This window comes from Paenibacillus solanacearum (genome assembly GCF_910593845.1).
Taxonomy (GTDB): Bacteria; Bacillota; Bacilli; order Paenibacillales; family NBRC-103111; genus Paenibacillus_G; species Paenibacillus_G solanacearum.
The window spans coordinates 57672-115342 of sequence record NZ_CAJVAS010000003.1 but is presented as its reverse complement, the minus strand read 5'-3'; the positions used below and the strand labels follow the sequence as shown (position 1 = coordinate 115342).

At 55.4% G+C, this 57671-nt stretch carries 45 protein-coding genes and 1 other annotated feature (2 of these 46 cut by a window edge); of the genes, 11 read left to right on the top strand and 34 right to left on the bottom strand.

Translation table 11 applies throughout. From position 1 onward, the window contains the following. A protein-coding gene (locus KXG62_RS04960; protein ID WP_218090822.1) for a hypothetical protein crosses the window boundary here: on the bottom strand, positions 1 to 1586 show its 5' portion. Its footprint begins 715 nt before the window's first position; 1586 of the gene's 2301 nt are visible here — the first part of the coding sequence; it begins with the start codon at positions 1584 to 1586; its stop codon lies beyond the left edge, outside the window. A 198-nt stretch (positions 1587 to 1784) separates the two neighbouring features. Between KXG62_RS04960 and KXG62_RS04955 the strand changes: the two genes are divergently transcribed. Beyond that, complete coding sequence (locus KXG62_RS04955) at positions 1785 to 2624, top strand: AraC family transcriptional regulator (RefSeq protein ID WP_246627308.1); 840 nt, start codon at positions 1785 to 1787, stop codon at positions 2622 to 2624. A gap of 132 nt (positions 2625 to 2756) precedes the next feature. Here the strand turns inward: KXG62_RS04955 and KXG62_RS04950 are convergent, their stop codons facing one another. Then, positions 2757 to 4067, bottom strand: a complete 1311-nt coding sequence (locus KXG62_RS04950) for an extracellular solute-binding protein (protein WP_218090820.1) — start codon at positions 4065 to 4067, stop codon at positions 2757 to 2759. A 252-nt stretch (positions 4068 to 4319) separates the two neighbouring features. Here KXG62_RS04950 and KXG62_RS04945 point away from each other — a divergent pair, with 252 nt between their 5' ends. Both KXG62_RS04945 and KXG62_RS04940 read left to right on the top strand, forming a co-directional pair. Next, positions 4320 to 5150 (top strand): AraC family transcriptional regulator, encoded by an 831-nt coding sequence (locus KXG62_RS04945; protein WP_246627307.1) that lies wholly within the window; start codon positions 4320 to 4322, stop codon positions 5148 to 5150. Positions 5151 to 5479: 329 nt separating this feature from the next. Then, entirely contained in the window at positions 5480 to 6961 is a 1482-nt protein-coding gene (locus KXG62_RS04940; RefSeq protein ID WP_218090818.1) for an oligosaccharide flippase family protein, read from the top strand. A gap of 129 nt (positions 6962 to 7090) precedes the next feature. Here the strand turns inward: KXG62_RS04940 and KXG62_RS04935 are convergent, their stop codons facing one another. The 4 genes from KXG62_RS04935 to KXG62_RS04920 all read right to left on the bottom strand — a co-directional run bounded on the left by KXG62_RS04935 (position 7091) and on the right by KXG62_RS04920 (position 13040). After that, entirely contained in the window at positions 7091 to 7975 is an 885-nt protein-coding gene (locus KXG62_RS04935; protein ID WP_218090817.1) for a sugar phosphate isomerase/epimerase family protein, read from the bottom strand. Positions 7976 to 8154: 179 nt separating this feature from the next. Then, positions 8155 to 9489, bottom strand: coding sequence for an ABC transporter substrate-binding protein (locus tag KXG62_RS04930; RefSeq protein WP_218090816.1), 1335 nt, complete (start codon positions 9487 to 9489; stop codon positions 8155 to 8157). Positions 9490 to 9902: 413 nt separating this feature from the next. After that, positions 9903 to 11720 (bottom strand): carbohydrate-binding protein, encoded by a 1818-nt coding sequence (locus tag KXG62_RS04925; protein ID WP_218090815.1) that lies wholly within the window; start codon positions 11718 to 11720, stop codon positions 9903 to 9905. Positions 11721 to 12062: 342 nt separating this feature from the next. Then, positions 12063 to 13040, bottom strand: a complete 978-nt coding sequence (locus tag KXG62_RS04920; protein ID WP_218090814.1) for a glycoside hydrolase family protein — start codon at positions 13038 to 13040, stop codon at positions 12063 to 12065. Positions 13041 to 13231: 191 nt separating this feature from the next. Between KXG62_RS04920 and KXG62_RS04915 the strand changes: the two genes are divergently transcribed. Continuing rightward, positions 13232 to 13690: a MarR family winged helix-turn-helix transcriptional regulator gene (locus KXG62_RS04915; RefSeq protein ID WP_246627296.1), complete on the top strand. Its 459-nt coding sequence runs from the start codon at positions 13232 to 13234 to the stop codon at positions 13688 to 13690. Positions 13691 to 13807: 117 nt separating this feature from the next. Here KXG62_RS04915 and KXG62_RS04910 read toward each other — a convergent pair whose 3' ends face one another. The 6 genes from KXG62_RS04910 to KXG62_RS04885 all read right to left on the bottom strand — a co-directional run bounded on the left by KXG62_RS04910 (position 13808) and on the right by KXG62_RS04885 (position 20702). Next, entirely contained in the window at positions 13808 to 15073 is a 1266-nt protein-coding gene (locus KXG62_RS04910; RefSeq protein ID WP_218090813.1) for an MFS transporter, read from the bottom strand. A gap of 338 nt (positions 15074 to 15411) precedes the next feature. Continuing rightward, positions 15412 to 15636 (bottom strand): sulfurtransferase TusA family protein, encoded by a 225-nt coding sequence (locus KXG62_RS04905; RefSeq protein ID WP_218090812.1) that lies wholly within the window; start codon positions 15634 to 15636, stop codon positions 15412 to 15414. Between the two features lie 67 nt (positions 15637 to 15703). Beyond that, on the bottom strand, positions 15704 to 16288 hold the full coding sequence (locus KXG62_RS04900) for a sulfurtransferase TusA family protein (protein WP_218090811.1): 585 nt from the start codon (positions 16286 to 16288) through the stop codon (positions 15704 to 15706). Positions 16289 to 16328: 40 nt separating this feature from the next. Further along, positions 16329 to 17477 carry an MBL fold metallo-hydrolase gene (locus KXG62_RS04895; protein ID WP_218090810.1) on the bottom strand — a complete coding sequence of 383 codons (1149 nt, stop codon included), beginning with the start codon at positions 17475 to 17477 and terminating at the stop codon, positions 16329 to 16331. 293 nt (positions 17478 to 17770) lie between these two features. Continuing rightward, positions 17771 to 19330: a lysine--tRNA ligase gene (lysS, locus tag KXG62_RS04890; RefSeq protein ID WP_218090809.1), complete on the bottom strand. Its 1560-nt coding sequence runs from the start codon at positions 19328 to 19330 to the stop codon at positions 17771 to 17773. A gap of 67 nt (positions 19331 to 19397) precedes the next feature. Next, positions 19398 to 19661, bottom strand: a binding site (T-box leader). Between the two features lie 84 nt (positions 19662 to 19745). Next, positions 19746 to 20702, bottom strand: a complete 957-nt coding sequence (locus tag KXG62_RS04885) for a phosphotransferase enzyme family protein (RefSeq protein ID WP_218090808.1) — start codon at positions 20700 to 20702, stop codon at positions 19746 to 19748. Between the two features lie 427 nt (positions 20703 to 21129). On the opposite strand from KXG62_RS04885, the gene KXG62_RS04880 reads away from it, so the two are divergent. After that, a complete protein-coding gene (locus tag KXG62_RS04880) occupies positions 21130 to 21615 on the top strand; it encodes a hypothetical protein (RefSeq protein WP_218090807.1) in 486 nt (161 codons plus the stop codon). Positions 21616 to 21740: 125 nt separating this feature from the next. Here the strand turns inward: KXG62_RS04880 and KXG62_RS04875 are convergent, their stop codons facing one another. From KXG62_RS04875 to KXG62_RS04845, 7 genes are all read right to left on the bottom strand, one after another. Next, positions 21741 to 22622, bottom strand: a complete 882-nt coding sequence (locus tag KXG62_RS04875) for a sugar phosphate isomerase/epimerase family protein (RefSeq protein WP_218090806.1) — start codon at positions 22620 to 22622, stop codon at positions 21741 to 21743. A 42-nt stretch (positions 22623 to 22664) separates the two neighbouring features. Then, on the bottom strand, positions 22665 to 23657 hold the full coding sequence (locus tag KXG62_RS04870; protein ID WP_218090805.1) for a Gfo/Idh/MocA family protein: 993 nt from the start codon (positions 23655 to 23657) through the stop codon (positions 22665 to 22667). Between the two features lie 214 nt (positions 23658 to 23871). Beyond that, complete coding sequence (locus KXG62_RS04865) at positions 23872 to 24306, bottom strand: DoxX family protein (RefSeq protein WP_218090804.1); 435 nt, start codon at positions 24304 to 24306, stop codon at positions 23872 to 23874. A gap of 15 nt (positions 24307 to 24321) precedes the next feature. Continuing rightward, entirely contained in the window at positions 24322 to 24783 is a 462-nt protein-coding gene (locus KXG62_RS04860) for a DUF2269 family protein (RefSeq protein ID WP_218090803.1), read from the bottom strand. 1 nt (position 24784) lies between these two features. After that, entirely contained in the window at positions 24785 to 25399 is a 615-nt protein-coding gene (locus tag KXG62_RS04855; RefSeq protein ID WP_218090802.1) for a TetR/AcrR family transcriptional regulator, read from the bottom strand. Positions 25400 to 25606: 207 nt separating this feature from the next. Continuing rightward, positions 25607 to 25984, bottom strand: a complete 378-nt coding sequence (locus KXG62_RS04850) for a PH domain-containing protein (protein WP_218090801.1) — start codon at positions 25982 to 25984, stop codon at positions 25607 to 25609. Positions 25985 to 26026: 42 nt separating this feature from the next. After that, on the bottom strand, positions 26027 to 26248 hold the full coding sequence (locus KXG62_RS04845; protein ID WP_218090800.1) for a hypothetical protein: 222 nt from the start codon (positions 26246 to 26248) through the stop codon (positions 26027 to 26029). A gap of 272 nt (positions 26249 to 26520) precedes the next feature. Here KXG62_RS04845 and KXG62_RS04840 point away from each other — a divergent pair, with 272 nt between their 5' ends. Further along, on the top strand, positions 26521 to 27471 hold the full coding sequence (locus KXG62_RS04840; protein ID WP_246627295.1) for a phosphotransferase family protein: 951 nt from the start codon (positions 26521 to 26523) through the stop codon (positions 27469 to 27471). 240 nt (positions 27472 to 27711) lie between these two features. Here the strand turns inward: KXG62_RS04840 and KXG62_RS04835 are convergent, their stop codons facing one another. The 3 genes from KXG62_RS04835 to KXG62_RS04825 all read right to left on the bottom strand — a co-directional run bounded on the left by KXG62_RS04835 (position 27712) and on the right by KXG62_RS04825 (position 32114). After that, positions 27712 to 28320 (bottom strand): DedA family protein, encoded by a 609-nt coding sequence (locus KXG62_RS04835; RefSeq protein ID WP_218090799.1) that lies wholly within the window; start codon positions 28318 to 28320, stop codon positions 27712 to 27714. Between the two features lie 209 nt (positions 28321 to 28529). Continuing rightward, complete coding sequence (gene cysI, locus KXG62_RS04830) at positions 28530 to 30251, bottom strand: assimilatory sulfite reductase (NADPH) hemoprotein subunit (protein WP_218090798.1); 1722 nt, start codon at positions 30249 to 30251, stop codon at positions 28530 to 28532. Positions 30252 to 30290: 39 nt separating this feature from the next. Beyond that, the gene (locus KXG62_RS04825) at positions 30291 to 32114 is read right to left on the bottom strand and encodes an assimilatory sulfite reductase (NADPH) flavoprotein subunit (RefSeq protein WP_218090797.1); all 1824 of its coding nucleotides are present in this window, start codon (positions 32112 to 32114) and stop codon (positions 30291 to 30293) included. Positions 32115 to 32857: 743 nt separating this feature from the next. Between KXG62_RS04825 and KXG62_RS04820 the strand changes: the two genes are divergently transcribed. Beyond that, positions 32858 to 33124 carry an alpha-helical endospore appendage domain-containing protein gene (locus tag KXG62_RS04820; RefSeq protein WP_246627294.1) on the top strand — a complete coding sequence of 89 codons (267 nt, stop codon included), beginning with the start codon at positions 32858 to 32860 and terminating at the stop codon, positions 33122 to 33124. Positions 33125 to 33129: 5 nt separating this feature from the next. Further along, entirely contained in the window at positions 33130 to 33615 is a 486-nt protein-coding gene (locus KXG62_RS04815) for a hypothetical protein (protein WP_218090795.1), read from the top strand. A gap of 121 nt (positions 33616 to 33736) precedes the next feature. Here KXG62_RS04815 and KXG62_RS04810 read toward each other — a convergent pair whose 3' ends face one another. Then, positions 33737 to 34618, bottom strand: a complete 882-nt coding sequence (locus KXG62_RS04810; RefSeq protein ID WP_218090794.1) for an AraC family transcriptional regulator — start codon at positions 34616 to 34618, stop codon at positions 33737 to 33739. Positions 34619 to 34906: 288 nt separating this feature from the next. On the opposite strand from KXG62_RS04810, the gene KXG62_RS04805 reads away from it, so the two are divergent. Further along, entirely contained in the window at positions 34907 to 36208 is a 1302-nt protein-coding gene (locus KXG62_RS04805; protein ID WP_218090793.1) for an MDR family MFS transporter, read from the top strand. Positions 36209 to 36319: 111 nt separating this feature from the next. Next, a complete protein-coding gene (locus KXG62_RS04800) occupies positions 36320 to 37243 on the top strand; it encodes a DMT family transporter (RefSeq protein WP_218090792.1) in 924 nt (307 codons plus the stop codon). Positions 37244 to 37358: 115 nt separating this feature from the next. Here the strand turns inward: KXG62_RS04800 and KXG62_RS34000 are convergent, their stop codons facing one another. The 11 genes from KXG62_RS34000 to KXG62_RS04745 form a co-directional block, all read right to left on the bottom strand. Further along, positions 37359 to 38078 carry a C40 family peptidase gene (locus tag KXG62_RS34000; protein WP_218090791.1) on the bottom strand — a complete coding sequence of 240 codons (720 nt, stop codon included), beginning with the start codon at positions 38076 to 38078 and terminating at the stop codon, positions 37359 to 37361. Between the two features lie 234 nt (positions 38079 to 38312). Next, the gene (locus tag KXG62_RS04790; RefSeq protein WP_218090790.1) at positions 38313 to 40685 is read right to left on the bottom strand and encodes a response regulator; all 2373 of its coding nucleotides are present in this window, start codon (positions 40683 to 40685) and stop codon (positions 38313 to 38315) included. 256 nt (positions 40686 to 40941) lie between these two features. Continuing rightward, positions 40942 to 44058 (bottom strand): heparinase II/III family protein, encoded by a 3117-nt coding sequence (locus KXG62_RS04785; protein WP_218090789.1) that lies wholly within the window; start codon positions 44056 to 44058, stop codon positions 40942 to 40944. A 62-nt stretch (positions 44059 to 44120) separates the two neighbouring features. After that, complete coding sequence (locus tag KXG62_RS04780) at positions 44121 to 45425, bottom strand: extracellular solute-binding protein (protein WP_218090788.1); 1305 nt, start codon at positions 45423 to 45425, stop codon at positions 44121 to 44123. A gap of 108 nt (positions 45426 to 45533) precedes the next feature. Beyond that, positions 45534 to 46934, bottom strand: a complete 1401-nt coding sequence (locus KXG62_RS04775; RefSeq protein WP_218090787.1) for a sulfatase family protein — start codon at positions 46932 to 46934, stop codon at positions 45534 to 45536. 18 nt (positions 46935 to 46952) lie between these two features. Beyond that, positions 46953 to 50078: a chondroitinase family polysaccharide lyase gene (locus tag KXG62_RS04770; protein ID WP_218090786.1), complete on the bottom strand. Its 3126-nt coding sequence runs from the start codon at positions 50076 to 50078 to the stop codon at positions 46953 to 46955. 137 nt (positions 50079 to 50215) lie between these two features. Next, positions 50216 to 51727, bottom strand: a complete 1512-nt coding sequence (locus KXG62_RS04765; protein ID WP_218090785.1) for a sulfatase family protein — start codon at positions 51725 to 51727, stop codon at positions 50216 to 50218. Positions 51728 to 51964: 237 nt separating this feature from the next. After that, positions 51965 to 53086 carry a glycoside hydrolase family 88 protein gene (locus KXG62_RS04760; RefSeq protein ID WP_218091027.1) on the bottom strand — a complete coding sequence of 374 codons (1122 nt, stop codon included), beginning with the start codon at positions 53084 to 53086 and terminating at the stop codon, positions 51965 to 51967. A 38-nt stretch (positions 53087 to 53124) separates the two neighbouring features. Continuing rightward, positions 53125 to 54000, bottom strand: a complete 876-nt coding sequence (locus KXG62_RS04755) for a carbohydrate ABC transporter permease (protein ID WP_218090784.1) — start codon at positions 53998 to 54000, stop codon at positions 53125 to 53127. A gap of 24 nt (positions 54001 to 54024) precedes the next feature. Then, on the bottom strand, positions 54025 to 54918 hold the full coding sequence (locus tag KXG62_RS04750) for a carbohydrate ABC transporter permease (RefSeq protein WP_246627293.1): 894 nt from the start codon (positions 54916 to 54918) through the stop codon (positions 54025 to 54027). Between the two features lie 78 nt (positions 54919 to 54996). After that, positions 54997 to 56316: an ABC transporter substrate-binding protein gene (locus KXG62_RS04745; RefSeq protein ID WP_246627292.1), complete on the bottom strand. Its 1320-nt coding sequence runs from the start codon at positions 56314 to 56316 to the stop codon at positions 54997 to 54999. A gap of 151 nt (positions 56317 to 56467) precedes the next feature. Between KXG62_RS04745 and KXG62_RS04740 the strand changes: the two genes are divergently transcribed. Continuing rightward, a protein-coding gene (locus KXG62_RS04740; RefSeq protein ID WP_218090783.1) for a sensor histidine kinase crosses the window boundary here: on the top strand, positions 56468 to 57671 show its 5' portion. Its footprint extends 272 nt past the window's final position; the window shows 1204 of its 1476 coding nt (coding positions 1–1204); the start codon lies at positions 56468 to 56470; its stop codon lies off the right edge, out of view.

The following is a 57671-nucleotide window of genomic DNA, read 5'->3' as shown; positions in this document are numbered from 1 at the left end:
CAGGCGATCGCGCTGCGGGCCACCACGTGATCCTTCTGCCCTTCGGCCATTAGGCCCTGCGTATGAACGAGCGTGCTCCCCCAGGTGACGAAGCCGCCGTCAAACGGCGCGCCGCCATGCCGCTCCAGCCGCTGATCCGTCAGCTTGCCGAGCCCGCGCAAGCGCGGAGCCAAATTCTCCCGCCACTCCGCCATATTGCTGGCGTTCGCGGGGAGGCACAGCCCTTGCGGCTTCTCGGCGGACTCCCATACCCAAGAGGCGTCCCGCTTGGCGCTGCGGTGCACATACGCTCCGTGATACGGGTCATGCCAGCCCCGGCCGGACGCATCGCGGACGACCGGCGAACCGGGATCGGTCTGCCCCTCAGCTATGGCCGTCTCCGCAGCGGCTCCAGCCTCCCGCTTCCAGTCCGCGTCCGAGCCGCGCACAAGCCGCTTCCATGCCAGACCCATCGACAGCGCGGCGGCGCGGTCCGACTCCAGCCTCGTGTAATACAGCGGAGAAGCTTGCTCCAGAAGGCCGCACCGCTCGGACAAAAACGTACCGTCGCCGTTGCGCTCCATCTCGAGCTCCACTTGTCTCAGCCAGCCTTCCTCGAAGCGCGCGCAGTCCGGATCGCCGAGCAGATCGTCGATCATATGCCACATCGGAATCACGTAGTCTTGGCAATACGTGTAGCGGACGCGCGTATCCCCGCCAATGCGCAGCAGCCTGCCGTCTTCGAAGGTGCATAGCTTGACGACAGCCCACAGCTCCTTCATATGATGATACAACGCCTCGGGCGCCTGCATCCCCTTGCTCCGGTACATGAAGTGAAGCATAGCCATGTTGGACAGGCAGATCACCATGTAGCCGACATTCAAATAACCGTGATGATTGAGCGCCAGCGATTCGAAGAAGTTTGCGCCTGCAAACCGGTCCGCGATCTTCTTGCCGTCCAGCTCCGTTTCGCTATGGGCGTCGGACGGGATCGATATCGCGTTAACGAGAAACGTGAACGCTTTGTCGCGGTACGCTTCCGCCCGCGGGCAATCGGGATACATCGCGACCGTGCGGAGCAGAAGAGCGCCGTTCCACAAGTTGCTCTCCGGCTTGTTATTACCGTCCTTGGCCAGTAGCCCGCCGACGACCGTATAATGGTCGAGCAGCCAGTCGCATTCGGACAGAAGCACCTTCCGCAGCAGCGCGTTGTCGCCCTCCTGCATCAGCGGCTGCAAAGCATCGACGCCATGCATCATCCGCTCCAGACCGAGCACGCTGATCCACGTATGCCCCCAGGAGACATTGTCCGTGCAGCGGTAATCCCCTTCGATATGCGAGGCCAGCGTATACCGGAGCATCCGCAGAGCAAGCTCCTGCAGCTCCCTGCGCGAAATGCCCGCAGCCGTACCGTCAAAGCGCGGATCGGCCGCCACGGTTGCGAAGGCGGCGATCGCCTTCTGGTTCGTCTGTACCCCCCACGTATCCTCGCCTGTGCCGTAGCAAGCCAGGTCCGACCGGTCCGGGAAATGAAATACGTGCTTGAGCGCGCCTTTTACCCATCGCTGAAGTAGTGCAACGTAAGGCAGTGTCGTATCGTTCGTCATCGCGGTACCTCTCTAACGAATAAATTTGCGTTTCTCCTCAGGCATCATTCTTCAGCTATCCATCGCTTTCATATTCCCATCATAACAACTGCTCCCGCCGAGCAACATCGATAATATTTTTCTTTTCCTGTACAATATTTCGTTTTATACTCAAATTAATGTAAGCGCATACCTTGAAGGGGGTGCCGTTCCGTGCACATGGAAAATGTAGCGTATTTCCAATACGGCCACGCGCGGTGGATCGGTCACGGACCGATGACCAAGCCGTATCATTTGTTCATGTTCGTCGATAAAGGCAGCCTCGCCTACCGGGTCGAAGGCGTCCGCTACATGCTGCAGCAGGGGGATGTACTGTATATGCGTCAAGGCGCCGAGCGGATCGGCGAAGCGGTGACGGAGGAAGCGCACTCCAAATATTCCGCCCAATGGGCAGGCGACGGATTGTTCGGGCATTTCCCGCATTTGGCCGACTGCGGGGCCATGGTCTTCCGGCCGGCTTCGCTGTACGCTTATTTGAAACAGACGTACGCGCAGATGTACCAGCTCTGGATGCGCAAAGACGCCTACTACGAGCCGCTCTGCCAGGGCATGCTGCTGGAGCTGATGGCGCGGGTTCATCAAGACTTGACGGCGAAGCAGTACACCGGCAAGCAAGCGCGCGTCGTGCGGCAGGCGCGCGACTACATATTGCAATATTACCGCGAGCCCTTGTCCATTGACGAGCTGTCTCATTTGACCGGGCGCGGCCCCTCCTATCTCATTACGAGCTTCAAGAAGCATTACGGCGTTACGCCGCTGGAATACATGCACCGGACGCGCATCTCGAAAGCGGAGGAGCTGCTGCTGGAAACCGATTTCAATATGGAGACGATCGCCGCCGAACTGGGCTATTGCGATGCATCGTACTTCAACCGGATGTTCAAGAAGATAGCGGGACTGACGCCGTCCGCCGTCCGCAGACGCAGCATTCCGAGCAGCGTGTCCGAGCTTTCCCTTCACTCCCTGCCCGCCGATCCGACTACCCCCGAATCAGGATAGACGTGTTAACATACGATCAACCGAACGGAATGGGTCTCCCTCAATCGATAAAAAAAGACATCGGTTGGGACGATGTCTTCGCTGGAAACTGCGGTATGCTTATATCGTATCTGATTATGATTTGGCTCAACGCTACTTAATTTGGTCCTGAATCGCTTTATTCGCTTTCTCCTCCGCATCGCGCAGCGCGGTGTTGATGTCCGTATTCCCCTTATACACGTCTTGAATCGCTTGAACCATATGCGGTACCGCGACATCGTAATATTTGGCTCTCGGCGGATTTTTGCCGTACTTGTTCTTGAAGATCGCTTGTACGTTTTTGCCCTTCAACGTTTCCAGATTGGCGCCGAACGCCTGTTTGACATCCGGATCCTTCAGCGCCGTCAGCTTGCCGTATTTCGCCATCTCGAGCTGCATCTCCTTCTGCGTCAGCCAGGCAGCAACCTTAAACGCCTCATCCTGATGCTTGCTTGCGGTTGTAACCATGAGGCCATGCACTTCCGTCTCGACCACAAGCGGCTCTTCTTGCCGTCCGGGAAACGTCACCATATCCCAGTTGAGCGGCGTACCTTTCTTGTGCAAATCCTCGAACTCTCCAAGACGGGCGCCGTAGCTCGCCAGCATCGCTACATTGCGGTTTTTGCCGAACTCGGCGAATCCGGCGAGTTTATTGCCAGGGATGTCGTTAAACGCCTTCATCAGTTCAAAAAATCGTTTCCAGGAATTCGTCCCGCTGTTCGTAAACAACGCTTTGTTCGTTTTGGCGTCGACGACCGGAAGCAGAAAGCTGACCGCGAGACGCGGCGCGCCGTTAAAGCCGAGCGCGTAATAGTCTTGACCGTTGTCGGAACGTGTGATTTTTCGGGAGAGCTCCAGCACTTCCTCCCACGTCATTCCGTCTTTCGGATACGGAACGGCGAATTTATCGAAAATGTCCTTATTGTAGTACAGCGACGCAAAATTCATAAACAGCGGCATCATGTAAAATTGGCCGTTATCCGCGTACAGCTTCACTTCGTTAATCGCGCTTTGCTCGAACTTTCCAAGATCGAAATTGTACTTCTTGAAGTTCGCGTTCAAATCGGCAAGCAAGCTCAATCCGGTATATCGGATCGTGTCGAAGGAGCTGGCGTAGATCAGATCCGGGAATTCTCCCGAGCTCACCATGTTCTCAATCGTTTTCCCTTGCGAGCTGCGTACGAGCTGCATCGTCACCTGCGGAAACTTCTTCTTCACCGGCTCGGCGATGAACCGGTTGAATTCTTCGTCGGTGATGCCGGTAAATTCCTGAAAGACGGTTAAGGTGATCGGCTCCTGACCGATCGAATCGATCTGCGCCTCACCTTCCCGATCGGATGACGGCTTCCCGGAGCTGCAGCCGGTGACAACGGTTAACGCCAGGATGAGCGCCGAAGAAGCGTGGAACATCGTTCTTGTTTTCATTTCGATTTCCCCCGTCACAGATTTTAAGGACATGGATTGCAATCGCTTACAATAATGTGCCCGCCGCTGCGCCGCCTCCTTTTCGCTTGCCGTATTCTTCCTTCATCTTTACATGATTGCGCGCAAACATACATACTTTAAACCGACATTATTATGAGGAAAAAGGACATCTGAGAGAATTACCCAACGATCCGTTTTTAAGGTAAAATAACGTTATGATTCTCGGAAGCTTAGGCGGTGAGCACAGTGGAAATGAAGCATGGTCCCATCTATCATTTTCCTTCGGCCAACGGCGAGCTGCCCATCACCATCTCGCTGATCGGCATCAATTATTGTCATTCGAACTATATCAACGTCCGGAACCAGTCGCGAATCACCGTCATCGGGTACGTCTTAACGGGACAAGGCCGCATCACCTTGGACAATCGAACGCTCCGTCCCCAGCCGGGGGATGTATTCCTGCTGCCGCGAGGCCGTGATCACCAGGTTTGCGCCGACCCGGAAAGCGCCGAGCCTTGGAGCTACATCTGGTTCAATATTGCCGGCGATCTGGCTGTTCAGCTGCTCCGTTCGTACAAGCTGTACGATAGCGGCCTGGTGTCCAGCGCTGCCGTCGAGCCTTTGTTCCAGAAAGCGATTCAGCTCGCGCAAAGCGAAAACGCCCGCGAAATGCTGAACGTGCTGCCGGTTCTGTTCCATCAAATTGTGATCCGCTTGTCGAATATGGTCCATAACAGAAACAACGCTTACTCCGCGCAAGTGGAGAAAATCAAGCAGTATTTGGACAACGCCATCCAGCATTCCTTCGATTCCGATCAGTTGTGCAGACAAATCGGACTGTCCTACAAGCAAATCAATCGGCTGTTCAAGCAGGAATCGGGCACAACCGTATACAATTATGTTCTCATTCGGAAGCTGGACTCCGCCAAAATCATGCTGCTGGACACGGAGCTTACGGTAAACGAAATTTGCTACCGGCTCGGTTACGCGGACCCGCAATATTTTTCTAATCTGTTCAAGAAAAAGACCGGGATGTCTCCCAGCAGTTACCGAACACTGCATCGCGACAAGTCCCGGTCGTAATCGTTACCATCACACGTAAACTTTATGCAAACCTCGTCCAGGAACGGACCGTTTGCGCGACGTCCGCACCCTCAATCATGAAGACTCCGTTCCTCTCATGAGGATGACAAAAATCAGGACAACAAAATAAGCATAGTTTATTCGATGTCTCCCGCTTCATTATGCTTTGAGTCGCCTTACTACAAAGCCTTGCGCCTCCAATGCCACTCGTACCGATTGCGCAAAATTTGATCATTGTATCCGTGTGCCCGGTTTGATAGCATAAATCATCATAACAAGCACCGGTTGTTCCATGATCATCCATGAATCGACAAGAGGTGGCCGCAGACATGCACATACGCAGGCTTCAGTTGAACGAACATCAGCGCTTTTTACTGCGCAATGTCTCCATAATCGTGTTGGGTCTGTTCATTAATCAGATGCTGCAAACGGTCGGAAGCATCGTCCTGGCAAGAATGTTGAACGATCCGGTCAAGTTCGGCGAAGTGAACTTATTGCTGCAAATTTTCGGCATGATTGCGCTGTTTCTGAACGTCGGGTTCAACTCGGCGCTCGTCTACACGTTCTCGACCGATGCGCGCGAAGCCGTGCAGCATAAATTTCGGCTGGCGCTGGCAGGCAGCACATTCTTCGGGATCGTCATCAGCGTGCTGGTAACGGCGCTGTCGCCTTTTCTTGCGAAAGCGTACCAGCTGCCTGCGCTGCAAATGGCGCTCGCGCTCGGTTCCGTCATGTACGTGTTTAATTCCATCATCAATATGGGGGTATCGTCTTTTTCCGGCAGTCGGAATTTTGTGACCCAAGCGGTTTTTATGGTGGTGATGACCGTCTTCTCCACTTTAGGAACGATTGCGGGCGTCGTCTGGCCGCTATTTGGCGATCCGCTCTACCTGTGGGGCGTGTCCCTCTGGATGGGCATCGGAGCCGTGGTCACCGCGCTGATCACAAGCTGGAGAGTACAGATCGTCCACCGGCCCCAATGGTTCGGTCGCCTTCCCTTGGCTGAGCTGTGGGGCATGATGAAATACGGCGTGCCGCTCTGGGCGGGAAATATCGCCAAAGCGTTCCAGCAGCCGTTCCTGGTCATGGTCATCGGTTCAAGCTCGGTTGTCGCTGTCGGGCATCTGGCCAACGCTTCCCGCGTTACCGGCTTTATCGGCATTGTCACCTGGGCATTCATGATTGTGACCTTTCCGTTCGTTGCCGAAAGCTCGCAAGATTTGCAGGAAAGCAAACGGCGCGGCACGCTCTGCATCCGTTACAATAACGTCATCCTGTATCCGCTCACGCTGCTCATCTGCTGGTTCCCCGACCAAATCAACGGCATCCTATTCGGTTCGGAATACGCTACGGGCGAATCGGCCATCTATATTCGACTGCTCGCGCTCGGCGTGTTTTTCTCCTCCGTCAGCCGGCTCGGGGGCAACATTCTTGCCGGGATCGGCCGGACGAAAGCGAACTTCTGGGTCATGATCGTAGCCGGCATATTCGTCATCACGCTCGTACCGCTGCTTGCTTCCGACCAACCTGTCTGGGCGGTGTGGATCTATACGGCCGGCTGGGCCGTGTCCGCGTTATCCATGATCTGGTTTTTCTACCACGAGAACTTTGTGCCGGACTGGTGGGTCGCATACGGGGAACCATTGCTGCCAACCGTGCTCATGGGCATGATCTTGCTGGCAGGCCGCACGATCGGAGCCGCCTTTCCCTTGTTTATCGCGGCAGCGATGCTCGGTCTGCTGGCGATGTCGCTGTGGATCGAAACCAAAACATTCGCTCAAGTTAAAAGAGCTGTGCTGCGAGGCCAGTAAGTCTGCGGCACAGCTCTTCACGCCGTAACAGCCGAGATGCTGGCATCGTCCGGCGTTCGCGGCGCTAGTGACAACGTAATACAATAAAGACGCTTCCTGCCGAAGCAAGGAAGCGTCTTTGTCGTACCGTTATTGAGGGTTAACCAATGTCAGGCAGTATTGCGCAATGTCATAGCCGACTTTCGCCAACTGGTCTTTAATCGGCTCCGGCAGCCCGTTGAATTCCTTGTGCGTTTCATAAGTGAAATCGCCCTCGTATCCGATCTCGGCGAGCACCGGCAGCAATGAACGCCAGTCGACACTGCCGTGGAACGGAAACATATGCTCGTCGGAGTTCCCGTAATTATCGTTGACATGCGTCGCCTTAAGCCGCTTGCCGAGGGTGCGAAGCGCGGGACGCTGGTCCTTGTACAGGAAGTTCGCATGGCCGAAGTCCCAGCATGCGCCAACGAGCGGCTCATTCCATACGTCGATGATCGCCGCAAGCTCCGAGGCATGGCTCGCGAACCGGCGCATGGACGTCGGACGCTCGATCATGTTCTCAAAGGCGATGCCCACATTGTGTTTGACGGCAAGCTCCACGTACGGCGAGAAATGCTCGACGTTGTCTTTAATGCATGCATCAAAATCCAGCGCCGTCTTCGCACGATCCTCGTGCGGATGCACAACCGCCCATTTGACACCGAGAACCGAGCTGGCGATGATGGAGCGGCGCATCATTTCATTATACACTTCCAGCTTCTCCGCTGTGACGTTATTCGGATGCGCCGGCAGAAATACGGGATGCGATTGCGAGAATTCGATGCCCAGCTTCTCAGCTTCGTCCCGGAGTTCCTGGATCCGCTGCTCCCAATCGTCGGCTGCAAGATCGGTTTGCCCGGTTAACGCCCGGCAAAAGTTAATGTCCAGCACGTCATACCCTGCTGCTTTCAGTCTGCGGATTGATTCCTTGTACGGCGTATAGCCTCCATCCAGTCGAAGACTGAACGTGCCCGTTGTCGTTGATAATCTCAAACGGATCTCACCCTTTCGTCTGATTGTTATAGCATCGGCCAGCGGCCAGCAATGGCGCATTGGAAACGATTCCTTGTTGGTCGAGTATTCTCATCATACAATGCGGGGGTACGCTTGCAAATACAATTTTGCTTCATGCAGGATATACTATATTTCAAGACTGTGCACGGGTCGCTTCATTATTTCTTCTCGATCGCAATCGCTTTGTTGATTTCCTCATCCAGCTCCCGCAGCGTCGTATTCACGTCCTCCTTGCCCGACAAGAACGCGTTGAACTTCTTCTCCGTCATCGGCTCGGCGATTTCCCGGAATAAGTAGATCGGGTATTTGACCGGTTTGCTTTTCAAGATGCCCGCCACATGTTTGTTTTTCAAAGACTCATCGCCCTGCCCGAACGCCTTCTGAACCTGCTCATTGACGAGCGGCGAAATGCGGCCCGCGCGGGACACATTCATCTGCACCTCGTCGGAGGTCATCACTTCAATCACCTGCAGCGCCTGGTCCTTGTATTTGCTGGTCGGGGCGACGCCAACCATATAGACCGTGGAATTGCCGTACGTATTCGGCTTCTCCTTGTAATACGGATGCTGCGCGACATCCCACTGCAGGCCGGTTTTTTCCGCTTCCTTCAACTGCGAGAAAATGTTCGTCTGGTTCAGCATCGCAATCGTGCGGTCGGTCATGAAGCCCTTCGTGCCGTTCTTGTCCCCGTTGGATGACGGAGCGTTTCCAGGAATTTCATAGATTTGCTTGCCTATTTCGAACGCGCGCTTCCAGCCGTCGCTCGTCATTATCGCTTTCTGCGTCTTGCGGTCGATATATTCCATGCCGAGCGGCTGCGCCATGCGCACGACGCTCCCCATATCCCAGCCGCGATATTGCACCCCGTCCTGAACCCGCGTCAGCTTCCGGGCCAGTTCCAGCGCATCCTCCATCAGCATGCCGTCCTTCGGATACGGAACGCCGAATTTATCGAATATTTCCTTGTTGTAGAACAGCGCATGAAACCCGGTTTCAATCGGCAGCCCGTACAGCTCCCCTTTTTCGGTTGCCGCATATTTGATGTCATCGAGAAAATTGGGCTGAAATCGCTTCAAGTCGATCTTCTTGCGCTCGAACAGCGCCGTCATGTCTTCGTTGATGCCGCGTTCCTTGAGACCGGGCATATTGCCGTTAAACGAGATGTACAAATCCGGAAGCTCGCCCGCCGCGATCAGCTTGTCGTAAGCTGCAAACGAGCTCGCGCTGAACAGCTCCAGCGTGATGTGCGGATACTTCTTCTGCACCGGCTCGATGTACAGCTTCTTAAACTCGTCGTTAATCGGCAGGTGTACGGCGAACTTGAGCGTCACCGGCGTCGTATCGACGGCTTTAGCCGATTCCGCCGTGTCTGCGGCTACGTTCTTCTGCCCCGCCGCTTCGCCACCGTTATTCGCATTTCCGCAGCCCGACAATGCGGAAGCCGCCGCGACGGCCATACTTACGGCCAGTGTCATTGTTGTCTTCCTTCTCATGTTTACAGCCCCCCAGGTTTTATCATCCCGTCATCCTAAGACTTGGACATCACCAAGCATAGCCCGACAATGTTCGCGCAATGTTTGCAAGACGTGAAGAATTTGTAAATAACGGACACCGAGGTCGATAGAATAGACTGTGACTGCGGATTTTATTAAAGCGCTTACAAATGGAAGCTTGTTTGGTGGCTCAGCATGCCGGGATATTACAATATAATATACATAATAATTTTATGTTAACTATATTCGCGGTTCCATAGAAACTTTTTTTCGCCGCCGTTTGTTGTGAGGTTCAAAAAAAAGGACATCCGTTCCACTCAACAGATGTCCCTTACAACAGTTGCTTATGAAACTGCACGTTCGGACCGTTCAGGACCCCGTATCGCGATGGCGTGCTTCTCTAGGAACGCCGGTTATCGCACATGCTGCAGTTCAATGTAGTCGAGATTAATGGCTCCGCGGTCGCCCGCCGTCCGCTCGAGCGTCAGCAGGTTGACGCCTTGACGCAGCTTGACCGTGTCTTGCTTGGTCATCCACGTGCTCCACTTGGCGGCTTGCGGGAACGTAACCGTCTTGCCCGTCTGGACGACGCGCCCCTGCTCGTCCGCTGTGCTCACCTGCATCGTACTTACTGCGCCTGTCGCATTGCCGTAGCGGTAGTTCATACGGTATGTGCCGTCGGCTGGCGCTTGCACCGCGACGACCAGCTTCGCGCCAGTGTGGCCGAGGCCGTCGACGAAGCCGAAGCCGCTGTAACCGCTATGATTGTTGTTAAAATGCGTGCCGCCGAGCCATGTCGCCACTTCCGCCTGATAGCGCGCATGCGGCCCGTTCGGGGTAATCTGCACAACGCTTGTCCCGTGAGCCGGCAATGACGGCTCATAAGCGGACAAAGCTCCAAGCTGCCGGTTCGTCCACAGCTCTTTCGTGGAGGCCGCGCTGCCGAGACCGAGATGATCACGGTAGTCGATCTTGCGGACCGCCGTCTGATCGGAGCGGTTAAACAGCCCAACGACCCAGGATCCGTCGGGCAGTTGGCCGAGCCAGCGCTCCGAATCGCGCGCATAAAAATCTTCGCTGTACGAATTGCCGTTATAGTAAAGCGGCTTGCCGACGAAGCCTTGGCGATGAAGCGACAGCATGTTTTCGTTCTTGTAAAACTTTCCGGTGCTGCCAATCGTAGAATGTTGATCCGTAATGGCGATCGGCGAACCGGCCATCGTAAACAAGGAAATCGCGGATTTGCGTTCCTCATCGTTCTTGAACGTGTTCATCCGCAGGAAGTCTCCGTCCAGAATCATTTGGGAGCCGCGGCCTGCAATGTCGGAGAAGCCGGTAAATCCGAGAAACGGATTGGCCCACTGCGACCAGCCGCTTCTCCAGGTTTGGCGCTGGCCGCTCAAGTTCTCCCAGCCGCCATGCGCAAGGTCTTCGTTAATCCGGACCATGTCGCCGTACGGCAACTCGCTGGTTCCGTGATTGTCTAGGTGCGGCATCACGAGACTGATCTCCATCTCGTCACCCGCGGCTTCATGCATCCAGCGCATGGCGGTCTGGTAGTTCTGCACGCCGTGAGCCTTCCCGATCTTCCTTCCCTTATCGACGCCCGTCTCATACCAGGATAAGAAATCGATGCGCAAATATTTCACGCCCATCTTCTTGAAATACTCGACGTATCCTTGAATGTACTGCTTGGCTCCGGGCTTCGTAACGTCGACCCAGTATAAATCGTCATTGAACTTGTCGTCGGAGGACGCAATCGAGCCTACTTTATAGTTTGTCCCGACAATCGTCTTGGACGCGTCGCCGGCAGCGCTGCGCGTCACCCACAACGGGTTGTAGTAGACGCCGAGCTTCATGTCTTTGGACTGGATATAATCGGCCCAGTACGCCCAATCATGCTTCCAGCCGTCGTTATGGGATACAATGTAACCGTTCTTATTTGTACGCTGCGCGCCTTCGATCCAGCCGTCGGATACGATCATATCGTAGCCGTACGACTTGTACTCGGCGGCAATCCAATCGATATTTTTTTTCCATTCGCGCTCGTCCATCGGAGCGTCTTTCGTATATTGATATTCATAGGTGCTCCAGTAGAGCGGCCCTACCCCGCCGCGCGTAAACGAGCTTTCGCGTGCGGATGCAGGCATAGCTGCAACGATACTGGATACCAGAAGCGCGGCGCAAACCGTAGAAGCCAGGCGGCGCAGTCGAGTCTTTTTATTGTTCATAGTCATAGGAATCCAACCTTTCCAAACGAGCTGGTGGCAGCCTCGTGAAGTGATCGCAGGTGTATATACCACTCATTGTACACGCTTTCACGGTACGTTCCTATGACTTAATATATCCATGGAAGCGGCTGGAGAATGCGCCTTCATCCCACCCCTTCGTTGCAAATCGCGAGCCCGGCCAGCACCTGACCACCTCCATGGAAGGGGCGATAGCATCATGGCAAGCCGGTTGACGGCAAGCAACGATCATGTGCGTCATCCTATGGAATACACACGAACGCTGCTGCAAAAGCTATGCTTGTTCAGCCGCGGGATGAGTGTACCCGAAGACCAACTTTACGGTTAATTTCCCAACTCCCGAATCAGCCGCTTGAACGTGTCGTAAGCCGGTTTCGGCGAATAATCGTCCCGTACGATGCCGAATTGATGAAACAAATCGTCCTTGGAGCTGTCCGCATCCCTCAGTCCGAACAGGACATATTGGGTAATATGGAGCTCCTCCCGCAGCCGGTCCACCGTCCGAATCACGGTCTCCAGCACGGCGGCTTGCCGTTCATACGATCTTTCCGCTTGGACGAACGGATTTCGCCCTGTAGGCCAGCCGTTCTCGGTGACCCGGATCGGTACCGCCGCCGGGATACCCGCAGCGACCAAATGCTTCTCCCTCAAATCGCGAAGCGTCCGTTCCACGGAAGCCGGTATGTCTTTCAAGTCAAGCGGCTCCTCGAATACGTCCACATAAAAATTATGTCCTACAAAATCAATGGCATTCACAAAATCGTTCCCGCCAAGCTCGGCGAGCCGCTCCCAAAAGTGAGGCAGCGCTACGGGGCTTTCCGGCACTGAGCCGAATCCGATGTGCAGCGGAAGATCAAGCTCGCGCGCCTCCCGCTTCGCCGCCAACACACCTTCCACGAGCGCTTGCAGCACATACGGCTTGGAGCCTTCCATAAACGTCAAATTCGGTTCGTTCGTAATTTGCAGCGAAGCCAGATGCACGCCATACTGCCGAATGAGCGTTCTCACAAATTCAAGCCAGCCCGGAAGATCGATGTCCGGCGTCTGCATACAGCCTATCGTCAAGTCACCGAGCTGGCCGTTATGCAAGTACGTTTCCGCGATAGACTGAAGCTTGGCTGTAGACGCTGGCCCGGTGTAAATCATATAGTTCCGCGGCAGCACAACGTTCGTTTCTCCGCGAAGATCTCGCAGCGCGGACTGAATTTGAGCATAATCGTCCTTCGGCCCGACAGCCAATCCGGTAGGGGTACCAGCCACACCAAGCGGATAAATGCCGAACGTTAATCGGGATGCATTCATTTGAATTGCTCCTTTACTCCATGATGGGATATCGTAATTTGTTTAATTTTAATACATATTTATTTACTATTATTCGTGCAAACCTCTATGTTTCCGTGTATAATTAAGTTGTATTTTCGTTAATATCATAAGTCAAATCACGACTGAGGTCAAATCCATTTTATATCATATAGTAAAGGAATGTATACGATTTGCAAATCACACCCGATCAAATCAGCGGCAATTTCTCACGGATGCTCTCGCTCGCCTACAATAAGTTGAACAAGCCTCTGTCGAAGAGCGCCGCCAAGGCCAACGCCTCCGACATAACCCATTTGCAGCTTCATATATTGGAAGAGCTGTATCACACCAGCGCCGGCATCTCATTGACACAGCTTGCCAAGCAGATCCGTATTTCCAAGCAGCAGCTGACCCCGCTGATCGCCAAGCTGGAAGAGAAGGCATATGTGCTGAAAACGCAAGACAACGCCGACAAACGATCAATCAAGCTGCTGCTCAGCGAAAAAGGCAAAACGCGGGTAACGGAGCATTGGGAGGAATTTCATCACTTGTTCAGCGAACGGGTGGCCGGTCTCGCCGAAGACGATCGAATCGATCTCGATTATGCGATTAACAAAATCATTCGGATTTTCGGCAAAATGCAGACATGATGACCACACCGGCGGCAGCTTGCAATAGGACACAAAAATCCCTGATGCCATAAGGCCTCAGGGATTGGACTACCACATTCTGTTATACGTTGGAACTACGAATTTACGCCGACGCGCCTAGGCATGGCTCTCCTGAACGGGCAATGAAGCAGGTTCGTTGACGGGAGATTTATGCTTCATAATCGGCAGCATCGTCATCGCTCCAACCATGAACAGGCAACCGGCAACCGTAAAGATCGCTTCCAGCGGAAACGCACCCTTCAGCACGCCCGCGAATGACATGGAGACGACCATCATGCCCATAAACATCGGGTTAAGCACCCCGTTCACCCTGCCTACGATGGATTCATGCGACCATTTCAGGATCATCGTGCTGATCCCGATATGAATACACGGAAACGCAAACCCGTTCACGAATTGCGCGGCGAGCGTGACCGGAACCGACGTCGAGTAGCCGACGATGACCGTACAGATCGCGCTGATGAGCATGCCGATCGCCAGCAGCAGCTGCGGGGCGACCCGTTTCGAGAACGCCGCGACAATGCCCCCGCCGAGCAGCATGGCCGCTCCGTTCACCATCAGCAAATATTGCAAAAACTGTTCCGTCTTCCCCAGCTTCTCGGTCACGATAAACAGATTGAGCGCTTGCGCGGCGCCGACAGCCAGACCCGCAAGGATGAAAGCTAGGCCTAGTGCCCGCAGCACCTGGCTCTGCCATACATAACGAAAGCCTTCGACAAGCTCTTTGCGGAATTGGCCTTTCCCCGCTTCCGCTCGCGGCTCGTCTTGATCTTTGGGAAGCCGGACGAGCACGAGGGCGGACAGCAGGAAAATAAAGCCCATAAAAGCGATTGAGGTCTCCAGGCCGAGGTTCGTATATACATACGTCCCCAGCATCGGACCGAGCACCAGAAAGATCGCCATTAGCGACTGGAACAATGCCATTCCTTGCTGCATTTGCTCTTCTGGCACATGCTGCTTGAAGAGGCGCATTCCGGACGGCTGCGAGAACTGCGACAAGATCGCCGAAATGAACGTGACGAAATAAACGGAATACCATGAACCGTAATGGATCGTCAAGAGCACTGCGAACACGGATACGGCGGACAGCACATCGCACCAGATCATTGTCCGCTTCGGCTTCCACCGGTCGGCGAAGGTGCCGCCGATGAACGAGAACAGGAAGATCGGCGCAAACTCAACCACGCTGATGAGCGAAATCGCGTACGGATCTTTGCTCGTTTTCTCGGCGACGTACAGCAGTATCGCGAAATTCCGCACCCATATGCCGATCTGCAGCAGCACATTCGACATAATGATCGTCTGAATGAAGCGGTTGCGAAACAAGCCTGGTGCCTTGGCGGTTATTTGTTGCGAATCCAAAGGGATCCAACTCCTTCTTCAGCTAAGAATAATAGATCATTTGCTTGCTACATTATGATAAAACAAATCGCTGCGGCACATTTCTTCTGAATTGCGGTCTTGCAGCCATTCGTGCCGGGTAAGCCGGGCCGCGCTGCCGGTTAATGGTTAATGACAAAAAGCCCGCAACGAGGATCTTGGCGGCGAACGCCCCTCATGCGAGCTTTTAATGTGTTTCTTGTCTTCGATGCATGTAAATCCGTTCCGGCATTGCGCGGCGATCGGGCGAACCTGTGCCATCTCGCTCGTCGGCGGCAGCCGTATCCTCACAGCAGCTTTCCTGCCGCGCTGCATGCAGCCTACCCTTTCTTTACGATAAAAGCAAATACGCCGTCGTCTTCCTTCGCTTCAATCAGCTCATGCTTCGTCTGCCTAACCCATGTCTGAAAATCGTTCATGGACCCTTTATCCGTCGTATGCAGCTCCATCAGCTGCCCGGACGCGAGCGTATCCATCCCTTTTTTCGCTTTGACGATTGGCATGGGGCATGCGAGTCCTTTGGCGTCGACGATCAAGTGTGCCATTCGTCATCTCTCCTCTGCTGTTTTAGATCGGTTCACGCCCGCTGCACGGCTGGACATGCTGATATAACTATTGTCCCGATGAATCCCGCTCCAGATCGTACGTCCACAGCGACATGCCCGGCAGCACATTGTGAACGCTGCGAAATCCTTTATCCGCCATGATGCGGCAAGCCATGTCGCTTCGCGTTCCGGTACGGCACACAACGTAATAGACTGCCTCCGAATCAAGACTGTCCAGCCGCTGCTCCAACTGACCGAGCGGAATCGAGACAGCTCCCGGAATGCGACCGAACGCATACTCGGCCGGTTCGCGGACATCGATCACCGTGACCGGCTCACCCGAAGCAAGCTTCGCATGTACCTCCTCATTTCCGGCCGTGTGCGGATACGTTTGTTCCGGCTTCGTATCTGACGGCTCCGCCTTGCGGATGTAATGGCGAAACACGCCCCCCTCTTCCTTCATTCCCAAATAGTGATGCCCGGTACGGCCGGACCAGCTCTTCAAATCTGCGATCGAGCCTGTATCGGTCGCCCTCACTTCCAGCACTTCGCCTGCGCTCATTTCGTCGATCGTTTTTTTCGTCCGCACGACCGGCAGCGGGCAAGCCAATCCCTCGCATTCCAGCGTCCGGTTCACTTGTAACTTGGTCATCGTTGTAGATTCACCCTTTCATTTCTTTCATTAAGGCAAGCTATGCATCATGGACAGCGCAACGGTTCGGCCCGATCTCCATATCTCTTTGCTGCTCCAAAGTCGGCGTAAGCTTCCCCATATTGGTCTGCCGGATTTCTTGATAGCTGTTGGGCTGCGGCGGCAACTGTTCGGTCACCGTCATGCGAAATTCCGCTTCATCCGGTATGTTTAACCCCGGATTAGCTGCATATAAATCGCCGAGGCGAGCGCATACTTTGCCGTCTTCGCCCAGCTCCGCGGCCTTGCCGAAGTGAGCGGGCAGCACGATCAAATGCTGCGGCAGCCGCTTGTACCGCTCATACAGCGTCGTTCTCAGATCGCTCACCCAATCGTCCGCTTTGCCCGCCAGATCGGGGCGTCCGATCGATTGGACGAATAAGATATCGCCGGATAGCAAATATTGATTATCGACGACCAGCGAAGTGCTGCCAATCGTATGCCCCGGCGAATAGAACGGTTCGATCCGAATTTGAGAGCGCCCTACGGCGATCTCGGACATACCTTCCAGCTTCTCGTACGGGAAGACGACTTCTTCCGCGTCTTTCGGCGGAAGCCAGTACAAGGCTCCGGCTTGCTCGGCCAGCTGTCTCCCCCCGGATATATGGTCGGCATGTAGATGCGTATCGATCGCATGCGTGATGACTGCGCCATGCGCGGCGGCGAACCGCTCGAACACATCGGTCATGCGCACGGCATCGATAACCGCCGCTTCACCATCCGAAATGATCATATAGGACAAGCATCCTTTGCCGATCCGGATGAATTGGTACAGTGCGCCCCCATCCTTCAAGTCGGCGATTTTCACCGGTTCCAGATGCTCGCTCCAAGCTTTCATTCCTCCGATCAAATAGGAGACATCGCGGTAGCCTTGCGCTGCCAACTGTTCCGCGACAAAGATCGAGGAGCCTTCCTTCGCGCATACGACGATCACGGCCCGATCGAGAGGAACCTGCTTCAGGACGGCCTCCACATTGTCGAGCAGCTCGAAATACGGAATGTTAAGCAGCTCCACTCGGTTCCCTTCGATACTCCAATCGCGAACATCGTTTTCGTTGCGCACATCCAATATAAATACCGGCTCATGCCGAACGATTTTTGCGGCGAGCTGCGCGGCGCTCATGCCATGCACTTGCGCTTGCGTTGTCATGGGTTCGTCCTCCTTAGAATCGAGTAAATACTCTATGGGGTATATATACATACAAAAAAAATGATGCATTTCCTATTCATATAATGATCAGCGCGGCTAAACACCATCTCCTTTCGGATTATATACATATACCCCTATAAGTATATTTACATTTATAATTTAACCTATGCTTTCGCCTTCGTCAACCCCAAATTGAGCTTTTGGGTTGAATTCTTCGTTCCTCCCGCCCGCGCCAAAAGACCGCACCCTCGGATGCGTTCTCCGTGCGAATGCGATCTTTTTCGTTGCGCTAGTTACGTGTTCCCTTCCATCAGAGCCAGCAATTTGTTTACGCCGACCGCTTGAATGAGCCATGGAATGCGAGGTCCTTCATTTTGGTTTAATACCAGTTGATACACGATCGTAAATAACCGTTTTTGATTGGCCTTCATCACCTTTTTATCTTCATGATGACAGATCGCGTAGATTTGCTCCATTAACAATTCGCCTTCCAGTTCGGGACGTGTCAACAGCCGGCAGAATGCTTCGATCCAGCTGCGCTCCGTCGAGCTTAACGCATCATAATAGGCGGAATTCGGATATTCATTGACTGTTATTTGCTTTTCGGGACACCAGCGCTTGATCCAATGCTCCGCCCGCTTAACGTAAGGCTCCAGCTCCCCGGTCGTGTAGTTTTCGCCGCTATGCGATAAAATGTCCTTCAACAGATCCGCGTCGAAATCGACAAGAGGCAGTATGCTCGATACGTGGCCGAATTTCGGCGTCTTCTTCCTTAGCCCCGGTAACACGGAGAGTTCCATCGCTTCCTTCACGTCGCCCGTCAACGTGCCGGAATCATACGCTTCACGGTATCTTTCGTATTCCGAATAATTTCGAATGACGTCTTCATCCATCCCGATATGGAAGCCGGCGCCCGGCTGGTACTTGGCGAACATGAACAATATGAGCTCCGGGCTGTACACGTCGAGCAAATCGTCAGGCGTATAGTTCTGTCCGGAAGAGCTGGACATCTTGGCATGGCTGCCCTTGATGCCAATAAATTCATAAGGTAAATACATCGGTGGCGCATTCTCGAATATATGTTCCGATATCGTCTTGGACACTTGATAGCTGCCGGTTTCCGACGAGTGGTCGCGGCCGCCCGGCTCGAACAGCACGCCCTCGACTCCCCAGCGCATCGGCCAATCCACCTTCCACTGCAGCTTGATGTTGGTTGCCTCCGGCATATATACCGCAGCTTCGTGTCCGCAATGACAGCGATATTTCAGCATGCTCGACGGTTCGTCGAACGATTGGACCGTGGTGGTGTCTTTCCGGCAAGACTCGCAGTATACATGAACCGGATAGTAACGTTCCCGTTCCTCTGCGCTGGCTTCGCCTGTTTTATAGGCCATGACGATATCGTAAATCTCTCTCCGATTCTTGAGCGCATGGATGATGGACGGATTATATTTTTTCGACCGGTATTCCCGGCTCTGGTATATAAATTCCGGCCGGATGCCGAATGGCATCAAAGCCTGCTCAAACTGCCGCTCGAAATGCTCCGCGTAGGATTCGTGGCATCCGTATGGACACGGCACTTCCGTGTAAGGCATCCCGATATATTGTTCGAAGGCGGGATCGATCCCGGCAGGAACTTTGCGGAACCGGTCGAAGTCGTCCCACGAAAAAATAAACCGCACACGCTTCCCGGACTTCTCCAGCGCCCTCGCGACAAAATAAGTCGTTACGATCTCTCTGAAATTGCCAATGTGCACCGCGCCTGACGGGCTGATCCCCGACGCGCACACGAACGTGCCTCGATCCGGATGCTGCTCCATTAAACGGTTTGCTGTGCTGTAAGCCCAATGCATCGTTTCATCACCTCTGGTTTGGTTTGGAATAAATGAAAAAAAGCTCTCGTCCGCAAGATATTGTCATCTTGAGGACGAGAGCTTAGGTTAGCGTCGTGGTACCACCTCTGTTCGCGAACAGGTTGCCCTATTCGCCTCTTCGGGTACGGCCATTACGCTTATACCCTATCTCTGTAACGGGAGATCCCGTCATACCATCCTTGAGCGCTGCGCCCAATTCCATATGAAGCTCCGAGGTTTTTTTCGTTAAGAACGCCGCTGCCCCATTTCACCGTGCTGGAGCTCTCTGTGAACGCCGCTTCTTACTTACTCTTCTCATCATCGCCTGATTCGGTTTGTTATTTTATGTAATAGTAGCGTGAAGACAAGGCGATGTCAAATACATTTTTCGCGGACAACGCCGAGGTCTAGCCGCCTATGCGTCCAGGCTCTTCAGCTCTTTCTGCAGGCTGTGCAATGTATCGGCGCGGTCTTGCTCATCCTGCTTGTCCTGCAGTAGCTGCTCGATGAATTCCCATATATCCTCCAGCTTGCGTCTCCCCTGGTAAAAATGCAGCGCTTCGCGATTTACTTCATACCCGGCATGCCGTTTGCGGTACTCGCACAGAAACCGGTCGTAATACGGCATCTCCGCCATGAACATCAGGTCCGCTTCCGGCGGCGCCAGTCGCAGCCCTTCCCAATCGATCCACAGGAGCTCGTCTCCGGACTGCATCAGATTCCAGTTATGTATGTCCGTATGGCATAAAACCATCGGCAGCGTCCTTTCCTTCAAGACGGCCGACAACTGCTCGACCGTAAGGAGTGCTTCCTGAAGCTGCGGCGTATAGGACTGCAGCACCGCTTGGACATCCGCTGGCAGTTCGTAAAGCTCCGTATCGATGACGCTGCGTAGCGGCTGCAAATACGGCACGTCGAACGTTTCCTTGAGCGCTTCCGTCGGCACGGGAATTTCTTCGCCGTAAGCATGCAGCTCTGCGATCAGCTCCGAAAGCCGGCTGAATTGCATCTCGCTCAACGCCCGTTCGCCGATCGTTTCTCCATCAATGTAGTCGTAGAGTAAATAGACGCCATGTTCGTCCTCGCATTGAAACCGGCCGTTATTCGTCAGAACGGGCACGGGAACGCTCCCTTGCAGTCGGCTGTGATGCCTCAGCCATTCCATGACCGGCATATAAACATCGATCAGAGCCGTCCACTTGGCGGTTGACGCTCTGCTCTTCTCGTACATTTTCAGAAAGTACGAACGCCCATGAGCACACGTCACTCGGAACGCCAACGCGGCCCATCCGCCCTTCTGCGGCGTTACGTTCATCGGTTCGATATCATAATGCAACCGCAGTATAGGGCTAACGTCGTATCCTTGGTTCATTGCTATCATCTCCTTGCATGTTCTATTCATCCGGCCGCTACCGGTCCCGGCAGCTATGTTCCGACGATGCCGATTTCGGCGGCATACCTCGAGCTTCCGGTATCCAGTTCCGGCTCGGGCAATCATGACAGCGAACGAGTTCTCCCCGCCTGCCGCCACGACCACGACTGCAATCTTCTTTTTCTTGTGCCTGGTTATCTTATAGATGATAGAGCATAACGGCGGCTTCATCAACCGCCAACGCCGGATTTTGCCAAACGTTCCCGCTTGACATTCGACAAATCTTTGTCTATTATTTGAAACTATTCTACGTCTTTTGTCGTAATAATAGATAAAGTGAGGTGATTCGATGAGATAAAGGAGACGATCGACGATATAGTTGTTGTATCCGTCGAATGACAGTAACAACAAGAGGAGGAATAATTTTATGAAAAAACTTGTCATTGCCATTGCTGTACTACTCACTGCCGCCGGGTGCTCCGCCGCTGCTCCAAACCAATCCGCAGCTCCGGCCCCTACCGCTCCCAATTCCGAAACGACGCCGCCTGCTCAGAACCCTGCGCCGGATACCACTCCGCCCGCTACGAACCCGACAACGAATCCGCCGGCGCAACAGACGCCTGCACCGACAACACCTGCGCCGGAACAATCGACGCCAGCACCGCCAAAGCCTGTGATTCCTGCGCCGCCTGCCGGAGCCAAAGAAGTGCCGTATGTAACCAAGCAGCAGATTGACTCCATAGAACTGAACGCTACATACGACGAAGTATCCACCAAGATCGGTCTAGGCAAGCTCGTTTCCTTGAACGATCACCAAGCGGTGTATCAATATCAAGGCAAGAACGGCGGTACCGCCAAGCTGACCTTCTGGGATGGCAAGCTGAACAGCAAAGGCGTAACCGATCTGAATTAGGTTATGACCCATCAGCCTCTACACTTACATTCGGACGCGGCTGAATATGAAGACAGGGATATTGGCTGCACGTCGGCAATCCGATGCGCATGTCCGATATCCCTATTATTTGTGATCCTGAATCGTTATGTGAACATATGGAGCTGGGCTAACGCTTGGATGAGCCCTCTGCGATGCGCCTCCACCGAGCCCGTATAACGGTGGTCCTCCAGCTCGATGCAGACCGGTCCTCGGTAGCCCGTTTGGTCCAGCTCGAATGCGACGGTCTGCCAATGAACATTCCCGTCGCCGGGGATCGTATAACGCCACGGACCTTCGCTGAATTTGGGAGGCTTCGCAAATACCGGACGCTGCGAACGGCCGTACAGGTAGACGCTTTCGTCAAGAATCGCACAATCCTTGGCGTGAACATGGGCGATCCGGTCTGCAAACTCGCGCAAGAAGCGGATATAGTCGATGCCGAGACGAACCAGATGCGACGGGTCGTAATTGACACATAGCGCGGGAGACGGTACTGCGGCAAACATCGCGCGCAGCATCTCCGGCGTGCAGCCAAGCGTCGGATAATAAGGAGCAGGTCCCGGGTAGCCCTCGAGCACAAGCTTGATCCCCAGCCGCTCGGCATGCTCCACAATGGCCGGGAACACGCCGCAGAACAGGCCGAACGATTCCGTTAGCGGCGTCGCCGCCTGCTCCGGCACAAGGCACATGAAGCAGGTCGTCGCCCCGAGCCCGGCCGCCTCGGAGAGCTGGTCCGTCAGCTCCTGCACAGCAACGCTGCGTTTGTCCTCGTCCCTGCTGAGCAGCTGCGGCACTTTGCGGGCGTCGAAGCTGCCGAGCGACAAGCCTGCCTCGGATAAAGCCGCCAGCGTCTCTTTCGTAATCGACTGCAAATCGACATAGCCGAATCCGGCCGCTTTCAGCCAATGAAACCATTCCTGCCATTGCTCCGGTTCTTTGGCCATCGCAACGCCTTGCGTTAGCCTAACGCCAATTCTGCTGGACATGCGGCCTATTCAACCTCCTTCTTCTGTTAACCGATAATCCGATCATAGCGTAATCCACTGCCCTCCGTTCGCTGCGCTTGTCCAAGCGGCCTCCGTCAGCTTGGCGATGCGAAGACCGCAGGAAGCGGGAGCCGCAGCTTCTTCTTTGCGTCCGAGAATGAGTTCGACAAAGTCTTTGTCCGGATCGGAAGAGGCGGGGAATTCATCGGCGGCAATCGCTACGGGCTGGCTTTGTCCCTCCCGGGCGATGAGCAGCGTATTGTTCCGGTACATCGCCGTACCTTTGTCGCCATGGAACGTGACATCTTCATACAAGCCGATGCTCGCGCTGCCGACGACATTGAACGTACCGATCGCGCCGCCGTCGAACCGAACTGTCACCGCCGAGTCGATATCGACCGGCGTTCCCCGGTTGTCGATGCAGGCCGATACAGCTTGCGGCTCGAGTCCGGTAACCCACAGCACAACATCGAGCAGATGACTGCCGGAGTCGTTCAGCTGTCCGCCGCATGACAAGGCGGGGTCTTGTCTCCACGTTCCCGCCGTTGCCTGCATCCATCGCTGCGCCTGGTAAGCGCATACATAACGGATGCTGCCCAATTCCCCGCGCTGCACCACATCTCTGAGGTACAGAAACGGCCCCAGCACATGGCGCTGATACGCCACGGCCAAGTGCTTGTTGCAAGCTTCCGCATGCTCGATGATGCGCTGCGCGTTCTCCGAGCCCGCGACAAAAGGCTTCTCCATCAGCACGTGAAGCCCTGCGTCAAGACAAGCCATTCCTTGCTCTAAATGCTGACTGTGCGGCGTGACGATGACGGCGGCATCCGCAGCCGTGCGCGACAGCGCCTCGCGGTAATCCGCATAGGCCGGCACTTCGGCAAGCTGCGGAAACCTTCGTTTTGCCTCCTCAAGCGACGCTATGGAAGGGTCCGCAAGCGCTGCAATTTCCGCTTCGGGCACTTGCAGCAGCTTCTGAATGTGGCTCCTTCCCATTCCTCCGACACCGATCATCACAAAACGAACTTTCTCCATCACAGCATCCTCCTCATCGGTTAAACCTAACCATCGGAATCTCATCGGAGCTCTTCGTGGATGTGTTGCAGCGTACATGATGCGGCGCAAGATGCGAATATCGTACGGGCCTGGCTTATACTTCATATTCGGCGGACGAACGGATTATGACCGGCGGGTTCCCAAGCCGAGCCTGTGCGGGAACCCGTCGGCCGTTCAGGCCGGCGAGCTCCACTCAACCGGCAAGCAGGATGGCGGCAATGAACACGAATTGCAGCGCCGTTCGTAAGCCTAACGGCGTCGGCGCTCTCCCGCCGAGCGTAATATGGCTCCTTGCAGCGCGGACATTCGCGGGAAACATCGCCACGAGCAACAGCGCTAAGCCGATGGACGCCATATATGCCGTTGGCGGGTACAGCAGCAGGAGCGCGCCGGCAATTTCGGCTAGGCCCGTGAGCGTCACAATCGTGCCTGGCCTAGGCAATCCAGCCGGTACCATCCGGATCAAATCCGGCCTGCGTTTCCCCCAATGAGCGGATGCGGCAATGAGCAGCATGGCGGCAACGGCGTATTGAAGCGGCGTATGCCAATCGCTCATATACGACCATCCCGAAAGTCCGGCTCCATACAGCAGAATAAATGTCCCGACCATGACGATAAACGGTATCATGCGCTTCTCTCCCCATTATATACTTTGGCTGATCATCAAATAAAGAATAACGACCGGCAGCAGCGTCGCCGCCGTCCCGTAAATAGCCCACGACTTCGAAGCCTTCTTGTAGTCCGCGGAAATCCGGCCTGCGCCGATCGCTTCCCTGCTGTAACGAATCATCCGGCGCTGCAGCGGAATCAAGACAGCCAGCCAAATGATGCCCGTGACCGCAAACAGGATCAGCGAGGACGTCAGCCAGTTAAACCCGGCTATCGAATGCCCCCCTTGCACCGCCATCAAACTGCCGGAAACGATAATAAGCAGCAATCCCGGCAGTGTAAAGCAATAATCCGCCAGCATGACGTTGCGGGCGGCGCTGTGAATGACCTCCGGATGACCTCCGAGATCCGCCCGAACCTTCCAGAATGCGGCCGTTATAATATTGCCGACAAACAAGATGACACCAAATACGTGAAGAAATAACCAGAAGGACATGTTAGTGTTCCCCTTTTTCCGTTGGAATGCCTAGCAACTCGCCTATGAGCGCTGCATAATCGGCGGTACGAAACGCATGATCCGTACGCTCTCCGATTACCGTACGCATGCGGATGCCGAAGGAGATGAGCACGAACAGCTCCGACGTCTTGGCGGCGTCAATGTCGGCGGAGAGCACGCCTTTGCGCTGTCCAGCCTCGATCCACGTTATGGAGCGCTGCACCGACGATTCATAGAACCGGCGCAAAATATCGTTCACCGCTGGAATTCCGGCTCGACCGACCAAGTAGGCGATGACGCGATTCGTGATCTCGTCCCCCTCTTCGAGCTCTGGCAGCCTCGCCGTAATTTGGCTCAACGGACCGGCTGCGCTTTGGTCGCTCTCTTCGGCTTTCCGTGCGAACCGTTCGTCGATATCATCGAGCCGTTGTTCGAGCACCTTCGCGAACAATTCCTCTTTACTATCGACGTAATGAAAGATCGCCCCTTTCGATAAGCCGGATTGTTCCATGATATGCTTCATCGTAATCGATTCGCAGCCGCTCTCGGCAATCAGCTTCTTCACCGTTTGAAGGAGCAGCTCCATTGTTTTTTGTCTGCGTTCTTCCTGTTTCATCTGCATCACCTCTTGAACTCATTATACATACCGACCATCGGTTTGTAAATATGTATTTGGTATTCATTTACTGCTTACTACGGGATAACGAAAAAAAAAACCATCTCCCAACGATGGTTTCCCCTCCATAGCCTATTCGATTTGCTTGGCTTAACAGCCTGATACCCGCCGCGTTTCATTCGGCTGTTACTGTAACCGGCGAACGGTTTATTTGGCCACAAACTCGGCCAGCACGCTTTGCAGCTCATAAATATCGAGGCTCTTGTTGAACTTTTTCTCGACGGGCGCATGGCTTCCGGAAATGTAAATTTTCAGTTCAGCGTCCAAATCCAAATGCCCCGCCGTCTCGATGCTGAAGTGGGTTATCGCCCGGTATGGGATCGAATGATACTCAACCTTTTTCCCAGTCAGCCCTTGTCTGTCAACGAGAATGAGACGTTTATCCGTGAAAATGAACATATCGCGGATCAGTTTATACGCCTTCTCGATTTTTTCCGACTTGGCGAGTATTCTTCCGTATTCCTTCTGAACGTCCGCAACGTTCACTTCCGATGCATTTCCCATCAATCCGTCAAAAATCCCCATGCGCTATCCTCCCCTGGATCAAGAAAAGTACGGTCCGTCTCGTCAGTCTTTAATCCCCGGAAGCCGGTGCTCCAAAGCTCGCATGAGGTCCTCGTACGTTTGCCGCAGCTCAGTGATTGTGAGTAGTTCCGGCGTGCCTTGCCGTTCTTCCTCCGTATGCGATTGCAGGATCCCGTCCAATCCTTCATAGTTGAACTTCAGGTCTTTATACGTTTGGTCCAGTTTCTCCAACACCACGCCAATCAGCGTTTGATACTTCTCCATCAGGTCACCTCCGCGCCACACCCATTATATTCCGTAAAATGAATACGGAGCAATACTTTACTCGGAGCCATGTCCCTACCGGGCTGGTTGCCACTTGCGCAGCATGTGTATGGCGAATCCTCTATTCGTGGCTCCGATGGCAAACGAAGTCTAGCAATCGAAGTCTTGACCGAATTCCAAGATATGGTATACTGTTCGAGCGGAAGGTGTCCAGCGATCGGAGCACCTTCCTTTCGTTGTCTTTCCAGCGCCGTTATGAAGGGAGAAATTCCATGCCAACTGAAGAGCAGATTCATTTATCCGTCATTCACGAGTACATCGCAAGCTTGCGTCATGCTGCAGCCGTTTCAAAAATTCACAAGGGCTATTCCTTCGACGGGAAATATTTGATTTTCGAGCCATCCCAGGAATCGCCCGTTTACGTGCTGCGCACCGCTCCGCTCAAGCAGCTTGAGCGTAAGCTGGGCGAGTTCGAAGCCGTCCGCCGCGTCCATGCAATGGGCGTCAAGACATCGGAGCCGGTCGCATTCGGGACTATCGAGCCGCTGGAGCTATGCTATATGGTGCTGCGCTACGTCGAAGGAGAGGATGCGTTCGATGTGCTTCCTGCGTTGACAGAGGAGGAGCAGTACCGGGTCGGCGTAACAGCAGGCCGGGAGCTGCGGCTCATGCATGAACTGGAAGCGCCGGCCGAGCTGCAGCCATGGCATATTCGCCAATCCGCGAAGTATCGCCGTCAATTTCAAGGTTACCAGACATGTGGCGTCCGTTTGCCCGAAGAGGAAGCCGTCGTCGCTTTTATCGAACGTCACCTCCCGCTGATGGAGAACCGGCCGAACCGGTTCCAGCATGACGACTTTCACGCGAGCAATCTGCTCGTTCACGAACGCCGTTACGCAGCGGCCATCGACTTTAACCGGTATGACTGGGGCGATCCGTACCATGATTTCCTGAAGATTGCTTATTTCAGCCGGGAAGCCAGCATTCCGTTCTGCGTCGGGCAAATTCACGGCTACTTTGAAGGGAACGTCCCGGAACGCTTCTGGACGCTGTATGCGCTCTATACCGCCATTATCATGTTCCCCAGCATTACGTGGACGCTGCAAGTCGTTCCGCAGCAGCTCGACTCCATGATGAATCGGCTTCGCATTATTCTCGACGACCATCGCAACTTTGAAAGCGTAGTTCCCTCATGGTACGCCTCCTACTCTGTTCGCCTGTAGAACGCGCTTTACTAAACAGCCACTGGACTTCGGCCTCGTCTCATGGCGATGTTATCCGCTCACCTCGAACACAGCGGAGCGGAAGCCTGCGTCCCAGTCGTCGCACTTGCTGTACAGTTTCCACAGCCGCACCATTCCGTTAAGAACCGGTCCCCTCTTATTTGCTTACGAAGTACGAATAACGACGCCAATCGCCGCTCGATGGGTGTCAGCCGTATGATAGCTCTAAGCCGAACCCGGTCATTTCCCGGACCTGCTCATCCGCCATTTGAACAAGATCAGCGCAAGTAAAAGGCAGCCTGCAGCGGCAAATAATACCCTAACATATTTTTCCACAAGTGCGAATACTTCATGCCACTGTTCACCGAACGCATACCCGATGGCAAAGAAGGCAAGGACCCATAAGCAAGTACCCGTGTAGGCATAAAGAATAACTTTGCGATACGGCACGCGTATGATGCCGATGAAATATCCGATAAATTGTCTGACGCCGGGAATGAAAAAGCTGACGAGCAGCAGCTTGTCTCCGTATTTATCATAATATCGGCGCGTCTTTTCCACGAGAGACGGCTTCAGCGACAGCCACCTGCCATAGCGGTCGATCAGCGGCATGCCCAGCTTGTAGCCGATCCCATAAGTGATCGTGACGCCCAGTATCGCTCCCGTTAGGGCCGCCGTGAAGGCGGTTGCGGTATCCATAACGCCTTTGTACGCCAAATAACCGGTATAGGTCAAGGTGCTGTTACCGGGCGGAATCGGCAGCACGATGAAATCGAGCGGAAGACCGATGAACAGCACCAAATAACCATATTGCTCGAACAACCTCTCTACGATGTGAATCAGATTCATATGTTCCCCTTGCTCGATTTTAGGTGTGCACAACGTATCTTTATTTTAAGCTGTCAAAGTAAAGCAAAGGTACCGGCACTGTCTAATAAAAGTATAAGATTTTCTTAACATTCCCTTAACGTACGCGATCCGGCTAGGATCCACGATGCAAAAAACCGAAGCGCTCCTAACAGGGGCACTTCGGTTTTTCAGTGAATCGCATATGATCCTTAAGCGTGGAAGTCTTGCCCTGAGCGCACTTCCTTGATATGGCCCGCACGGATGACGAAATCGCCAAAGTGCTCGCCTTCGCGCCGCTCTTTCGCATACTGCGTGAGAAGCGGCTTCAGGGAATCCAAAATTTCCTGCTCGCCGATATTTTCCTTGTACAGTTTATTCAGGCGCTCGCCGGCAAAGCCGCCGCCCAAGTACATGTTGTATTTGCCCGGGGCCTTGCCCACGAAGGCGATCTCGGCCAGAAACGGCCGCGCACAGCCGTTCGGACAGCCGGTCATGCGGATCACGATGTCCTCGTCCCGCAGTCCGACTTCCTCCAGCATCGGCTCGATCTTGCTGAGCAGCTCCGGCAAGTAGCGCTCGGACTCGGCCATCGCCAGACCACAGGTCGGAAGCGCAACGCAAGCCATCGCGTTTTGACGCAGCGCGGAATTTTCAACGCCGTCGGTCAAGCCGTATTTTTTGGCGAGCTCGTCAATTTTTTTCTTTTGCTGCGTGCTTACGCTGCCGATGACCAAGTTCTGGTTACCGGTCAGACGGAAGTCGCCGTTATGGATTTTGGCGATCTCGCGCAAGCCGGTCATCAGCTGCTGCTGGCCTTCGTCTTTGATCCGGCCGTTCTGAATGAACAGCGTCAGATGCCATTTGTTGTTGCTGCCCTTCACCCAGCCGTAGCGGTCGCCGTTCGATTCAAAATGATACGGGCGCGGCGCTTCCAGCTGCCATCCGAGGCGCGCATGCAGTTCATTGATGAACCAGTCGATGCCGCGGTCGTCGATCGTGTACTTGAACCGCGCATGCTTCCGTACGGCACGGTCGCCGTAGTCGCGCTGGATCGTAACCGTCTTCTCCGCTACGTCGATCATTTGCTCCGGCGTGATGAAGCCGATCACCTGCGACACTTGCGGATAAGTCTTCGTATCGCCGTGCGTCATTCCCATGCCGCCGCCGACCGTTACGTTGAAGCCTTTCAATCTTCCGTCTTCGACGATGGCGATGAATCCCAAGTCCTGGGAGAACACATCGACGTCGTTCGATGGCGGAACCGCGATGCCGATCTTGAACTTACGCGGCAAGTAGACCGGACCGTAGATCGGCTCCTGTACTTCGCTGTCGCGGCTGTCGACAACTTTCTCTTCGTCGAGCCAAATCTCGTGATATGCGCGCGTGTGCGGGTCCAGATGGCTGCTTACGCGGCAAGCCCACTCGTATACTTCGCCATGCACTTCCGACTGGTGCGGGTTCGGATTGCACATGACGTTACGGTTCACGTCGCCGCAAGCGGCCAGCGTGCTGAGCAGCGCTTCGTTGACTTCCTGAATCGTCGCCTTCATGTTCCACTTAAGTACGCCATGGAGCTGGAACGACTGTCTGGTCGTCAAACGAATCGTGTTGTTCGCGTATTTCTGCGCGATCCGGTCCATCATCAGCCATTGATCCGGCGTAACGACCCCGCCGGCGGCGCGAACGCGCAGCATGAACTGATAGGCCGGCTCCAGCTTTTGCTTTTGCCGTTCGTTGCGAAGATCCCGGTCATCCTGCATGTAACTTCCATGAAACTTCATCAGCCGGTTATCGTCTTCGGGGATGGACCCGGTAATCCGGTCTTCCAGCGTCTCCTTGAGACTTCCTCGCAAGTAATTGCTTCGGCGCTTAATATCTTCTACGTCGCTGTGCGGCGCACTGTTCGGTGAAAGTAAGTTATTATCTGACATGCTGGCTATCTCCTCTCGCGATCTTCGGGACCTGTTATCTTAGTAGACGTCCCGCTGATAACGGTTATCCTGTTGCATGCGGCCCAAGTATTCCGCCGCTTCCGCTGCGCTCATGCCGCCCTCTTGCTCGAGGATCGCGGCAAACGCCGCGTGAACGTCATGGGCCATTTTCTTCTCGTCGCCGCAGATATAGACATAAGCGCCTTCCTGCAGCCACTGGTAAAGCTCTCGGCTCTTCTCCATCATACGGTGCTGCACATAGACCTTCTTGTCGGTGTCTCGCGAGAACGCCACATCAAGGCGGGACAAGACGCCGTCCTTAAGCCAGCGCTGCCATTCGGTCTGGTACAGGAAGTCGGTGGAGAAATGCTGATCGCCGAAGAACAGCCAAGACTTGCCCTCGACTCCGGTCTCTTCCCTCTCGGCAAGAAATGCGCGGAACGGCGCTACTCCGGTGCCCGGTCCGATCATAATGATCGGCGCGTCCCCGCTTGTCGGCAGCTTGAAATTCGGATTGTGCTGAATGAATATCGGCAGCTTTGCTCCCGACTCGGTCCGTTCGGCCAGATGAACGGAGCAGACGCCGTAGCGTTCGCGGCCGTGCGCCTCGTAGCGAACCGAACGCACCGTAATGTGAACCTCGTCCGGCGTCGCTTTCGGCGAGCTCGAAATCGAGTACAAGCGTGCCGGAAGCTTGCGAAGAAGTGTAACGAATTCCGCGGCCGGAACCCCTTTCAGCGCAAATTCCTGAACCAGGTCGAGCAAATCCCGCTCGCGAATATACGTCTTTACTTCTTCTTCGCGACCAGGCTCGAGCAGTTCCTGAAGCTTTTTGCTGGAGGTCAGCTTCGCCGCTTGCTCCAGCAGCGGTTTCGTCAGTACCGTAATTTCGTAATGGCGAAGCAGCGCTTCGCGCAGCGGACGCTGCTCGCCGCTCTTGTTAACAGCTACCAGCTCTTCCGCGTTCCAGCCCATCGTTTCGATCAGCTTGTCGACCAGGCGCGGATGATTTTCCGGATACACGCCCAGGCTGTCGCCCGGTTCGTATTGCAGGTTCGAGCCTTCCAGCGAAATCTCGATATGCCGCGTTTCCCGGTCGGAGCCGCGTCCGTTCAAATTCAAATTCTCCAGCACTTCGGCCTGAAACGGGTTCGAGCGCGAGTATTCGGACTCTGTTCCGGCAGCGGCTGCCAATGCGGCGCCGCTTGCGGAAGTCGGCGCTGCGGCCGTTGTGTGGCTCAGCGCGCTGACGATCTGATTCATCCACTCGCCGGCTGTTTCTGCAAAGTCTACGTCGCAATCGGCACGGGATACGAGACGTTTGCCTCCCAGATCTTCGAGACGCTTGTCGAAGTCTTTGCCAGTCTGGCAAAAGAATTCATACGACGTATCGCCGAGCGCAAGTACGGAAAACCGCAGGTCTTCCAGCTGCGGCGCGCGCTTGCTGTGCAGAAATTCGTAGAAGGTGACGGCATTGTCCGGCGGTTCCCCTTCACCGTGCGTGCTTACGACAATCAGAAGGTTCTGTACTTTCTTGAGATTATTCGGCTTGAAATCTTTCATAGACGAGGTTGTCACTTGACAGCCTTGTTCTTCCAGCCTCTTGGCAAGCTTCTTCGTCAAGCCTTGGGAATTGCCGGTTTGCGATCCGAAAAGAATCGTCACTTCCGGTGCGGCTGTAGGTGCAGCGGCTGCGGAAACGGCCAAAGGCGCGGCGCCGGCGACAGCTGCGCCCGCGCTCTGAAGCGCGGTCAAATACCCGCTGAGCCAGTTGCGCTGCGATTCCGTCAAGGTTGGCAGCAGGCGGTTCAACAGCTCGACCTGCTCTTGGTTAAAAGGACTGTTCGTTACTTGAAGTTCCAACAATATCCACCCCACGTAGTCATTGTGCATATTCGCTTTCTTGAAACTATCACAACTATCAGATCGGATCAAATCATATGATCTTATAAGTTTTATCAGCAAACGTAATAAAACCATTTCCGACCGGCGAATACTCACATTTCACATCAATTTAGTATGAATAACTGCATTATACATGGCGATGGTATGAATGTACATACCCGTTTGACTGAACCTTTGTTTATTTCTCCCGGTCCGTCCTGCCTGGAGGGCAACCAAAAGAAGCGGTCGCCCGCTCCCAACAGCGTCCGGCGTTGCGCCGGCGAATCGCCTCTCATGGTGAGCTGCCTATGTCCACTCGCCCGGATGGCCGCTCCGCCAGCGTCGGTCCGAGATCCAAGCCTCCTTGATTTCCTGCAGATACTGCGGATATTTCGGAATGAATGGCATATCTTTCCCTTCTATATAAATAGGCAGGAAACGTCATGAATCTAACGTCATCGGCACCTCTGCGGGAAGACAGAACGATATACCCCGTGTATCCGGCCTGCACGTTCAGTAAATGTCATCATGTATCGCCGGCTTGTCGCTATGTTGATTTCGGGCAGCGTCATCGGTCCTTTCGGTTGTGGGGCAGGCCAGTACAACGGTCCGCGAATATTAACCATTTTCCATATCCGTCATACTATATACGTAGGTTCAATCGAAAAGAGGAATGCGCCGTGGGGATGCCGGAAATACCAAGTGGAAAAAACAGGCCCAGCATGGAAGAAACGGGCATTGATTTATTGGAATCCATCGCTCTCGAAGAAATGGCGATCGCTCATCTAGTCAATGCGGAGGCGGAGAACGTACAGGCGTTCGTCGGAAAACATCTGAATTACCCGACAGACCCGACGAATAACGAGATTATTACGTTCAACGTGTCGATAAGCCGATTAATGGAAACGCTCATGTTCAAAGAGCTGTTCCTGCTGCGCAAACTGGAGACCATCACACAGCTCAGGACGCAGCAAAACGATGGAGAATAATCGTCATGGTCGATACAAGTCGTCAGCAAACCGTTATTTTGCAGCTGCTGCAAGCCGATAAAGCGCTGGATTCGGCCATTGTCCGTCTATTGGAGCAGTACGCCAAATGGCTGCTTGCGCTGAAGCTGAGACGCGGAGTGCATCCAGCCTTTGGCGCAAGCCTCTCCGGCCTCTTGTTGTCGTTGTCGACGATCCAGAACATTCAGCTTCAAAAAAACAAGCTGTACGCTGCGCTGCTCGAAGGCGAATCGAGGCATCGTCTAGCGGCGCAGCTGCGGGCGGCAGGAGCGCAGCTGGAGCCGAGACTGCACCGGCTCCTCCTGCCGTTCAAAAGGCTCATCGCCGAATTTGATTCGTACTCGTTTCCTGGCGCCCTCTATTATCTCAGAGAAATCGGCCGGTATGGCTGCAGGAAAAAAACGCTGTTCCCCCGGACCGACTCCGCCTCCTCCGCCCCCTGGATCAATCCGTCGCTGAATATTATGAGCTAAGAAAAGCAAGAGCCCGGCGCGATGTGCTTCCACGTCCGCCTTGGGTCATTTATCAGGCGAACCAAGGCTTCCAGCGTGGAGCTGCCATGCCATGGGGCCCTCCTATGCGGCGGCTACTGCTCTAGCGCGAAGCCGCACGTGAAGAGCCCTCATCCGCTTGGGCGGCATAACCGGAGGGCGACACACCGTAATAGTTGTAAAATGCGCGTGAGAACGAATACAAATCGGGATAACCGAGCGAAAGCGCGATTTCCGTCACGGAATACGCCGACTGCCTCAATAACTCCTCCGCTTTACCCAACCGCAGCTTGATTAAGTACCGCTGGGGACTGATGCCGAACATGCGCTGAAATTCGCTGTACAAGTGCGACCGGTGCACACCGGCCACTTGCACGACGTCCGCCACCGAAATGCCCTCCATGTAATGCGCATGGATGTGCTGGACGCAGGCATCGAGCCAGTCCTTCTTTTTGGCCGAAGCCCCGTTCGCATCGCGGCGAGCCGTAAGCTGCCAAAACATTTGATACAGACAAGCCTGAAGCATCAAATCGTCACCGTCTCGCGAAAGCCGCATGCTGCTCATCATCTGCATCAGCAGCGATTCCAGTTCGCTGGTCAACACGCTGTGCCTATACGGCTGAGCGTCCGTCATTCCGATGCGCTCGGTCAGCGCTGCCGCCTGGCTTCCTTCAAAGGCCAGCCAGCACATGCGCAGCGGCGAAGCGCTGGACGGATCGGTAACCCAGTACGTGTAAGAACGGTTGGGATGAAGACAAAACAAATCGCCCTTCCCAAGCACGACGCGTCGGCCGCCTTGAGATAGCGTGACTGAACCCTCCAGCACAAAATGCAGCGAATAGCATTCAATGACGCGCGGACCTACATAATAGTTCGCTTTGGCCCGGTTGCAGCCGGCTCGAACGGGAATCAGACCGGCAAGCTGCTGGAACGCCGATGCGGCGATATAGATGTAATCCGCGAATTCATGCCGATATTCCTTCATCGCTCCCCCTCCGTCATGTACCGAACCTCCATGCCAAAAAAGACGCAGCACAAAGTATGCGGCGTCTCCAGCTGTCCAGTAGACTTGCTTATACCTTATTATACTACGGAGCGGACGGCTTGAAAACGATTCCTGCTTCGCGAAAAAAATCGTATGCTCCTCCAAAGGAAACTGCTGACAAATGGCCGTCCGTGAAGTATAATTTCATAGTCGAATCAAAATTATGAAATGATATTTTACAACAAATTAGAACGAGCCCATCACTATGTTTCGAGAGGATCTGCTGCAATGAAATGGAGAGAGTTTCATCCGAACGTCAAGATTCGTCTGCTTGAAAAGTTTATTACCGATGTGATCGGCGGCATGGTGTTTCCGTTCATGGCGATTTATTCGGCAGAACGGCTTGGTAGCGGCTTGACCGGCGCGCTGATCATGATTAATGTTGCGGTGGGATTTTTGGCCGGATTTTACGGCGGATACTTCGCGGATCTCGCAGGACGGAAGAAAGTAATCGCTTTCGCTGAATTGCTGCGGCTGGCCGCAATTGTGACGATGGCCTTAGCCAACATTCCGGGAGCGATCTCGCCTTTTGCAGCCGCCTGGATTACGATGGCCATGATGATGATGAACAGCATTTGTTCCGGCTTGTCAGACCCGGCCTCGACTGCCATGCTGATCGACGTGACCCCGCCGCAGCACCGGCGGTTTATTTATGGCATAACGTATTGGACCTCCAATCTGTCGGTTGCGCTCGGCGGCATCGTGGGCGGATTTTTCTTCAGCCATTATTTATTTGAAATTTTCGTCACGCTCGCTTTCGCTTCGCTGGTTTCCGTCATTCTCGTGCTTTTTTTTATTACCGAAAGCCGGCCTGCCACCGGAAAAGCCTTCACCGGCAAGAAGCCGCGCATTATAGCCGACGTGGCGCAAAACTACAAGATGGTGGCCAAAGACACATCGTTCATGCTGTTTACGCTGGCCACGATGCTCGTGCTGTCGCTGGAGTTTAACTTGACCAGCTATATCAGCGTCCGCTTGAATGAGGAGATGCAAGCGCAAACGTTATCGCTGTTTGGCTACGCCATACCGGTAAACGGCGTCAGCATCCTGGGCATATTGCGCACGGAGAATACCGCGTTAGTTGTGCTGTTCGCGATGTTCGTCAACCGGCTGATCGACCGCAGCGGCGAGAAACGCTCGTTCTTTACCGGCTTGTTTATATTCACCGCAGGATTCTTGACGATCTCCTACAGCAATCACGGCTGGACGCTGATTGGGGCCATGCTCGTTGTCACGATCGGCGAGCTGATGAACGTTCCCGTCAGACAAGCCTATCTTGCCGATCTGCCGCCGACCGAAGCGAGAAGCTCGTACATGGCGATGTTTAACCTTGTTTACCGCGGAGCGATGATGATCGCAGGTCTTAACATTACGCTCGGCACCTTCTTGCCGAAAGAAGTGATGGTGCTGATGTTCGCGGCGACGGGGCTGACGGGCATATGGATTTATACGCGGATCATGCCGCGGCTTGATCGCCGGCGGTTGGCTGCGCGAAGCGAGTCTGCGAATCCATCAGCTGCCGCAATGTAAAATCGGAGGGCAGGCGCGCCGCATGTGCAGCCTGATACAAAGTATTGTGATCCGGGAGCTGGAGGAGTATGATGGTTCTATTGTTTTTTTTCAAAAGGAGCGACAGACATCATGCAGAACATATCACGAATGCAATCCTTCTTCCTCATTACCTTTCTCGTAGCGGTATGGGGCGCCTCCTGGCCGATCTATAAAATTGCGCTGGCTTACACGCCCCCTCTTCTGTTCGCAGGAATGCGCACGCTGCTTGGCGGACTGATGCTGGCGGCATTATTATATCCGAGAAGAAGCTTGATCCGATGGAAGCAAAATTGGCAAGTGTATCTGATATCTTCCGTGTTCAACGTCATTTTGTTTTACGGGCTGCAGACCGTCGGTCTGATGTACATGCCCTCCGGCCTGTTCTCCGTGCTCGTCTATCTTCAGCCCGTACTCGTCGGGGTATTCGCCTGGCTGTGGCTCGGGGAGCCGATGAACACTTCCAAGATCGCCGGACTCGTCATCGGCTTTCTCGGCGTCGCAACAGTCAGTGCCGGGGGCTTCTCGGGCCATATCGCCATCGTCGGCATCGTTCTTGCGCTGATGACCGGACTGAGCTGGGCGCTGGGCACCGTGTATGTCAAAAAAACAAGCGGCCGCGTCGATTCATTATGGCTGGTTGCCTTCCAATGCTTCTTCGGAGGAATCGTCCTGACCGGAGCCGGTTCCGTCACGGAGGGCTTTGCCGAGATCGTATGGAACATTCCTTATATCGTCGGCCTTGTTTTCGGTATCGTCATCGGCATATCAGCCTCATGGGCCGTATATTTCAAGCTCGTCCAATCGGGCGAGGCAAGCAAGGTCGCCTCGTACACCTTTCTAGTCCCGCTCATCTCCGTGTTCAGCGGCACGCTCTTTTTGAAGGAGCCGTTCACCTTCAATCTGGTCATCGGACTGATTCTGATCGGGGTAAGCATCTATTGGGTCAATCGTAAACCAGCAGCGCTGAAGCAGGCGGCCATGCCTCATCCGCACTCGGCCAAAGCTTCCGGATAAGCGGTTCGCACAACGACGACAGCCGTCGTCACCTCATACTTCAAAAACAAATGCCTCCGAGGGCTGCTCATGCAGCTCCGGAGGCATTGTATTGTTGTGAAGCGATTCGTATATATTAATAGAAGAACGAGTTAAACCAATCGTAAGGATTGCGCGGCTGCCGCTCATATCCCGAATTCCACGGATCACTGCTGCGATCGCGGTCATCATAACGCGGCGAAGTGTAATTATCGTCGTAAGACGGTTGTTCATTGGAAGGCGCCGGATGCTTGACAGGCTTCGGTGTATTGTCCGCCGGCTGCTGTGTATCCCCGTTGGATTGACGGTCGCCGCCGATGACGTCGCGTGCCGTTACGAACGTTTCGTCCCAGATGCTGCCCTTGAAGTCGGAAATGGTGACGCCGATGCCGACTTTATACGTATGCAGCAGCTTGCCGTTCCCCATATAAATCGAGACATGGTTGATCGTGCCGTCGCGATCCGTGTCCGAGAACACCAGATCGCCCGGCTGCAGCTCGCTTTTCTTCACGACTTTCCCGACCTTCGACTGCTGTCGGGACGAGCGCGGCAGTTCAATGCCGTTCTGCTTGTATACGTATTGGGTGAACGAGGAGCAGTCGAACGCATCCGTTCTTCCCGCCTCGGCCCCATGCAAGTAGCGGACATTCATATATTGTTTGCCTGTCGCGATAATGTTGTCGACGACAGAGGCTTTCGATGCGGTTGCGGCATAAGCCGATTGCGGGGCGACCGCAATCGTTCCGGACACGGCCAGCAGCATGCTGAAGCTGATACCCAGGACGGCTTGGCTAAATCGATGTTTTGTTGTGTTCATCTATGTGTACCTCCGAGTTTATCGTATTTGGCTTGTCATGTGCTACAACCACGATAACATACATTCGGCGCCCATATATTGTCACGGCAGGCATGATTCCGCTTGTTCTCTGGGATAAACCGCGTTTATTAGAAAACGATTAGAAATAATAGTCCATATTTCTCTTGACAAAATGGATAAATAAAAGAACAAGGCACCTGGGATTCGGATGCCTTGTTCGAAGCAAGCCTTGATTTATTTGGGTCGGGCGCCTGCGGCGATGTATCGGCTGACGTCCGCTAACAGCTCTTTGTGATCGAATGAACCTTTTTGCATAACGCCCTTCACGTAACCGTTCAGCTTCACCCGATCTTCAGATGTCATCGTTTTGGCGGTGCAGACGATGATCGGTATGCCGCTCCAGGCTGCCTCCTTGCGCAGCTCCGCTACGAACTGAAATCCATCCATCTCCGGCATCATCAAATCGAGCAAAATCAGCTCGGGCGTCTCCCGCTGCATGCATTCCAGTGCAATTCGTCCGTTGCCTGCCTGCGTGACGGCATACCCTTCCTTTTCCAGCAGCTTGGCCATCATTTCGCTTGTTGTCGTATCATCCTCGATGACCAGAACGGAATGGCCGGCCCGCGCCGGTACATATTTGCCCATCGACTCGATAAGCTGATCGCGTTGAATCGGCTTGGCGATAAATTCTGCGGCTCCGAGCGTGTAGCCGAGCTGTCGGTCACTGGTCATCGACCAAATGACGACCGGGATGCCGGCCAGCTCCGAATCGTTCTTGAGGAGGGACAAGACGCTCCATCCGTCCATGCCGGGCATCAGGATGTCCAGACAAATCACTTTCGGACGCAGCTTCTTCGCCAGTTCCAATCCCTGCCTGCCGCTGTCGGCAAACGCCAGCGTCCACCCTTCCTTGGCCAGATAGCGGCGCATGAGCTGCTGATTGAACGGTTCGTCGTCAATAAGCAGAATGCTGACCTCGTCCGGATGACCGTCCGCGTCCAGATGCTCTTCCGGGGCGTCCGTCTCGGAGCGGAATCCTGCCGGCATCTCCGGCAGCCAGCAGGTGAATGTGCTCCCCGCACCGAACTCGCTCGTCGCGACGATGTCGCCGCCCATCAAGCTGCAGAAGTGCTTGCTGATCGCCAGTCCCAGCCCGGTGCCGCCGTATTTGCGGGTTGTCGACGCATCGGCTTGCGTGAACGGCTGAAACAGCTTCTCCACTTGTTCCGCCGTCATGCCGATTCCCGAGTCTTTTACCATAAAGCTGTAGCCTTGGGTACCGTTCCGTGCCTCGCGGGCCACCTCGCAGGCGATCTCGCCGTTCTCCGTGAACTTGCTCGCATTGCCGAGCAGATTGAACAGCACTTGCCTCAGCTTGGTCACATCGGTCACGATGCGGCCATCCACCGTCCGGAGTACGAGCCGATTCCCGTTTTTCTCGATCAGCGGCTTGGAAGTATTGGCTATGTCTTGAAGCAGGGAAGTCAAGTCGCAGTCTTCGTAATACAATTCCATCTTGCCGGCTTCGATCTTCGAGATGTCCAGTATGTCGTTAATGAGCGCAAGCAAATGCTTGCCGGACTTGTTAATTTTGCCGAGATCCTGGACGAACGTCGGCTCCCCCATATCCTCCGCTTCTTCAATCAGCATTTCGCTGTATCCGATAATCGCATTGAGCGGCGTGCGAAGTTCATGGCTCATATTGGCCAAAAATTGACTCTTGATCTTATTCGCCTCGATCGCTTCGTCATGCGCTTTTTCCAGCTGCGCCGTCCGTTCGCGAACCAGCTGCTCCAAGTTTTCGTTCAACATACGGAGCTCCTGATTCATGATGTAGATCTCATGCGATTTTTCCTGTATTTCCGATTCTTTGGATGAAAAGCGTTTGGAAATGAAGATGCCGAGCAGGGACAGGCCAAGCGTAAACAATGTACCGCCTGCAATAAAGTATGCGAGCAGCTTATGATCAAGCATCGTGCCTGACGACAGCTCCATGTGGCCGCCCATGTTGAAATTGGCGGCAGCCATCCCCGTATAATGCATGCCGACTATCGCAGCCCCCATGATGCAGCCGCTCCCCAGCTTCTTCCCTACTTCCCCCTGCTCTGCGTCTTTGCGGAAATAAAACGCGAGCCACAACGCGGCTATGGAAGCGACAAGCGCAATCACGATGGAAAGCGCAAAAAATACCGGATCGTACGAAATATCGATCTGCATCGCAGCCATTCCGATGTAGTGCATTGCCGCTATGCCTGTCGCCAGCAGCACGCCGCCTCCAAGCAGCTGGGACAGCTTCAGACATTGCCGCCCGACGAGAAACAACGCGATGAACGAGGCGGCCACGGCAGCCAGCGCGGACAAGACAACAAGCCGCAAGTTATACGGAACCTGGACGGACAACGTAAAGGACAGCATGCCGACGAAATGCATCGACCAAATGCCCATCCCCATCGCGACAGCCCCGAAAAAGATCCACAGCCACCGCCGCAAGCCTCGGGCCGACCCGATTCTTCCAGCCAAATCAAGCACCGTATACGAGGCGACAACGGCCACGACATACGAGCAAAACACAAGCACTCCATCGTAAGAACCATGAACATGCTCCAACGGAAAACCCACATCCCCTCTTCATGTACCCCAATCTTAATTTCAACCTTTTCAACCTTACAAGTCATCTTCATTCGGCCGAACAAGCCTATCGAATATATATCGGCATTCGCGTCCCGATTTTTTAATACTGGAATGGGAAATGCCTGCAACGACCGACATTGTCCCCGCTGCCGAGCAAGTGCAAAAAAGCCCATTCCGCGAAGAATGGGCTTGCAAGGAAGCATGGTATCAGAAAAGAGTCATACCGGCGGCCCTACTTGCCGGCTTTCAGGAAGACCGGCCGTCTCAGCTCCATCCGGACGTCGCCCGAATAGACCCGGTCGACGTAAAAGCGGGAGTCCGAGCGGTGCAGCTTGTGATTGCCGTTAGCTGGGTCGACCGCGCTCGGAAAGTAGAGCATTCTCACGCCGGACGGCGTCACTTCGAAGCCTGGCGGCTGCTGCAGAACGATCGTGCTGCCGTCCTGGATTTTTTCGATGCGCATGCCGTAGCCGGAACGGTCGGGAAACTCCGTGCGCAGCCACGCGCCGCTCAGCGAGCCGTCATCCGGAAGCTTCCCGTCAACCACCAGCGTATTGGCGGCCGCCCGGTTGAGCGAGCCTTCCGCGCGTACAACCTTCAAATTGTAATCGGGCGCGCCTTGTACGGTGAAATCGCCGGCCCGGATTGTCCCTTGTCCGTACACGTATCCCCAGAGCACGCTGCCGGTCGACGCTTCCTGGCGAACGACGGCGGCTTTCCCCGCCAATCGCATGCCGGAAACCGTCCGTTCTTGCGTATCGTCGCTAATATAGATCGTGTCGGTGAACCGGTCCGTCTGGACGACCGCCGCCACCGTCATATCGTCGGCTGGATCGGGAGTCGGCCAAGCAACCGAACGAAGGAGCGGCTGCTCTTGCTTTCGCCACGTTTCGTAGATCGCGCCGTAGCGGGTCGCTTCGCCGGGACCGACCAAGTGCCTGCGGTACAAATGCCAGGCGGGGTAGTCTCCCGCTTGGGCCGGATCGTTGCCGGTACGGCGGATCGACGGAATTTGCGAGAAGATCACTTCGCCGCCCGGCACGCCGTTCATATATGCACGCACGCTTGAACCGCTGGACGCCCCCGTCCAGGTAAACCGGAAGTCGCGGCTGCCGTCGCCCGTTTGCGGCGAGCTCATTTTATCCCGGTAGCCCGACAATCCCTGCTCCTTGCCGATCGCCTTCATATAATCCTGAACCGTGCCGTCGTGCCCGGTTAAAGGCAGGGAAGCATTCATCTCCGTATCCTCGTCCTCCGACGAGTGCATGAACAGCTCATGCGCCTGACCGCCCTTCAGCCGGCTCACGTCCACTGCGTAAGCGCGGTTCCCTTCGAGCTGCACCAGCATGAGCAGCCGGCGTTTGACCTCGGCCCCGTCACGGGCCGGTCCCGGCTCGGACGCTTCGACGAGCTGCACCTGCTTCTGGCTGGCGTCGCCCGGATCGTAAGCGAGCAGCGAAGGCCGCGTGAACAAGCTTTGCGACTGCTTGTAAGGCTCCGCATCCGCGGACCAGACCCAAGGGGTGTTATGGTATACCGTATCCATCGAGAAATACCGGTTCGGGCCTTTCGGGTAACCGGCATCAGGCAGCATCTCCATGCCAGCCCCCCACAGGATGAGCCCCAGATGATTGCCGTGATAGTGCCCCGCCGTGTAAGGCAATCCTTCGGACAACGGCGGAAACGTCAGGTGCACCTGCGTCGCGTTCCGCTCGTCGCCCTGGGTCAGCGCAAAATGGCCGAAGTGCCACAGCTCGATGTTTTTCAGTTTGTTTCGCAGGATCGGATTGCCCGGCGCCACTTGAGCCGGGTCTTTGGGCCATGTATCGTGCAGGGCGACGGGCGCGCCGTTCGGAAACGCCATGATGCTTGCGATTTCTTTGGACTTCGCCAAAATCGGGTATCTGAGCGACAGATCGGTCCGGTCCAGACGCCCGTAACGAGAGTCGGTATAGCCTTCCGGGTCTTGATACGATTCCTTGAGCAGTTGGAAGGCGAGCAGCGCATTGGCCGCCACCTGGTTGTTGTACGAAGGCGTTCCCTCCTGCCACATCCCGTCGGCATGAAACTGCCGGCCGCTGAACATCGTATCGGCCCACGGCAAAAACATACGGATGATGTCCGGATCGCCGAGGACGACCGCCGCGCCGAAAGCGTTGCGCAGACCGTAAGGCACAATATTGCTGTAATATTCGTCGTTGCACAGATTATACAGATCGAGCACGGCGGACCGAATCCATCCTTCCACCAGCTCGCGCGAGGAAACCCCGAGCTTCGCGTCGACCTGCTTCCACTCCCCGGAATTGTAGATCAGGTCATATCCGTACAGCACGTCGACCGGTATGTACTTGCCGTGCGAGTGAAACAAATCATTGTCCTTGATCAGCTTCGGCACATCGCCGTGAGAGGCGGCGAACTGCGTCATGATCAAGATCGCCCGGCGCGCATACGCCTCGTCCTTCGTCTTGCTGTACAGAATCGACAGCCGGCGCGCCATCGCTTCGAATTCCGCGTGCTCGTCCACATATTTGCGATTGGCGGCCTCCGCCTGGGCGGCAGCGATCAGCTCCTGCTCCTCCATCCGCATCAAGGGCGCTACGGCTTTGCGGATGTCCGCCTCGCTTTCCTTGGCGATCGGCGTCCACTGCCACGAAGCGATCATCTTCGCCAAATCGCCCGCCACCGGATGCTTGACCCGCGAGCTATCGTATTTGCCGATGATCTCCTGCCACGCGGGGCGGCGTTCGACCGACGCCTCGGTAAACCATACGTTTCCCGGCCCGGCGAGCTGAAATTGCACGTTGACGCTGTCGGCCTCCTTCGGCGCGATGAAGTAGGCGCGCTGCCTTGTGAACTCCGTATCCCGTTCGTACACGGGGCTTTCGAACCGGATCGGCGCCGATGACTTCGTCAGCTCCTGTCCTTCGCGGAGCGGCGTGACAACGGTCTTCACCGCCGACTTGCCGGTCTTCAGGCCGTCGGCCTTCATCCATACGTCCACCACATAGGGCATGCCGCCGTTAACCGGATATCGCTTCCCGATCGCTCCTTCCGCCGCTGCGGGAGCTTCCATGCGTATGGCTGCGCCTGCACGGTGTACCGTCTGCGGGTCCTGCGCGATGTTCATGCTTCCCTGGGCGACGGTCTTCCGCCAGCTTCCGGGATGAACGTTCGCCGCCCCGTCGTCCAGCAGCATAGGCTCCGGAGCCTGGCCCTGGGCGGAACCCGAAGACGCCGACCGATCCGGTGCGGCTTCCCCGGGCCGCGCGCGATCGGATTTCATCGCCGCGGCCGCGATCAGCAGCACCGCGCACAGAAAGACAGCTCCGGCGATAACCGCGATTCTCAACTCAACCACTTCCTTCCCCGGCCTCCGCTGCGGGCAAGCCAGATATGTCGACCGCGTCCGCGTTATTTTTTAAACGCCGCCACATCTTTCGCCGCCGCTTCCTGCGCTTCGCGCAGCGCCGTAACCGCATCCTTCGTCCCGGCCGAAATATCGGCGAAGGCGGTGTTCATCCGTTTGGCGATGGCGTCATCGTATTTCGTCACATAGGAAGGGGTCGGCCGCTTCTGCGGGAAGAAAGCGCTGACATTTTTACCTTTGAAATTTCGCCCGCTCGCCGCGTCGGCATTTTGGCCGAACGCTTTGATCACTTCCGGCGTCCGTACGATTGGCAGCGTACCGCTCTTCGAGATACTCATCTGGTACTCGTCGGAGGTTAAGGCCATTAATATGTCAAAGGCCTGATCTTTATATTTGCTCGTGCTGGAAATGTTCATGAACGTCGAATAGTTTTGCGGTCCGACGCCCGGCGCTTCTTTGAAGGTCGGCATGCTGACCATATCCCAGCTGTCGAAATCCCAGCGGCCGATCTGGTAGGCCATCATGGCGACGTTCTTCTCCTTCATGAAATTATCCGTCGTCGCCTTCTCGTTGCCTGGAATTTGCGCGAACCGCGTGAAATTTTCCATGAACAGCCGGAATTTGTCGTCGGAAACAGACACGGTCTGCGTCTTCGGATTGTAATAAGACAGCGACAGCTGATTCGTGTTGTACATGAACGGATAGCGCGTTGCGAAGCCGTAGTACGACGTGCCGCTATCGGTGCGCGTCAGCTTCTTCGCCAGCTCATACGCTTCGTCCCACGTCATGCCGTCCTTCGGATACGGGACGCCGAACTTGTCGAAGATGTCCCTGTTGTAAAAGAGCGCCACCGGGGTGCTGCTGACCGGGAAGCCGTAGATGGCGCCGTTGCCGAACAGCTTTTGAAATTCGATGGCCGTTGGCTCGAGCCGGCCGATGTCGTATTTATTTTTGGTGATGAGGTCGGACATGTCGTACAGCAGGCTGTTGTCCGCCAGCACCGGGTACGAATAAATGGAGGAAATGATCAGATCAATCGGCTGCCCGGAAATAGCCAGCTCGGCGGGCGTCGTTCCTTTGCCGGTCGCAATGAACTTGATCGTGACATGCGGAAATTTCGCCTTGATTTCTTTGCCGATGTCGCTTTCCATGAACGCTTCGGCGGTCGCGCCCGCATTGGAGACATTGTACACGACCAGCTCCACCGGCTCTTTGCTTTTGACGCTCGCTTGCGGCGCTTCCTGCGGCGGCTTGCCGGCGCCGCTCTGGGAGCATGCCGTCGCCAGAGAGAGCGAGAGCAGCAGCATCGTTACGGATGAACCTGTTGTCCAGACACGTGTTCTTTTCATTGCAGTAGTCCCCCTATGTCTTCATATATAGTCAGGCATCGGGCTGCACGCCCGCAGGGCGATACCACCCGTGCGAATCGTCAGCCCATGCCTTGAACCCGATGCCGGTCACACTAGCGAAAATGGATCTTGCAGCTTCGAGAGCCACGCTTGCAGCTGCGCCTCCAGCGCTTTGGCTTCGCCGTCATGAGGCGCGGCCGTCAGTTTTTGCGGATGCATTTGATACGGGTCCGCCTCGTTATCGAACAGCAGCCTTGCGGCGGAGGCGGAGCCGAAGCTTTTTTGCGCGACATAGGTGTACCGCTCCGTACGAATTCCTCTCCAGCCGTAGGCGTTAATGTCAAGACCTTGCTCTTTGGCTTTGCGGTGTTCCTCGACGCCTCCGGGATAATGGCAGATGAACGCGGAGGAAGGTCTGTCGACCGGGGTCTCGGATTCCTTACCGCCAAAAACCGGCGAATAATCCGTACCCTGAAGCCGGCTGCGAATCTCATCCGGAACGTCGACGTCCATCAGCCCGAGCAGCGTCGGAACGATATCCGCGCTGTTGAACAGAAGGGGATCGGTTCCTTCCTTGACGCATCCGGGATAACGGATCAGGAACGGCACCGCGATCGACTCCTCGTACCAGACGTTCTTATGCTCCATCCATCCGTGAGAGCCCATCATTTCGCCATGATCCGATGTCAGCACGACAATCGTATCGTCACTGAGCCCTTCCTGCTCCAATGCTGCGAGCAAGCGGCCGAACTGATCGTCCGTTGCGGTCACGGCGGCGAAATAATCCTGCTGATGCTTCTCCGCCTGCGCGATCCCTTCGTCCTTCACGTTCGGGCGGAGCTTGAGCGGCCGGTCAGCATACATGGCTTTGTAGTCGTCCGGCACTTGCTCGAACGGCTGATGCGGCGGATTCCAGGAGACGAACAGGCAGAACGGCCGGTCGCGGTCTCTGCCCCGGATGAAGTCGATCGCCACGTCCGTCTCGTGAGCCGTCGACCATCGGTTCGGCTCGATCATCTCCGGCGTATCCCGCCAGTAATGCGGGCGCATATGCTTGTCGAACGCATTGTAGGCGTACCAGAAATCGAAGCCGAACCGGCGCGGGCCGGGCGGAATGTAGGCGTCCCAATGTCTTGCGCCGGAGGCCGGTTCCGCTTCGTGCGATTGCTCCGGCACATCGAGATGCCATTTGCCGATATACCCGGTCTGGTATCCTTCCTGCTTCAGCACGCTGCCGATCGTATGCTCTTCGTCGCCCAGCTTCACGGGAAGGCCCAGCTTGCAGTTGGTCGTCACGCCCGTCGCCAGCGGATACCGGCCTGTCAGCATGACGGAGCGGTTCGGCGAACAAAGCGGAAAGCAACTGATCGCGTGATCCAGCGACAAGCTCTCGTGGGCAAACCGGTCGATATTCGGCGTCAGCACGTCGTCCTCTTGGCGGAACCCCACCGCCTGTTTTCTCCATTGATCGGGAAACACAAATAACAAATTCGGCCTTTTCGCAGCCATGTCAACATCCCCTCTCTACTATTGATGCCTATCGGCCGCGCTGACGAGCACGATCTCGATCGGCGCCGCGTCCTTGCAATCCAGTGCGAGCAGCGTCCGCTCTCCGTCCCGGCCGCACACGCTCGCACGGGTATCCCGGGAAGGATCGGCGAGCGCCCACGCACCCCGTAGAACAAGCGTCACCCGGTGCAGCCGGCTGTCTGCATGAACCCACGGCCGCGAGTACACGCTGACCTCCCGCTGCACGCCGTACTCGTCGTACTGGTCGGCTTCCATGCCTTCGTACAACCGCAAATCCGGATCGACGGCGCTGACGATCAGCCCGCCGTCGCCCGTCTCGCGGATCATCACCATGCACGGCGTGTCCGTCTGCTCCAGCCATCCGGTGGCAGCGGTACGTCCCGCCTCGAACATCGCGTATGCGGTCGTCGCGCTCTCGCGGTCCCGCACGACATGAGCGATGCGGTCTTTTTGCAGCACGCTATAGGGCGCTGTGCCGTCGTCCGTCATCCGTTCGGCAAAGCGGCGCATCGCCTCCGCATGCGTCCGGACGAGGATCGCATATTCGTACTCGCCGCTTTGTGGCGCTGTCCCATGCTCGAACCAAGCGGAAGCAAAATCGCCTTCCGTGTCCGATCGGTCCTTCTGATGCTTGGAAAGCTGCTTTCTTCGGGAGACGGACACCGTCTGGCCGGCGGGGATGTAATAGCCATGCCCCTGATTATCGATCAGCCCTATGGCGCTGTACCCCTGCCATGTGGCGGCATAAGGAAATAAGGCGATGACCGACGGGTCTGCCGCATGATCGGCGCCCCGGCCTTGGTTGTCGGCTGCCGCATGTTTACGCGAGTGCTCTGTATCATCCGCTCCGTCCGCTTGTGAATCTACTTGTATCCAGATCGGATCGTCGCTGTGCGCGAGCCGGTTCTGAAACAGCGTCGTCTGGGTCGGGTAAGCGCTCGTGTTCTCAATACCCGTCCCGATGGCGACGATCCGGTCGTCAAAGAAAAAGAACGACTTGCGGGCTCGCTGCGAGCCGTCGTACTTGGGATGCCCGTGCAGCTTCATTGCGAACATGCCGTTGCGGTTCTCCAGATGCAGGCTGCCGCAATACGTTTCGTCGGACAGCAGCATTTCCTCGAAGCCGCTCCACGTATCGACGTTGCGCACGTCGGCGCACAGCTCCTCCCAAGGCAGATGCACCGTCGTCGTCCCCGGCCAGCGGTTCCAGTCCCACCCTTCCGGCGCATAGCCGCTGTCCGCGTGGTTGACAGGCTCGCCTCCGGCCATGATTTGCAGGTGACCGTAGGCGATGTACCGGCCGTATAAATTGCAATCGACATACGTCTCGTTCGCCCACAAATAACGGCTGTGCCCTCGCACGCCGGCCAGCCAGCCGTCCCGCCGGTGAAGGCCGAGCGCGGCGTAATTCATCGACCAGTGGCCGCTCGGATCCGATTCCGGCCGGATGCCGGCTTGCTCCAGCCGAAGCCGCGTTTCTTCTTCGGCTCCGCGCGGGAGCAGCCGCAAATAGGCCGCCGCCGTCTCGCGGTCGAGCGCATCGCTGCCGTCCGGCATGCCCGACAGCGCCATGTATTTGAAAGGAAGCAGCGGCAGCGAGCCTTTCCCGGTCGGATGGCGGGCGGACAGGCTGACGAGCCATTCGTACTTATGGCAGTACAGCCGCATCGACAGCAGCGCCTTGCGAAGGGCGGCGTGCGCATCCTCCGCAATCCGGTACGGCGTGCCGCTCAGCATGTACACGACCGGCGTTACGCCGTTCAGACCGCCTGCGGCGTATGCCGGGTAATGGTTCACGTGATGGTACATCGAGCCGTCGGACTTGATCGCCGCCCGGAGGCCGAGAGCCGGTCTGAGCGATTGGCTGAGCCAGCGGCTGAACGCCTGCAGCTCTTCCGCCTGCTCCGCTCCGCGCTCCATCAGCAGGATGGATGCGAGCATGCCGGCCAGCGTCGTATTGAAGATGTCGATATTCCCTTCGACCTCTTGCGGGTCCATATGAATGCGCCCGGCGCCGCTGTACCAGTACATTGCCTGCTGCGCCCGCTTCAGCGACGCAGGCGCGTTCTGCGCGAGCATCTCCCTCATGAGCAGCACGGCCGGATACAACGATTGGAGATTGTAACCTAGATGATGCACCGTCCCGAGCGCGCTCCCGGCTGCCCAGCCTTGGTCATGCCAATGCTCAAGCGCTTGAATGAACGCTTCCCCGATGCCGGCCCGCAGCCGCTCGCTCTCTGCCATGCGGTACGCATAGGCGGCGTTCAGCAGCCATTCGGTATATGATTTGACGTTGACGGCATCCGTGAGCGCGGTCAGCTCCGGCTTGCAATGCACCGGAAATACTTCTTGTCCGTGCACGAGCAGAACAGGCCTCCCTGAGCGGCGCCCTTCATCGCTGGCGATCCGGAATGTGGCGAATTGCTCCAGCAGCGACGCCCATTGCTGCTGCGCATCCTTCTTACTTCTCCTGCTCCACAGCCAGTCCTCATACTTGTGAAGAATCGCTTCGGCCGACGGCGAATCCGATAGAGCGGCTTCGGTGCGCTTAGGCCGCATGCGGGAAAACCGGTACAAGCTGAGCCAGTGGTTATTCGCTCCGCGATCCGCGCGCATGTTGACCTGCGGCACCTGTTCGTCTCTCGTCGGATGCCGGGGATCGACGGGAACGGATAATACCATCTGATCGAAATACAAGCTGCCAGGGTCCTCCGTTCTCGGACCTTCGATTGTAAGCGTATCCATATCAGGCCTCGGCGTTCCCTGCATATCGCGCTCGAACATCACCCATGCGGTGCGCCAGCCTTGAAAAGCCAACTGAAATTCAAAGAAGCAATCGGTGCTTGCTCCCCGGCCGAAGCGGAATACGAGCTTGTCGTTCACGGGCTTCTCGTTATAAACCCAGACGGCGAACGTATCCCTCGCCTGATTGACCGTATTTTCCTTATACGGCTGAAAACCGATCGGCGCCGATACGGTCAGTGCGGACCGGTACGCCCGATCCCAGCGCAGTGCGAATCGGCCGTCCTTATAGCGGTGTCCGCATATGGCAAGCGCCCCCGGCTGCGCTGCGGAGAAGCCTTCCGGCACCCCTTCCTCGAATGAATAAACGGTACGGTTCACGATTGTACGCGCCCCCTTTGGTCTATACGCAAGCAGCGTTTGGGTTCATTGTAACGCGGGCAGCGTTTCCCCAGAAGATGAATGTTTTATTCCCCCTGCCGCGCTGAGCGCGCTTCGTTCCTGCGCCGGAAGCCTAGCTACGCGTGGGAAACCCGTGGCATCGGCATCGGTTCTTTGCCAAGCTCCGCCCAGATGTATTTCAGGAGCAGCTCCATCTTGATATCCGCGTAGCGCGCGTCGTCCCACAGGTTGTGAATTTCGCCGGGATCCTCTTCAAGATCGAACAGTTCGCCGTACGTTTGGCGGTAGTACACGGTAATTTTGTATTTGCGGTCGACATACGTTTTTTGGTGAATGGTCGTAGGCTCATGATGAAATTCGCATAGGGCGTGGTCTCTCGCTTCGGTCGAAGGATTCCGCCATACGTCCGATTGATCGACGCCGGTCATCGTCTCCGGAACGGGCACGCCGGCCAACGACAAGAATGTCGGAGCCAGATCGACCAAAGATTGCAGCGAATCCGATACATGTCCTGCAGGCACTTGTCCCGGGTATTTGACGATGAACGGCACGCGGATCAAATCTTCGTAGTGGAAGCCGCCCTTCGCCTGCAAGCCGTGCTGTCCGAAGAAATGGCCGTGATCCGTCGTGAAGACGACGATCGTATTGTCGCTCAATCCGAGCTCATCGAGCCGGTTCAAGATCGTGCCGATATATTGATCCATGAAGCTGATCATCCCGTAATAGACCGCTACCGCCTTCTTATGCTCTTCCTCGGTCATGCGGCGATGCGAATGATATCCGTGAATGCCGAAGCCCGTTTCCTTGTAAGCCGAAAAATCGGGCGACGCCTGCTGCGTCATGCCGAAGTGCGGCGGATTTCGGTCATGCTCGCCGGGCGTCAGCTTCGGAATCGTCAGCTGCTCCGGATCGTACATGCTCGCCCAAGGCTCGGGAACCAAGTACGGGGGATGCGGATCGGGAAAGCTCGCCCACAGGAAGAACGCGTCGCCGCTTTGCTTGTACTCGCCAAGCAGCGCGTTCGTACGCTCGGCGATCCACCGGTTATAGTGATACTGCTCGGGAATCGGCCAATGAAACTTCGTTTTCCCGTCCATGGTACCGGTCGGCGCCATAAAGTAATCTTTCCAGTTCGAAGCTCCCTGCGCCTCCATCCACAGCGCGTAATGCTGCCCGGCCAGCCATTCGTTCGCATGGTTTCGCAGCAGCTCCACGCGCTCGAAGCCGTAATACGGCCCGGTAAACGACCGCCAGAAATCATAGTCATGCAATTTGTCTGTTCCTTCCAGCGAAGGATGCTGCGTGGTTGAGCCGATCGGCTGAAAATGCGCTTTACCGATTAATGCCGTCCTGTATTGCGCCCGGCTCAACCATTCCCCGACGGTCGCCCGGTCTTCGGGCAGCTTCGTGCCCAGCGTCCACGCTCCGTGCTGGCTCGGATACATGCCGGTAATGATCGAGGCTCTCGTAGGCGTACACGTCGGATTCGGGCAGTATGCCCTGCCGAAGGTCGTTCCCTCGCGGACAAGCCGGTCGAGATTCGGCGTCCGCACCTCCGGGTTGAATGCCCCAATCGTATTCCAATGCTGTTGGTCGCTCGTAATGAGGACGATGTTCGGTTTGTTCATGGCAGCCTCCGCTTGAGTTTGCGTGTGCGTTGATACCCTTACTATAGCGCCCGCAGGCTCGCAGCCACAATGATGCAGTGTAGCTTTTACTTTGCAATTTGTAGTTTTTTTCAAAATATCTAGGCTAAATATTTTACGATATGTGCTTGTATGAATTGATGATGTGTAGGGAACAACGCGAAAAGACCGTACAGTGATCATGATTACTGCACGGTCAAATGATTTTACACTATTCCACTACCAATACCCCTTGATGCCGCACTCCACCCGCAGCAGCGCCTCCAAGTAATAATAGTCGCCCCAGATCATGAAGTCGTCCGGCGCATTATTGCCTCTCACGCTGTACGAGCCGTGAAGCAGCAGCCCTTCCGCTTCCGGCTGCCCGATTGCGGCGTAGCGCTCCGTCAGCGACCGGAGCGACCGCTCCAAGCCCTGCTGCAGCCACGCCCGGTCCGGATCGCCATCCGGCAGCTGCTCCAGCAGCTCCAGCAACGCGGCGCAGACGATCGCCGACGCCGAGCTGTCGCGGTACGTTCCTCCTTGCACCGGCACGTCAAAGTCCCAATAGGCCACCTGATCTTCCGGCAAATGCGCCAGAAAATAACGGGCCATCCGCTTGGACGTCTCCAAATAGGCCGCGTCACCCGTATACCGGTAGGACAAGGCGAATCCGTACACACCCCATGCCTGCCCGCGGGTCCAAGTCGATCCGTGGCGGTACCCTTGCGCCGTCGCGCCGCCGACCGGCTCGCCGGTCTGCTGATCGAAATAAAACGTATGATAGCTCGAATCGTCGCCGCGAACGAGGTACCGTCTGCTTAATTCCGCGTGGGCCACTGCTATCTCTGCGAAACGCGCTTCCCCGGTCGTCTGCGAAGCCCAATACAACAGCGGCAGGTTCATCAGGCAGTCGATAATAATCCGGCCGCCCTGCTCCGGGCATCCGATCGGTCCCCATGCCTGAATGTATCCGCCTTCTGCGCGCCAGCGGCCGTACAGCTTCTCTGCCGCCTGCACCGTCAACTGCTTGGCCGTTTCGTCATGTTCGATCATCCACTGCGCTTTCGATGACAGCGTATACAGGAAGCCGATGTCATGATGCTCGATCGCCTCGTTATGAATGAGGCGCCGATGGAAGCTGTCGACCGTAGCCGCCGCCGCCTCCCGGAATACCGGATCCTTCGTATATTCATAGGACAGCCACAGCAGGCCCGACCAGAAGCCGGACGTCCATTCGTTGTTCGGATTCAAATTCCCGCTGTAGCTGCCCTGCTGTCCGACGTGAGGGTAGCCGTCGCCGAACTTCCCGATATTGCGGCGCACCTTCTCAACCGCGTCGTCTATCGCCTGTTTCCACATCATTGCTTCTCTCCTTCGAGTTCATCCTTGGATAGCGGTTATCCTTTGACCGCGCCGGCGGCAATGCCTTCGACAAAGTGATCCTGCGCCAAAAAATAAATGACGATCGTCGGCACGATGGCGGACACCGCCGCGGCCATCAGCGGGCCGTACTCCGTCGCATGCTCCGATTGGAAATGCTGCATGCCGAGCTGCAGCGTAAACAAATGGTCCGAGTTCAAGTAAATGAGCGGACCGAGAAAATCATTCCACGCATGCATAAACGTAAAGATCGTCAGACTGGCGATCGCCGGCCGCGTCAACGGCAGGATTACGCGGACATAAATGCCGAATTCGCTCAGTCCGTCAATGCGCGCCGCCTCCGACAGCTCCTCCGGAATCGACATGAAGAACTGCCGGAACAAGAAGACGCCGAACGGGCTGAAGGCGCCCAACATGATCAGCGCCCAGTGGGAATCGATCAGCCCGAGCTGCTTCATGAGCAAAAACTGCGGGATCATCATCACCTGGAACGGAATCATCATCGTCGCCACATACAGGAAAAACAGCTTGTCCCGTTCCGGAAACCGGACCTTGGCGAACGCGTAGGCCGCCATCGAGCAGGTGACGATCTGCAGGACGGTTGTCGATACCGCGATTTTGACCGTGTTCACGTAGTATGAAAAAAACGGCAGCTTCACCCATACTTTCTCGTAATTGGACCCATAAAGCGTGCTCGGAATCCAGCGGATCGGGAAGCTGAACACTTCCGCCTCCGACTTGAGCGACGCCGAAATCATCCATACGAACGGCAGCACCATCGATAAGGACACGAGAATGAGTACGGCGTACAGTACAGCGCTGCGAATCTTCAAAGACAGTCGGAACGGCTTCGGAGCGGTATAGGCTTCTGCCCGAGAATGGGCCAACTTCATTGCAATCCCTCCCCTCTGCTCCGCTTAGGAGTAGTTAACCCAGCGGCTCTGCCCCTTGAACTGGATGAATGTAATGACGGCAATGATGGCGAACAGGACATAAGCCATAGCCGAAGCATAGCCGTATTCATACCGCTGGAACGCGGTATAGTAGATGTCGTAGACGAGCATATGCGTGGACCGTCCCGGGCCTCCCTTGGTCAGCACGTAGACGAGGTCGAACACTTTGAACGAATTGATGATGCCGATAATGACCGTGAAAAAAATAACCGGCGACAGCATCGGCAGCGTCACGTTGCGAAACTGGGACGCCTTGCCGGCGCCGTCGATTTCAGCCGCTTCGTACAAATCTCTCGGAATGCCCTGCAAGCCCGCCAAATAAAGCACCATGTAGTATCCGATGGAATGCCAAATACTCACGATGATGACCGACAGCAGCGCCCAATCGCCGGACGCCAGCCAAGCCGGCGGGTTGTCCACGCCTATCGTCCGCAGCAAGCCGTTGATCGGCCCCATCGTCGGATTGTACAGCAGCTGCCATACGACGGCTACCGCGATCGTCGCTGTAATATGGGGCAGGAAGATCGCTGTGCGGAACAGCTTGATGCCCCGTATGCCTTTATTGAGCGCAACGGCCGCCAATACGGCGAGCAGCAGCGTCGCAGGTACGGAGACGACGGTCATGATCAAGCTGTTAAGCAGCGAAATGCGAAACGTCTCGTCCCCCCACAGCCGGGTATAATTGTCGAAGCCGGTAAAATTGACTTGGCCGAAGCCGTTCCAATCGGTGAAGCTCATGAGGAACGAAGCAAAGACGGGAAAACAAATAAAGACGAGAAATCCGATAATATTCGGCAGCAAAAAGAGGTATCCCGTCATTCTGCTGCTGGTGACGGCTTTGTTGTGTGGCCTTAGCAAACGAATCACTCCTGTCTGGACAGCCGAGTCTCGCCTTATGGAAGACGAGACAGCGAGACCCGGCCCGGGCTTACAGCATTATTTCTTGGCTGCCTTGAAATCCTTTTCGTACTTGTCCGCCCATTCCTTCTGAACCCTTGCGCCGATCTTTTGGATTGCCTGATCGGCCGTCTGCCCGCCGGTCAAGGCGACTTCGCCTTCCTGCTTGTAAATGTTGTTGAGCACAATATTTTTCACGCCTGGCAGCAGCGGGTACTCGGCGTATTCTTTTTGCTCGACGAAGTAATGAATGTTTTTCGGCTTCATGCTTCCGTCGCCTACGTACGCTTTCCGGATCTCGTCGTTGCTGTATCCGGTCAAGAACCCTTTGGAAGCGAATAGTTTGGCGCCCTTGGCACCTGTCATATATTCCAACACTTTGAACGCTTCTTCCTTATGCTTGGAATTTTTGTTCACCATGAGCGAGACCGGCGTCGCAAGGCTCGTGTTGGCCGGAACACCCGGCGGATGCGGCACCGGAACGACGTCCCAATCGAAGCTGATCTTCTTCTCCTCTTCCGCCTGTCTGAGCTGCGCGACGTGCCAGTCGCCGATCAGGTTCATCGCTACGTTGCCTTTTTGGAAGGCGGAATTGTAATGGGCCGACGTCGAGATTTGCTCCGCCCAGGACATGATCGAGCCGTCTTTTTCCATGTCCATCCGGAACTGCAGCGCCTTCTTGAACGGCGCCAAATCTTTGTCGATGATCGTGGAGCCGCCCTGCACCGCCTGGATGTACCACGTTTGCGCCCACGGATGGAGGAACGCGCCGTATATTTTGTTCGCGCCTTCGCCCTTCGTCATTTTTTTGGCCAAATCCCGGAACTCGTCCCACGTCATGTCCGCTTTCGGATACGGCACCTTCGCCTGGTCGAACAGCGTTTTATTGTAATAGAGCATCCAATTCGACTTCCGGTAAGGAAGGCCGTACATTTTATCGTTCACCTTCAAGCTGTCATAGAGCGGGCCGAAGCCGGAAACGTCGATTTTATTTTTCTTGATATAATCGTCAAGCGGCTCTAATATGCCTGTGTCCAGGAATACGTCCATATTGCCGCCGATAATATCGATATCTTCGCCGGAAGACAACTGCAGCCGAAGCTTATCGTAATATTGCTGCTGCGGAATCGTCTCCAGCTGGACGTCGATGTTCGGATTCTCCTTCTTGAACTCGTCATACGCCAGCTTGAACGTATTCAAGTCGTCCGAGAGCACCGTCATTTTCAGCTTCACCGGCTTGCCTTCGCCGCCGCTTCCTGCCCCGTTCCCGCCTTGAGCGGACGGTTTCGAAGAAGAACAGCCAGCCGTCAGCCCCGCCGCAAGCGCGCCTGCCAAGGTCAGGCTAACAATTTTATTCATTTTACATCCACCCTTTGGTTTTGTTATGATTTTTGTATGCGCTTCCCATGACGTTATTGTAAACCGGATTCCGGAATGCCGGGAGTTGAAAGTTTTATTCCCCCGCGCATGACAGGTCCGGTCCAACTTCCCGGCTGAAGAGGTTGTCATCATGATTATCGTCACGCTTATTTTTTTATCGGTCTCGGTACTGGTTACGTACAACAAGCTGAACAGTACGTCCACACGCTTCATGTACGGCATTATCGCCAGTTGGGTTGTTTCCTTTGTCTCGTTCGTTCTTTATTTGAGCAAATTTAATTATTATTACAACATCATCGATTCCGTTTTCAATTTCAGCCCCGGCACATGGAACTATCTCGTGCTGGCCAAATTCAATCCGCTGCTGCTGATCCGGCTGTTGAATCTTGGCGTCATGCTGTTCTACTGCTCGCTGCTCGGTTTCGCCGTTTCGTTCACCCGGAGCCTCAGCCCGGGTACACAGCGCCGGACGTACATCGTGTTGGCCGCGGGATTCGCCGTTTCGCTCGTTCTATACGATCCGGCGGTCCATATTGCCGTACAGAACGAATCACTCCGTTACGCGCTGGCGTTGTCGAATCACGTCGTGCATTTTGCCAAATATGTGATGCTGGTCGGCGCCTTCACGTTGATGGTGCATTATTACTGGAAATATCCGAACATCCGGTTTATTAAAAACATGACGCTGGTGCACACGCTCAGCCTCATTCCTGTCGCGCTTCTACACGTTATGCTCTTCTCTTGGGCGCCCAAAAACTTGGTGAAAGCCACCTACTTGGAAGGGTACTACAATTACTTGCAGCCGACGTTCGGCACGCACAAGCTCATGCTGTCCATCATGCCTTATGTGGTATATGCCGCGCTGACGTTCATGCTCGTTATTGTGTACAAGTATAACTCGATTGAGACGTACCGCCGAAACCGCGATATTCAAATTAACAAAAGCATCGATACGGCGACGCTCGGAACAAGGGCGTTCACTCATGCGCTGAAAAATCACCTGATCGCGATTCAATCGGAAGCCGAGTACTTGAAGGACAAGCATGCCGGCGACGAAGATACCGTGTACAGCCTGAACCTGATGCTGAAATCATGCGAAGCGGGGATGGGCAGCATCAACGAAGCGGCGGATAAATTCAAGCGCATTCAGCTTAATTTGCAGGCGCAGCCGCTCGAAGCCCCGGTCCGGCAGGCGTTATCGCTGCTCGAGCCGCGCAGCGCGACCGTCGAAGTCCGGTTTATACCCGAATCGGTTCCCTCCCCCGTCGCCTATATCGACGCGCCGCATTTGAGTGAAGCGATCTACAATTTGCTGAAAAATGCGATCGAATCGT

Excerpts from the sequence above, each read along its gene's own strand:
- KXG62_RS04955 (WP_246627308.1), top strand. The coding sequence starts at position 1,785 with ATGGAAAATGTAGCGTATTTCCAATACGGCCACGCGCGGTGGATCGGT.
- KXG62_RS04950 (WP_218090820.1), bottom strand. The coding sequence starts at position 4,067 with ATGAAAACAAGAACGATGTTCCACGCTTCTTCGGCGCTCATCCTGGCG.
- KXG62_RS04945 (WP_246627307.1), top strand. The coding sequence starts at position 4,320 with ATGAAGCATGGTCCCATCTATCATTTTCCTTCGGCCAACGGCGAGCTG.
- KXG62_RS04940 (WP_218090818.1), top strand. The coding sequence starts at position 5,480 with ATGCACATACGCAGGCTTCAGTTGAACGAACATCAGCGCTTTTTACTG.
- KXG62_RS04930 (WP_218090816.1), bottom strand. The coding sequence starts at position 9,489 with ATGAGAAGGAAGACAACAATGACACTGGCCGTAAGTATGGCCGTCGCG.
- KXG62_RS04925 (WP_218090815.1), bottom strand. The coding sequence starts at position 11,720 with ATGAACAATAAAAAGACTCGACTGCGCCGCCTGGCTTCTACGGTTTGC.
- KXG62_RS04920 (WP_218090814.1), bottom strand. The coding sequence starts at position 13,040 with ATGAATGCATCCCGATTAACGTTCGGCATTTATCCGCTTGGTGTGGCT.
- KXG62_RS04905 (WP_218090812.1), bottom strand. The coding sequence starts at position 15,636 with ATGGCACACTTGATCGTCGACGCCAAAGGACTCGCATGCCCCATGCCA.
- KXG62_RS04900 (WP_218090811.1), bottom strand. The coding sequence starts at position 16,288 with ATGACCAAGTTACAAGTGAACCGGACGCTGGAATGCGAGGGATTGGCT.
- KXG62_RS04895 (WP_218090810.1), bottom strand. The coding sequence starts at position 17,477 with ATGACAACGCAAGCGCAAGTGCATGGCATGAGCGCCGCGCAGCTCGCC.
- lysS (WP_218090809.1), bottom strand. The coding sequence starts at position 19,330 with ATGCATTGGGCTTACAGCACAGCAAACCGTTTAATGGAGCAGCATCCG.
- KXG62_RS04885 (WP_218090808.1), bottom strand. The coding sequence starts at position 20,702 with ATGAACCAAGGATACGACGTTAGCCCTATACTGCGGTTGCATTATGAT.
- KXG62_RS04880 (WP_218090807.1), top strand. The coding sequence starts at position 21,130 with ATGAAAAAACTTGTCATTGCCATTGCTGTACTACTCACTGCCGCCGGG.
- KXG62_RS04875 (WP_218090806.1), bottom strand. The coding sequence starts at position 22,622 with ATGTCCAGCAGAATTGGCGTTAGGCTAACGCAAGGCGTTGCGATGGCC.
- KXG62_RS04870 (WP_218090805.1), bottom strand. The coding sequence starts at position 23,657 with ATGGAGAAAGTTCGTTTTGTGATGATCGGTGTCGGAGGAATGGGAAGG.
- KXG62_RS04865 (WP_218090804.1), bottom strand. The coding sequence starts at position 24,306 with ATGATACCGTTTATCGTCATGGTCGGGACATTTATTCTGCTGTATGGA.
- KXG62_RS04860 (WP_218090803.1), bottom strand. The coding sequence starts at position 24,783 with ATGTCCTTCTGGTTATTTCTTCACGTATTTGGTGTCATCTTGTTTGTC.
- KXG62_RS04855 (WP_218090802.1), bottom strand. The coding sequence starts at position 25,399 with ATGAAACAGGAAGAACGCAGACAAAAAACAATGGAGCTGCTCCTTCAA.
- KXG62_RS04850 (WP_218090801.1), bottom strand. The coding sequence starts at position 25,984 with ATGGGGATTTTTGACGGATTGATGGGAAATGCATCGGAAGTGAACGTT.
- KXG62_RS04845 (WP_218090800.1), bottom strand. The coding sequence starts at position 26,248 with ATGGAGAAGTATCAAACGCTGATTGGCGTGGTGTTGGAGAAACTGGAC.
- KXG62_RS04840 (WP_246627295.1), top strand. The coding sequence starts at position 26,521 with ATGCCAACTGAAGAGCAGATTCATTTATCCGTCATTCACGAGTACATC.
- KXG62_RS04835 (WP_218090799.1), bottom strand. The coding sequence starts at position 28,320 with ATGAATCTGATTCACATCGTAGAGAGGTTGTTCGAGCAATATGGTTAT.
- cysI (WP_218090798.1), bottom strand. The coding sequence starts at position 30,251 with ATGTCAGATAATAACTTACTTTCACCGAACAGTGCGCCGCACAGCGAC.
- KXG62_RS04820 (WP_246627294.1), top strand. The coding sequence starts at position 32,858 with ATGGAAGAAACGGGCATTGATTTATTGGAATCCATCGCTCTCGAAGAA.
- KXG62_RS04815 (WP_218090795.1), top strand. The coding sequence starts at position 33,130 with ATGGTCGATACAAGTCGTCAGCAAACCGTTATTTTGCAGCTGCTGCAA.
- KXG62_RS04810 (WP_218090794.1), bottom strand. The coding sequence starts at position 34,618 with ATGAAGGAATATCGGCATGAATTCGCGGATTACATCTATATCGCCGCA.
- KXG62_RS04805 (WP_218090793.1), top strand. The coding sequence starts at position 34,907 with ATGAAATGGAGAGAGTTTCATCCGAACGTCAAGATTCGTCTGCTTGAA.
- KXG62_RS04800 (WP_218090792.1), top strand. The coding sequence starts at position 36,320 with ATGCAGAACATATCACGAATGCAATCCTTCTTCCTCATTACCTTTCTC.
- KXG62_RS34000 (WP_218090791.1), bottom strand. The coding sequence starts at position 38,078 with ATGAACACAACAAAACATCGATTTAGCCAAGCCGTCCTGGGTATCAGC.
- KXG62_RS04780 (WP_218090788.1), bottom strand. The coding sequence starts at position 45,425 with ATGAAAAGAACACGTGTCTGGACAACAGGTTCATCCGTAACGATGCTG.
- KXG62_RS04775 (WP_218090787.1), bottom strand. The coding sequence starts at position 46,934 with ATGGCTGCGAAAAGGCCGAATTTGTTATTTGTGTTTCCCGATCAATGG.
- KXG62_RS04765 (WP_218090785.1), bottom strand. The coding sequence starts at position 51,727 with ATGAACAAACCGAACATCGTCCTCATTACGAGCGACCAACAGCATTGG.
- KXG62_RS04760 (WP_218091027.1), bottom strand. The coding sequence starts at position 53,086 with ATGTGGAAACAGGCGATAGACGACGCGGTTGAGAAGGTGCGCCGCAAT.
- KXG62_RS04755 (WP_218090784.1), bottom strand. The coding sequence starts at position 54,000 with ATGAAGTTGGCCCATTCTCGGGCAGAAGCCTATACCGCTCCGAAGCCG.
- KXG62_RS04745 (WP_246627292.1), bottom strand. The coding sequence starts at position 56,316 with ATGAATAAAATTGTTAGCCTGACCTTGGCAGGCGCGCTTGCGGCGGGG.